The following is a 57,671-nucleotide window of genomic DNA, read 5'->3' as shown; positions in this document are numbered from 1 at the left end:
TAAATAGGCGATGTCGGCCCCGGTCCCGCAGCCGCAATCAACCGCAATACTAATATTCGAATCATTCAGCTTTACCGCGAATTCTGTTCTGGGATTGTGTTTTCGCGTCAGTGACTTTTCATAGTATTGACGCCAAATCTCCGCATGTTCAGACATATAAACCTTCTTTTTCTATGATTTCGATTGAGGGTATCCCTAAGTTCAGGCTCTAGTTAGGTCACTTATATCAATCAGGTCGACCTCTCGTCCCAGAACGCGCTTATATTCAATCAACGCGTTGGTTGGCATAGTTGGAAGTGTAAGGTTGGCGTATTGGCGATGCACTGAGCAACTATAATCAATACTTAACTCAACCCATTCCTCAGTCGCACTACTATAAATTTTACTGCCCGGGGATAGGCCAATCTCGATCTTTTGAGATTGATAGATGAGTTGGAAATACTCCAAATCCCAGCCCTCTTCCACATAGTGTTTCAAAGGCTTTGAGATAAAGCCGCTAACCTCGGACCAAATTTTGTTAACTTCCGTTTTGGGAATATAAAGGTCAATATCCGCGACTTCTCGGCTTCCACCGTGCATCCTCACAGCTAAACCACCCACGATTTGATAAGGGACTTGATGGGACTCCAGAATCTGTTGAATCCACTCTAAGGCTAGAAACACTTTATCGTTCTTTTGGCTACCCATCTTCAAATCTCCTTTCTAGGTTATGAAATTAAACAACTTCAACGCTGTCAGATAAAGTGCCATTAAAATCAATCAAATGCCACGAGTAAGTATTCATAATGATTGGATTGCGCATTTTCACTCACAACGCATGTTGAAAGGCGCGATAAAAAAGAGTTGGATAAATCCAACTCTTTCGTTCATCAGTCTACGGCTTTAACCAATAGCCATACCTTTCAAATTAAGGACGCAGCTTCAATACTTTATCAATGTCTTCAGCCGAATGACGCTCAGGAACTTGCTCCCATTCTTCACCCCAAGAACGGTTGACTACTCTGCCTCTCTGGACTGCCTCTCTTTGCGAAATATCTTCAGCCCAACGTTTAAGGTTCACATAACTATCGACATCTAAAAACTCAGCGGCGTTATAGACGGCACCAAGAACCAAATTGCCATACCATGGCCAAATGGCGATATCCGCAATGCTGTATTCATCGCCTGCAATAAATTTATTGTTAGCAAGTTGCTTATCTAACACATCGAGTTGGCGCTTTGCTTCCATAGTAAAGCGGTTAATTGGGTACTCGAATTTTTCTGGTGCATACGCGTAAAAATGGCCAAAACCTCCTCCTAAATATGGAGCCGAACCTTGTAACCAAAATAACCAGTTCATGACTTCTGTTTTAGCCTTTAAGTCTGTTGGCAAGAAGTGCCCAAATTTTTCTGCTAAGTACAGTAAAATGCCGCCCGACTCAAAAACGTTAATAGGCTCTTCCCCTGAACGGTCGACCAAAGCTGGGATTTTCGAGTTAGGGTTTACATCAACAAAGCCAGAAGAGAACTGATCGCCTTCACCTATGTTGATCAAGTACGCGTCGTATTCTGCCTCTTTAACGCCTAGAGCCAATAACTCTTCAAGCATGATCGTCACTTTTTGGCCATTCGGTGTTGCAAGCGAGTGTAACTGTAAAGGATGAGATCCAACCGGTAATTCTTTTTGATGCCTAGCTCCAGAATCCGGTCTATTGATACTCGCCCATTCTCCGCCATTTTCGTTATCCATGGTCCAAACTGCAGGTGGTGTGTATTCGTTTGCCATCTTGTTTCCTTATTTTTATGCGGTGGTTATCGGTTAGAAAATCGCTTTCCTTAATCGACTTACCTTATTGAATATCGGGGCATATCTGTCAGTTAAAACCCGAGTAACAAGCTTTCATTAGAACCTTTGGTTATGAACAACCGATAAGTCGATATAAGTGTATGCACGCACATTGACCTAAGTGTGTTCTAACCATAAGTTCTGACAGCGACTGTTTCTCATGCTTCCATGCACTGCGGTAGAATTTTATAAAACAAAAAGACTCCCCCTATACTCATAACCATAAGGGGCATAAAGGACTATTCAATGAAACCTGTTTATTCTCTTGCATTACTCACAAGTACGCTCATCAGCCCATCACTTTTCGCCAACCAAAGTGCGGATGTCATTTTCACTAATGCTTCTATTTATAATCACATCAACGCAGACACCATCGCCGTTAACGATGGAAAAATCATATTCATTGGTAGCTCAAGTAACGCAAAACCGTTTCAAGGTGCGTCAACTCAACTCGTAGATTTAGAATCTGCATTCCTACTTCCAGGGTTCATCGACAACCATAATCACGTATTCGAAGCCGCATCAGAAGTGGGTGGCAATTGCGAACTGAATTTGGGGGCGTCCCTTGATGATCAGATTCCATATTTAAAGGCATGCCGCCAAAGCGGAAGCAGCAACCAGTGGGTCATGGGATACGGTTTCACAATCGAAGCGCTACTTGATGAAAATAACCGCTCCACGCCACTAGAAGTGATAGACGCTGTTTTTCCAGAGCAACCCGTGATCATCATGGAGCAAACCTCTCATTCTATGTGGGTCAACTCTGTTGCTCTTGAGCAAGCGGGCATCACAAAGAACACACCAGAACCCCAAGGGGGAAGAATACTCAAAGACGCTGAGACCGGTGAACTTAACGGGATTTTGTTGGACAATGCCGGCGATCTATTAATGGAAATGGCATGGAATAGCACCAAAGATAAATTCAACGCCAGCTACGACGGATTAATGATCGGCCTTGAACAAGCGGCTAAACACGGCATCACTACGATTGGTGATGGCCGCCTATACTGGAAGCGCGGTTGGTACGAAGTGTGGCAAGAAGCTGAGAAGCTGGAAGAGTTAACCGCTCGAGTGTCGCTTCGCCCGTGGATATACCCTACCGACGCTATGGAACCACAACTTAGGTATTTAGAAAAAATTCATACTCGGGATAATTCCGAACTTCTTATTGTCGATCAAGTGAAAATGTATAGTGATGGCATCTTCGTGAACGGCACTGCGAAGACGCTCGCCCCTTACCTAACCACCTACATCCCCGATACCCCCTATGGCATCAACTACATCCCACCGGAACAAATGGAAAACTGGTTAACTGCACTGAATAAGCTTGGCTACAGCGCTCATATCCACGCCATTGGTGATGGCGCAGTACGCGAATCTCTTGATGCAATAGAGGGGCTAAGAAAAAACGGAGTTAAAAAACCGTACACATTAACGCACGTCGAGTTAGTCAGCCGAGCAGATATCAAACGTTTTGAGTCGCTTAATGTAACGGCTGACTTTCAAGTCGGTTCAGATTACGTTGCCTATCATGAACACCAATGGGCAGAAGCCTTTGTGGGAGCAAAGCGTGCAAAGGCTATGATGAATCTGAAAGTGATCTTTGATACCGAGGCGAATGTCACTCTGAGCAGCGACTGGAATGTTCACGACATTAATCCTCTCGTTGGTATCGCCAATAGCCTCATTATGGGAAAAACTGGCCTGCCCGACATCGAATCGTCTATCGATGCCTACACCATAAATGCAGCCTATAGCCTTGGCATCCAAAACATCACAGGTTCTATCGAAGTCGGAAAATCTGCAGACTTTGCGATATTGGATAAAGACATTACTCAGTTGCGAGTGGAAGATATTCCTCACGCGCAAACGATAATGACGGTGTTACAAGGTGATATCGTGTTCAACGCAACGAAATAGTACAGTAAGAGCGCAGGGTAACCCGCGCTCTTACTCGAAAGGCATAATGACTGAGAGACACCCAAGCGGTTGGCTTAATTTTCTGCGTAACTAGACCGCTAATGCTGACGGTATGTCTGTTGAATCAGAGCATTGCAATACTCGATCTTTCCCTTGCTCTTTCGCTTGATACATCAAAGTGTCGGCACGTTTTAGCACTTCATCTTCGGTCAAACCTAAGCGGTTCTTAACCAAACCACCGCTAAACGACAAATGCACTTTTTCACCGCCTGCATTTAGCGGGAACTGAGTTATCCGGCTGCGTAAGTCATTGGCTTTACCGAGCGCATCATCCATGTTTGATGCAGTCAACCACACGCAAAACTCTTCGCCACCGATCCTGAAAATTCTATGATTCGCCGCTTCATTTTTTAGCCGTTCACTGATCATCTTCAGTGCTTGGTCGCCCACATCATGACCATATTCGTCGTTTATTGATTTGAAGTTATCGATATCGATCATCAGCAAAAAATCATCACGATAGTCATTAAATGTCCGATTAAACGCCAATCGATTATTACAGCCGGTTAATGAGTCGGTGAGTGCCAATTTCGCCAATGACTCATGCCCTTGAGCTCGGCTAAGTTCGAAATAATGACTCACGCACCAGATACCGAGAAAGCAAGTCACCAGATTGACAAGTACAGGCTCTAGCGGCAAACCACCAGAGAACAAAACCTGATAACACGTTGCAGAAACTAATAATACAAAGACGATAAGGCTCATTTGAAACCCCAACCGCTTGCCTAGCAATAGATAGGTAATCGTAGGGTAAAACAGCCCCCACAAAAACAGAATATCGGTAATTGGCAATAACGCGGTTCCTAGCAAGATCAAAGAAGCGATACACAACAAATACCAATAAGCCACTCTCACCGAATAACGATTTCGGCGGCATTGAACAAATACATACAAAGAAAACAATGCAAACAGCATTTCAAGTGCAGCGAACAGATACTGCGAATGGTAAACCACGTTGAATATCGCCAACATTGATACGATAAACATAAAGAAAAAGCTCACGGCACTAAGAACCGTTGCTCTGATTCGATCCGTCGAATCTAAAATTTCACAACTCATCAACGCCTCTCCACAAGACCTAGTCGGTAGCTAAACGATAGATATCCCTACCAAATTTATAATCACTTTAGCAGCTTTCTCTTGCTTGAGAAATTTTACAGTGGTAATTATCAATTAATTGTTAAATATTTGTGAGACAAAAGGAATTTACATATCATGTGTACACGCATATTCAATAGCTTAAATATCAACACTCCCATGACAGGCCGTAATTTCGACTGGCATAACCCTCTGACCACTTATTTGTATCACCAACCCGCAAGCAAGGCGCTTCGCATAGGGTTCGACTTACCCTCTGATTCAAATGAGGAAGCGATCACCTGGAATGCAACTTACGCTAGCATCTGTACTTACCTAGTTGATGACGCTAAGACATCCCTGGCAACTACTAATGGTAATCAAAACTTTGCGACCATTGATGGCATCAATGAAAAAGGCTTAGTGGTAAACGGATTAGAAGATTTACTCGCGCATTTTGAAGATGCAAGTCGCCTGCTGACTGAAAGTGATTCTACGCCCAAAGACGTCATCGATATCATCAAAACCGACATGCAAGCTTTCAATGACACATTGAAAGCACCAGAAGGATCGTCGTTGCTCAGTTCTAATCGTTGGGTTCAATTTGTGCTCGACAAGTTTGATTCTGTAAGAAGTGCAGCCGACTATTTCCGTTCAAATCCAGACAATTTGTTCATCAAAAGCGGTGAAGTACCCGACGGAAAGAATGATGGACACAAAGTTAAACTCCACCTCACTTTGTCCGACTCTTCGGGAAACTCTGCCATCATTGAATTGAGGTGTGGTAAGTTCATCGTGAATGAAAGCCCAGATTATCATGTGGCCACGGTAACTCCTCGATTCGAGGTGCAGCAGTTGCTCTTACAGCCTTGGCTTAAAAAGTGGCAAGATCCTCAACACTTTGCCGGATTATCTGTTTACGATGTACCAGGAGGTACAGCAACCCATCAACGATTTGCTCGTGCTAACTACTTTTATTTATTTGCTAAACCCAAATCTGATACTGATGAAGTGTTAGCGCAGACTCGCTCATTGATGGCTAGCTGTGCAACTCCACTAGGTGTGCACCTTGAGCGACATCCCTCGGAAGACGCTATCCCGTCAGCAAATACCCTGTGGACGAGTGTGAATGACCACCGTAATCTTTGCTACCACTTCATTAACGCCAATACACTCGGTCACCAATGGCTAGAGTTTGACACGAACACATCAACAACTCAGCGCGTGAAACTGATTGATGCCAATTCGGATGACAGTTCTCAAACGACAACTCCTGTACCAAACTACGGAGAACTCAGCCAACACCTAGAACCCTGCTCGATGAATTTGTGGTCAAGTTAGCACTTAATTCGCCTCTATAATTTGATTTGTATATTGACGAATCACTTCCCATCAGAGCTGGCTTAGTCAGTTCTGCTTTTTGGCTAAAGGCTTCTCACCGCTAACCTAACCCTCTCTCGTAACCACTGGTGGCGGGCAGAATCACTGTCTGATTTATGCCACATCATATAAAAAGGCACATTATTCAGTTCAATTGGTGCCTCTATGATCTGCAGCCTTAAACTGTCTTTATAGAAGTTAGCTAGACGCCGAGTAGTATGGCAAAACAGTTGCGTACGACTTGCTATCAACATACTCGCTACTAGAGAACATGCTTGCTACATCCTCATTCCGCCATCAACTTCTAACACTCTTCCGGTGAAATAATCGTTCTCGAAGATGTATTTAGCCGCATGAGCGATTTCACTCGTTTCCCCAATTCGGCCTACTGGCACCATCTTATTTAATCTTTCAATGGCTTCCGGTTTTAGGCTTGCAGCCATAGCAGTTTGTACGATTCCAGGAGCAATCGCTGCCGCTCGAATCCCATAACGAGCCAATTCTTTCGCCCAGCATGTCGCCAACGATGCAACCGCGGCCTTTGATGCCGAATAATTCGATTGCCCCATATTGCCGGCTCTCGCGACACTTGAGATGTTAATGATGACCCCTTTGCGTTCTGTCTGGATCATTTTAGCGGCCGCTTCTCGTCCACACAAAAAAGTGCCCGTCAGGTTTACATCAATCACCGCATTGAATTGCTCGAGCGACATCTTGCTTATTTCACCATCTTTCGCTTTTACCAGTAATCCATCACGCAAGATTCCAGCGTTGTTAATCAATCCATCCAGTTGTCCAAAATCTTCTACTATGCCTGAGAATACTTGCTCGACTTCGGCCTCATTGGTTACATCCACTTTATAAATGAGCGCCTTAGTCCCTAACATATGACACTGAGCTTGAGTCTCACGTAGCGCTTCTTCATTCACATCCAACAGCGCTAATTCGGCTCCGGATTGCGCCAGTGTAATTGCCATCATTTGCCCTAAGCCCTGACCCGACCCTGTTATCGCAATCACGCTTTCTTTAAGGTTCATACCTCTATCTCCTGTATGGATTTGACACTTGCTATCAAGACGGTCTAACGAAAAGTCACGACTTTATTTGCCGCCGATAGAATTCAAATAAACTGGAGAAGTCTAGCTCTTCATTTCCGTTTGCATTGTGAAACGCGTATAAGTTTCGAGCTAATGTCCCCATTGGAATAGAAGACTGACTTTGGTTCGCCGCATCCATGCCTAAACCAAGATCTTTGAGCATTAATTTACTCAAAAACCCCGGTTGGTATTGATTGCTCGCAGGCGCATTTTCCATCACCCCAGGGCATGGGTTATACAGTTCTAAAGCCCAATTTCGCCCAGAGCTTTGCAGCATAATGTCAGAGAGAACTTTTGGATTAAGTCCATTGTCGATGCCCAAATTTAGCGCCTCACAAGTCCCAGACATTAATATCCCAAGCATCAAGTTATTACAGATTTTCGCCATTTGGCCATCACCCGCTTTCCCAGCATGAAACACATTTTTGCCTACGTGTTTTAGAACCGTTTGAGCCTTAGCGAAAGCTTCCGTCGTGCCACCGACAATAAACGTCAGCGTCGCAGCTTTGGCTCCTGCAACCCCGCCTGACACGGGTGCATCGACAAACAACAATCCTTTCTCATCGGCTTGTTTCGCGACCAACTTGGCGGTTTCGGGGTCAATCGTCGAAGAATCAATTAAGAAAGTATTGGGGTCAACGACGTCGAGTAAGCCCACGCCCCCACTTTGATTACCTAAGTACACTGACCGTACATGTGCCCCAGCAGGCAACATGGTTATCACTGTGGTTGCGCCTTTTACGACATCAATGACAGAGTCAGAAATAACAGCGCCTAGAGGTTCTAATTTTCTCGCTGCCAATTCATTTAAATCGAAAACTTGGACAGTAAAACCAGCTTTCAAAAGGTTCTCTGCCATAGGACTACCCATGTTACCCAGTCCAATGAATGCTATGGTACTCATGAAATGCCTCCCTCAATTGAGGTTCAGTAAATGTACAATCAAAGTGCTAATATTTTCCTAATTCAGCCAATGGATGTTTATCGGCTGGCCATAAAGGACTAAACAAAGTATCAATCACTTTGGAGTCCACATCGTATATGCTTTCAAATTTCCAATTCGGCTCTCCGCATTTATCAATCAACCGAGCACGCACCCCTTCTTGAAACTCTCCCAATAAGCCACTCCTTACCGCCAAACCGAGTTCTAACTTGAAGCAATCCGCTAGCGATAGGTCGTGATACTGCTTAATTTGGCGATAAACGATATGGGCGGTAATTGGGCTACCCGCGAGCATAGATTTCTGCGCATTTTCTAGCCACTTACCTTCGTTACTTAATGGATCGCTAGGCTGGATATCAAGAATACCTTGCCAAATATTGGCAAGGTCGGGACCCCGACACGCGAATTCGATTCTCGGAAGGTAAGTGAACATTTGGGCAGCCGGTTTATGAGGTTGCGCCTCTTGCGTTAACCCCTCAAGTAGCTCGTTAATGACCGAATAATGATCGTTTGCACTAAACCACTGGGTTGAACGAAGTAAAGTTAGGAGTATCTCTTGATGGTCTTCAAGTAATAGATAATCGGCTAAGTGAAGTTCTAACACGTCGTTGGCGTTAACCATGGTTCCGGTCAAACCAAGGAATAAGCCGACTCCCGACTCCAATCGATTAAGAAACCAGGTACCTCCGACATCAGGAAAAAGGCCGATGCTCACTTCCGGCATCGCTAGGCGAGACTTGGGTGTGACTACTTTATGGCTTGCTCCCATAAATAACCCCATGCCACCGCCCATGATAATGCCTTGTCCCCAAGCGATGACCGGTTTGGGATAAGTATGGATAAGGTAGTCGCACTGATATTCCAAGGTAAAGTAAGTCGTGCAGAAATCTTGTGCTTCTTTTTTTGATTTCTCACTCATCATCTGGTGCATAGTGCGAACATCACCACCGGCGCAAAATGCTTTCTCACTGTTGCCTTTTAGCATCACGCACACAATCTGATCGTTTTCTTGCCAATCAAGTAACTGTTGATTCAACTGAATCAACATTTCAAACGTCAGAGCATTCAATGAATCGGGGTTATCTAGAGTCGCAACACCAATTTGATGGTGTTCGTCATTGCAACTGAGCTGCTCAAATGTGACTTTCCCTGCCATATCTCCCCCACATGTTCCTTACATTAGTGATTCGTGTCGGTTAAAACAGTGCCAAGATTCGCCAGACTATTTCCCTAGCCTCACGACGGCATGCTTCCCCCACGTTCACTATTTATTCTTCCAATTTGGCGTGCGTTTTTGCAAAAATGCATTGACACCTTCTGTCTGGTCTTGAGTATCAAATAACTTTACAAACAGCTCTCGTTCTTTGATAAGCCCTTGGTTCAATGTTGAACTTCGTGTGTTCTGAATGAGTGATTTACACGCCGTCACTGAAGAGGGAGATTGGTTTCCAACCGAATCAGCTAAACGAATCGCCGTCGGTAATGCCTGCTCTTTGGGTACCACTTCTTCTATCAAACGTATCTGCAATCCCAGTTCTGGTTTCACTTGCTCACCACACAAAATTATTCGCTTCGCCCAACCTTCCCCGACCAGAGCGGTGAGATTTTGCGTGCCACCAGCACAAGGTAATAAACCGACTTTCGCTTCAGGCAAAGCCATGACCGCCTGCTCTTCCGCGATTCGAATATCACAGGCCAATGCGACCTCTAGCCCTCCGCCCATCGCGTAACCATTGATTGCTGCTATCGACACTCCACGAAATGATGACAATGTCTCAAACGCCTCAGAAAAAGCCCGCGCCATATCGAACGCCACCGTTTTATCGCCATCCGCAAATAGGTTTAGGTCAGCCCCCGCCGAGAAGAACTTTTCTCCCTGTCCAGTAATGACCAAAGCATAGACATTACGATTTTCATTTAAGGATAGAACCGTTTGTTTTAGTTCATTTAGGCTGCGCTCCGTCCACGTATTGGCGGGAGGGTTATTCATCATGACGATTGCAGTATGGCCTCGAATCTCTACCTGAATATTCGACTGTTCGTTGCTTTCTGTTTGTGCAGACATAAATCTTCACCTCAATTTCTCGCCAATGTTTGGTGGCGACAAGCTTTCCTAAACCCACTAATGATTAAATGCTCTTATCTACAATATAGATGCTCCATCCGCGAGTAAGCGCCTCGCAATAATTAAGCGCATAATTTCATTGGTTCCTTCCAAGATCTGATGCACCCGAACATCTCGAAAATAACGCTCCATTGGGTACTCTTTGATATAACCATAGCCCCCATAAAGCTGAAGAGCTTGGTCGCAGACGCGAAAGCCGACATCGGTAGCGAATCGTTTTGCCATCGCACAGTATGCCGTTGCTTCAGGATCATGATTATCCAATTTGCTTGCGGCATAGCGAACTAACTGCCTTGCCGCGACAAGCTCTGTTGCCATATCAGCAAGTTTGAATTGCAGCCCTTGAAACTGGTCGAGGCTTTTACCAAATTGCTTTCGCTCTTGCATGTACTGAGTTGCCTGATTCAAAGCTTGCTGAGCCGTGCCGATAGAGCAAGTCGCAATATTGATCCTTCCTCCATCTAACCCTTTCATCGCAAAAACAAACCCTTGCCCTTCGTTACCTAAAAGGTGATCGGCAGGTATGGAGACGTTTTCAAAGGTGATCGCCCTTGTTGGTTGACTATTCCACCCCATTTTGGGCTCTTTACGCCCATAGCTGATGCCTTCCGATTGAGCAGGCACCACGAAAGCAGAGATGCCTTTCGCCCCTTTTTCCTCCCCTGAGCGAGCCATGACTACGAGCACATCGGTCTCCCCAGCGCCAGAGATAAAAGTTTTTCCACCGTTAAGAATGTAATTGTCTCCACTTTTTGTTGCTGTAGTAGTCAGTGAAGCCGCATCGGACCCAGCATTCGGTTCAGTTAAGCAATAAGAGCCGAGCCATTCCCCTGAAATGAGTTTGTCGCAGTAAACCGCCTTAGCTTGCTCCGTGGCAAAACTTGCAATCATCCAACTCACCATATTATGAATCGTCATAAAAGCGGTGGTTGACGTACAGCCCATCGCAAGCCGTTCAAAAATAATCGAAGAGTCGAGCCTACTCAGTTCAAGCCCGCCTTGGTCTTCAGGGGTATAAAGGCTTAAAAAACCCAGTTCACCCGCTTCCTTTAGCACTTGCTTGGGAAAAATTTGCTTTTCATCCCATTCCGATGCCATGGGGCTGAGTTTATCTAAGGCAAACTGATAAGCCGTTTCAGCAAACGCCCGTTGTTCTTCATTCAATTCAAAGTCCATACATCGCTCCCGGCAATCACGCTACTTTAATTGGATTGTTAGGTTTGGCCCTGTCGGAATGTCATCATCAAACCAACGAGAGGTAACAGTTTTCGTCTCAGTATAAAAACGGACGGCCTGTTTACCGTAAGCATGCAAGTCACCATAAAAACTGCCCCGCCAACCCGTAAATGAAAAGAAAGGAAGAGGCACTGGAATGGGGACATTAATCCCCACTTGCCCCACTTGAATTTCATTTTGATACTTACGTGCCGCAGCGCCGTTAGCAGTAAATATGGAGGTACCATTACCATAAGGGTTGGCATTAATTAGGACTATCGCCTCATCAAGTGACTCGACTTCCATACAGACCAAAACCGGGCCAAAGATTTCCTGTTGATAGATAGACATGTCTGTTGTCACCCCACTAAACAGCGTAGGGCCGACCCAGTTACCATCCGGGAACCCTTCTACTGAACATTGGCTCCCGTCTAACTCACATACTGCGCCCTGTGCTTTACCTTCTTCGATGAGTTTCAGTACTCGCGTTTTAGCTTGTGCGCTGATGAGCGGGCCATAGCCTGCTTTTTCATCATCCCATGCCCCCGGGTGAACTTTGGCCATTTCCTCTTTTAACGCTGGAATCCATTGCTTAGTGCCTCCCACAAAAACAGCGACTGAAATGGCCATACAACGCTGGCCGGCAGCGCCAACAGATGCACCAACCAAGTTACTGACCACCTGATCTTTATTTGCATCAGGCATGATGACCATGTGATTTTTAGCGCCAGCAAATGCCTGAACGCGTTTAAAGTGTTGTGTCCCTTTTTGGTAAATGTATTGAGCAACCGGTACAGAGCCCACAAAAGAAATAGTTTGGATCTGCGGGTGTTCGAGTAAGAAGTCCACTTGCGGCTTACGACCATGCACAATTTGCAATACGCCTTTTGGCGCGCCAGCTTGCTCAAACAGTTCAGCCATTCGGATTGAGGTGAGCGGGACTTGCTCTGAAGGTTTTAGAACAAAAGTATTACCGCTTGCGATTGCGATAGGAAACATCCATAAGGGGATCATCGCGGGGAAATTGAAAGGAGTAATACCACAACAAACGCCTAGCGGTTGAACAATGGAATAGGTATCAATGTCACTGGCGACATTCTCAACCATTTCCCCCATCATGTTACTCGCAATATTTGCCGCTTGCTCCACCACTTCAATGCCTCGCCAAACATCTCCTTTGGCATCAGCCAATGTTTTGCCCGTTTCGTGAGACAATAACGCGGCTAAATCATCATGATGTTCTTTCAAAAGATATTGGTAACGCAACATGAGCCTTGCACGCTCTGGTACTGCGACCTTTTTCCAGGTATTGAACGTGTCTGCTGCACTCTGAATAGCTTCTTCCATTTCTTGAACCGTTGCGCAGGGTAAGCTTGCAATGACATCGTTAGTCGCGGGGTTAGTAACATCTACCCACTCTTGAGCCTTTGATTGACGAAACTCACCACCAATAAATAAGGGTACAGACTTCATCGTGTTTCTTCCTTATTGTTATTGCCCACCACTTATCACCGCACCGAATGGGCCAAGGGTTTAATTTCTACTATCGATTATCGTCCTACAAAGGGATCTCCACGCCAATCGCTGTGGCCTCTCCCCCACCGATACACAGCGATGCGACTCCACGCATCACCTTTTTATGTTGGTTATCGTTGGCACCTTGTAGCTGCTTTAAGCTATGAATTAACGTCACTAGGATCCTTGCGCCGCTTGCCCCAATCGGATGACCAAGTGCACAAGCGCCTCCTTTGATGTTCACTTTTTCTCGATCTAGCCCTAGCTGCTGAACTACTATTTGCGTAACAACGGCAAACGCTTCATTAATTTCCCACAGATCCACTTCATCCACCGACCAATCGAGCTTTGAAAGTAACTTCTCAATTGCAAATACGGGAGCAAGAGTAAATTCGGAAGGTTCTCGGGCATGTGTTGCGTGACCTTTAATCACAGCGAGTGGCGATAATCCTTGTTGCTTAGCGAGATCGCCATCCATAAGTACCAACGCTGCTGCGCCATCAGAAATGGAGCTAGAATTGGCAGCGGTTACACTTCCATCCTTAGAAAAAGCAGGACGAAGTTTAGGGATTTTTTCAAAATTAATTTCTTGCGGATGCTCATCAAAATCGAGCGTTTGATTGGACTTTGACTTACTTTCAATGGATACCATTTCATCAGCGAATAGATTTCGGCTCTGTGCTTCAAGTGCCCGCTGCGCCGACATACAAGCCCACTCATCCATACTGATACGAGTAAACTTCAACAGATCTGCCACACTCTGCGCATAGACCCCCATTAACTCGCCTTCATAGGCATCTTGTAAGCCATCTAAAAACATATGGTCATAAGTCGATTTATGACCTAAACGCATTCCCTTACGCGACTCTGTCAGCAGATAAGGGGCGTTAGTCATGCTTTCCATTCCCCCAGCAACCGCACACTGAATGGAGCCAGATAAAATAAGATCGTGCGCCAACATGACCGATTTCATCCCAGAGCCACATACTTTATTGATGGTTGTGCACATCACCGAATGCGGTAACTTCGCCCCCAATGCGGCTTGCCTTGCCGGTGCTTGACCACAGCCTGCCGTTAGCACACAGCCCATGAAGACTTCATCGATATGCTCAGGGTTCACTTTCGATTCCGACACTGCAGACTGAATCGCAATTTGTCCAAGTTCCGGCGCAGAGTAGTCCTTCAACATACCTTGAAAACTACCAAGCGGGGTTCGCTTTGCTGACACTATCCAAATGGTTGATCCCATTATCTTGCCCTCTCTCGCACCGTGTTACTTGCTGTTTGAACGTCACCTTTCGCAGTACTCCTAACATCAATACCTTACTTCACCACGATAAAAAGCTGTCTGTTTTTTGCTCTGCTGTTTCTTGACGTTTACGTAAGCATAGCACTAACATTTACGTAAACGTAAAGAAACAAAATCGCAACATGTCAAACTTAATGGACAGTTCTAACGCCCTTCATTAGGTCATCCGATTTTGTGTTTTCCTCCGCAACATGGCGTCAGAGGACATCATTGATGGATACGTTCAAAATCAGTGAACTTGCAAAAGAGTTCGACATTACCACTCGAAGCATTCGCTTTTACGAGGACATGGGGTTAATACACCCAGATCGCCAAGGGAATATTCGGGTTTATCAACGGCGCGACAAAATTCGCTTAAAGCTTATTTTAAGAGGAAAAAGACTGGGCTTTTCACTCGCCGAAATACGAGATTTATTTGAGCTTTACGACACGAACCAAAGCGATATTCAACTGCATAAAATGCTCAAAATTATCGATGAAAAGCAGCTTACCCTCCAAAGGCAGCTCGACGACATTAACGTTGTAATGCTTGAACTCAATACTGCCCGTGAACGTTGTAACCAGGCACTGAAACGTTCCCAAGCGGAATAACTCATGTTGAGTGAGAGTGATAAGGAGATAGCATGAAAAATGATTATATCCCGCTTAACTTTGGACATGATGAAACCATCACCATGCTTCGAGAGCAAGTCAACGCCTTTGCAAGCGAGCACATTGCACCTATCGCATCCGATATCGACCGAGATAACCAGTTTCCGAACCACTTGTGGCCGCTTTTGGGAGAAATGGGATTACTTGGCGTAACGGTTAGCGAAAAATACAGCGGCGCAAACATGGGCTACTTAGCCCACGTGATTGCGATGGAAGAAATCAGCCGAGCGTCAGCGTCTGTCGCACTCAGTTACGGCGCGCACTCCAACCTTTGCGTCAATCAAATATTTAGAAATGGTACGCCTGAACAAAGGGCTAAATACCTGCCGAAACTCATAGACGGTAGCCACATCGGTGCGCTTGCCATGAGCGAGCCGAATGCTGGTTCCGATGTCGTCAGCATGCAGCTAAAAGCTGAACTCAAAGGTGATCACTACCTACTTAATGGCACAAAAATGTGGATCACCAACGGCCCTGATGCCCATACCCTTGTGGTTTATGCGAAAACCTCCCCCAATGAAAAGTCCCATGGGATCAGCGCGTTTATCATTGAATCTGGCTTTGAAGGTTTTCAACATGCGCAAAAGCTCGACAAGTTGGGAATGCGAGGATCCAACACCTGCGAACTTGTCTTTGATAACTGCAAAGTCCCTGTCGAGAACGTGCTCGGTGAGATTAATCAAGGCGTGAAAGTGCTGATGAGTGGCCTAGATTACGAACGAGTCGTACTGGCCGCAGGCCCACTTGGCATCATGCAAGCCTGTTTAGACCTTGTGGTGCCTTATGTTCATGATCGTAAGCAATTCGGAAAATCCATCGGCGAATTCCAGCTCGTGCAAGCGAAAATCGCTGATATGTACACCAGAACCAATGCCGCACGTGCCTATGTTTATACGGTTGCCGCTGCCTGCGACCGTGGAGAGAGCACCCGTAAGGACGCGGCAGGTGTCATTTTGTATGCGGCTGAACTGGCAACTCAGCTAGCGCTAGACGCTATACAACTATTAGGTGGTAACGGATATATCAACGAGTTTCCCGCAGGTCGACTGCTTCGTGACGCCAAACTCTATGAAATTGGGGCTGGCACATCTGAAATACGTCGAATGCTAATTGGTCGAGAATTATTTGAAGAATCCCGTTAAGCATGAGCATGACGACTTTGAGTTCAATTATCTAGCTTTCCGACGGCCCCGAACTAGTAAGGATTTAACATGGCGATTATACAAACCAAAGCTAAGCCAAATGATCCACACTTTCTCACTAATCAACGGATTATGACTGAGCAGGTCAATAATTTGCGTTCAAATCTAGAAGTGATCAAGCAAAGTGGTGGCAGTAAAGCTTTGGAACGTCAGCGAGCAAAAGGGAAACTTCCTGTTAGAGAACGTATCTCCGAGCTTCTTGACGATGACTCCTACTTTTTAGAAATCGGGGCATTTGCGGCGTGGCGTGTATATGAAGACAACATCCCTTGCGCCGGAGTCGTCGCCGGCATTGGGCAAGTCGAAGGCGTGGAGTGCATGATCATAGCCAATGATCCGTCGGTTAAAGGAGGAACATACTTCCCGCTGACCGTCAAAAAGCACCTACGAGCTCAAGAGATCGCTGAACGCTGCCAGCTCCCTTGCATTTACTTGGTGGACTCCGGAGGAGCGAATCTACCGCACCAAGCGGAAGTCTTCCCCGACAAAGACCATTTCGGACGAATCTTCTTCAACCAAGCGAGAATGTCGGCCAAAGGGATCCCTCAGATTGCTGTGGTGTTGGGGTTATGCACTGCGGGAGGCGCGTACGTCCCAGCCATGGCAGATGTTTCGATCATCGTCAAACAACAAGGCACGATATTCTTAGCTGGCCCTCCGCTTGTGCAAGCCGCCACTGGGGAGGTTGTGACAGCTGAAGAATTGGGAGGCGCAGATGTTCACTGCAAGAAGTCCGGCGTGGCCGATTACTACGCGCAAAATGAACAACATGCTTTACAACTTGCGCGCCAATCGGTCGTCAGTACCAACCCTCCCCCGCATGTGATTGCACCTAATATCATCCACCCTCCTCGTTATTCAGCGGAAGAAATCTATGGCATCGTCAATGCTGACTTGCGCCATCTATTTGATGTACGAGAAGTCATTGCTCGTGTGGTTGATGATTCTGACTTCGACGAATTTAAAGCCGTTTATGGTCAAACCCTAGTTTGTGGTTTTGCCCACTTATTTGGCCACCCAATTGGAATCATTGGCAACAACGGCATTCTCTTTTCAGAATCCGCCCAGAAAGGAGCACATTTCATCGAACTCTGCGCTAAGCGCAAAATTCCGCTTTTGTTCTTACAAAATATCACTGGATTTATGGTCGGGGAAAAATACGAAGCTGAAGGCATTGCCAAACATGGAGCAAAACTTGTCATGGCGGTCGCGTGTGCGGATGTACCTAAGTTCACCGTGATTATTGGAGGCTCCTATGGCGCGGGGAACTACGGTATGTGCGGCCGAGCCTACGATCCAACCATGATGTGGATGTGGCCAAATGCCCGCATTTCAGTCATGGGGGGTGAACAAGCGGCAGGTGTTCTCGCGCAAGTGAAAAAAGACATTAAAACTCGTCAAGGGGAAGACTGGTCTCAACAAGACGAAGACCGTTTTAAGCAGCCAATTCTCGATATGTACGACACTCAAGGCCACCCTTTTTACGCCAGTGCTCGACTTTGGGACGACGGTATTATCGACCCCAAAGATACTCGAGAAGTCGTCGGACATGCATTGATTGCCGCTTTGCGCGCGCCCATTCAGGAAAGCCAGTTTGGTATTTTCCGAATGTAATGTTCACACCGCCAAAGTTAGCTGGAGAACTCCAACATGACATTGCCTGACTCAAATTCACTGCTGTGCGATGTTAATTCCCTCGGCGTTGCCACTCTGACACTGAATCGAACAGAAAAAAATAATGCGTTTGATGCTCAGATGATCAATGACTTGATCGAACAACTCTCGTTGTTGTCTGCCAACACAAATGTCCGGTGTTTAGTACTTCGAGCCAATGGAGAGCACTTTTCTGCAGGGGCTGATTTACAGTGGATGCAGTCTATGGCGGCTCAACCCCATTCAGCAAATATAAGGGATGCAGAACAACTTGCGAAGTTAATGTCTACCCTTGATAACTTTCCCCACCCTAGTATCGCTGTCGTTCAAGGGTGTGCTTTCGGCGGAGCTCTGGGCCTAATTTGCTGTTGTGATATCGCCATTGCAAACAACGATGCCCAGCTTTGTTTAAGTGAAGTAAAGTTAGGGCTGATACCTGCCACCATCGGGCCTTATGTATGCAGAGCCATTGGGGTAAGGCAAGCGAGGCGTTACATGCTCACGGCTGAACGCATCGACGCTCTTACTGCAAAACAGCTCGGGCTGCTTCATTTAGTTGTCGAACCCTCGGCGCTTGATCTGCAAACGCAGCTACTGGTCCAGTCTTTATTGGCAAATAGCCCAAAAGCCCAAACACTAGCCAAACAGCTTTGCAAACGTTGTGATGAAAGCAGTATCGACGCCGTTCTCATCCAATGCACCAGTGACTTAATCGCAGATATTCGAGTGTCACCACAAGGGCAAGAAGGTCTTGCTGCGTATTTTGAACGAAGAGCCCCGAACTGGGTTCAGCCTGTGGATGAAGTGACTGACGCAGCATCGAGCCAGAACAAATTAGATTCCGATAACGGTAAGGAATCAAAAGATGAGTAAGCCAAAGCTGCCAACTGCCATCACTATTGTAGAAATGGGCGCAAGAGACGGCCTCCAGAATGAACAAACCGTCTCCACTAACACCAAAATAGAATTAATTAATCGGTTGTCTAAAACCGGTCTCAACCACATTGAAGCTGGCGCTTTTGTCTCTGCGAAATGGGTGCCACAAATGGCTGATTCAGAGCAAGTTCTAAAAGGCATTACTCGACAATCTGGTTTGATTTATTCAGCCCTTACACCCAACTTACAGGGTTTTGAAAAAGCATTAGCATCCAACGTCAATCAAATCGCGATATTTACTTCCGCGTCCGAAAGCTTTTGTAAAAAAAACATCAATTGCTCCATTTCACAGAGCATTGAACGATTTGTTCCGGTTATCGAACAAGCACGTGAGCGCAACATTCCAGTTAGAGGATACCTATCTTGTATAGTGGACTGCCCGTATGAAGGCGAAACCTCCAATGCTCAAGTGGCTGCAGTGGCGAAAGAGCTTCTAGACCTTGGCTGCTATGAAATCTCACTTGGCGACACAATAGGAACAGGAACGCCATTACGGATTGCAAGAATGCTCGAACATGTCGAAAAGAAGATGGAATTCGATAAGGTTGCCGTACACTTCCACGATACATGGGGGCAAGCATTAGCCAATATCTATCAAGCAATAACCATGGGGATCAGTACCATAGACAGCAGTGTGGGTGGTTTAGGCGGTTGCCCATACGCGAAAGGAGCAAGCGGGAACGTTGCGACGGAAGATGTACTTTATCTTTGCCAAGGACTTGGCATCCATACCGGTATCGACCTAAAAGAAATTGTCAAAACAGCATGGTTTATTAACCAACAGCTCAATCGCCAACCAAGCTCTAAGGTTGCACTGGCAATGCGCCCTGATAAACTCTAAGCCCGCTGAAGATTAGTAGAATCGAATAGGTAAAAAGAAATCCAATTCAAACGCTTCCTCTTCATTTAAAAAATGGTTTTTGTGGTAATGGACATAGGCAGGCGTCGATCTTAATTTAAATCCAGACGCAGGTAGCCAGTGCTCTAACACTTGGCTAATTTGGGGCAACAATTCTCCGTAGACGCCATGAAGCCGAAACACCGCATGTAACCCACCAGGAATCACCATCTGATTAACCACTCCTCTGATATTTAAAGGCTTATCAATTTCGATACAGGCCACATAGCGACACTTATCTAAATCAACCCAAGCTGGGTTTGAATGATGTAAACCAAATTGCGTAGAGAACGCTCGCCCTTCTGCATTCGCCCACGCCTTTAGAATTAACCATGCATTCCGTATTGAGCGGTTATACCCTTCATGTCTCACATAAGCGGCAAGCTTTTCTGGCGTCTCGCTTATCTTTGGCTCAGACAATACTCTATCCGCCACTCGGCGGTAACCTGCGGCGACTTCTGGATCTTTTAGGTAAGGTTTATCCGACACTTGCAAATCATGCTTTCGCCACTCGCCTGGAGACATTTCAAAGGTGGTTTTGAACGCTCGACTAAAAGAAGAAAGTGAACTGAATCCGCAATTATTGGCAATATCTAACACAGTAGAACGGGTATCAAACATCAGTTGATTGGCGGCATATTCCATTCTTGTTCTACGAATGTATTGGTGAATTGACTCCCCCACGACTTGTTTGAATATCCGATGAAAATGCTGCTCAGAATACGCTGCAACCTCAGCTAAGTCTTTTGCAGCAAGTTCTTGGCTAATATCTTTATGGATATGAAAAAGAACATCATTGATTCGAGAAATATGTTGGCGATTCACAGTTGGAGCTCACAATGAAATAGCATAAATGGACATATTCATAAGCATAAATGGACAAACCAATTTCAGCAATGTTCTGTACTATAAAATTCATAATAATAGTCCGTTCAAAATACAGGTATACACATGGAAATCGCTCAATCGCTGCAACAGATTCAATCTTCTTATATTCGTGAAATTCTCGCAGCGGCCTCTGACAAGAACGTCATCTCTCTTGCTGGTGGGCTTCCTGATGAAAAGACTTTCCCAATTGACCTGATGAAACCTACGCTAGAAACACTTTCCGACATGCCAGAGGTTTTTCAATATGGTTCTACCGCAGGTTACGGCCCATTACTGGACCATTTAAATGAACGCTTTGCTTTGCCAGAAACCCACAGCGCGATGGTTTGTACTGGTTCTCAACAAGGCTTAGATTTGATCGCCCGTGCGTATATCGACCCTAATGATACGGTAGTGATGGAAGCACCCAGTTACCTAGGTGCAATGCAAGTATTCGGTTTAGTTCAAGCTAACATCACAACGGTTTCTCAAACCGAGTGTGGCCCTAACTTAGAAGAGTTAGAGCAGTGCTTTATTAAAGAGTCACCGAAAATGTTTTACGCCGTGCCAGATTTCCACAACCCGACAGGGGTATGTTGGGCATTGGAAACCCGTAAGAAAGTGGCTCAGCTTTGTATCCAATATAATGTTGCATTCATTGAAGATGCACCGTATCGAGAACTACGCTTTACCAACGACGCTTTACCTATGGTGTCAGATTTCTGCCCGCAGCACTCTATCGTACTGCGCTCATTCTCGAAGATCGCTTCTCCGGGCTTGCGTATTGGTGTGGTGACTGGCAAACAGTCGTACCTTGAACCTTTGATTAAAGTAAAACAAGGTGCGGATTTACACTCTAGTGTGCCAATGCAAGCGCTGCTATTAGGGCTACTAAAACACGACAACTTTGCCCAGCATATGGAGAAGATCCAAAGCTTGTACAAAGAACGCTACCAAGTTTTATTCAGCGAGCTTGAGAAACAGTTGCCGGAAAGCTGTGTCCTAAAACCGGTGGACGGTGGAATGTTCGTTTGGCTATCACTGCCAGACTGCGACACGTTCGAACTGGCAAAAACGTTACTGGCTAATGGTGTTGCTGTTGTCCCTAGCCCGGTGTTCTACCCAAATCCGGATAATACGCCTGCAGCTGTTCGCTTAAACTTTACTAACGCAAAACCGGATGAGTTAGTGGAAGCTGTGAGCCGCTTAGCGAAAGTACTAAAAGAAACCTTGGGCTAACCCAACGTTTCTATAGCGTTAAGACGAAAATAAAAACCCTAGTTCGAAAGACTAGGGTTTTTATTTGGTTTATTTCAAAGAGGCACCTTGAGTACGAATGACATCTTGATACCAATAGAAGCTTTTCTTCGGTTTACGTTCCAATGAGCCGCTTCCATTATCGTGGCGATCCACATAGATGTAGCCATAACGTTTGCTCATTTCTGCAGTAGAGTTTGCGACTAGATCTATCGGTCCCCAACTGGTAAACCCCATCAATTCCACTCCATCCAGAATTGCTTCTCGAGCTTGCACTAAATGATCACTTAAATAGGCGATTCGATAGTCATCAATGATTTCACCTTGCTCGTTGATTTCATCTCGAGCGCCGAGGCCATTCTCAACAATGAATAATGGTTTTTGATAACGATCGTAAAGCATATTAAGCAAAATTCGTAAGCCTTTAGGGTCGATCAGCCAACCCCATTGGCTCTTTTCTAGATAAGGGTTAGGAACGCTATCGACAATGTTGCCTACCTCTTTTTGCCTTGGGTCAGCACTCGCGCAGCCGCTCGCATAATAGCTAAATGAAATAAAATCGACAGTGGCCTGAGCAAGAGTCTCACGATCGCCTGGCGACATCTCAATTTCAATCCCCTGCTCACGAAAATAACGAAGCATATAGCTTGGATATTTGCCACGGGTTTGAACATCGCCAAAGAAAAGCCATTTGTTGTTCTCATGCATCGCAGCAAGTACATCGTCAGGATTACAAGTGAAGGGATAATTAATGGCACCGAGTAACATATTGCCAATCTGAGCATCAGGGATGATTTGATGACAAAGTGTTACTGCTTTCGCATTAGCGACTAGCTGATGGTGAATCGCCTGATAAATGGCTTGCTCATCGGCATCATCTTCTAATCCAACGCCAGTAAAAGGCGCATGCAGCGACATATTGATCTCATTAAATGTCAGCCAAAGCTTTACCTTATCTTGATAACGAGTAAAGACCGTTTCCGCATAACGCTCAAAAAAGTGAATTAGCTGACGGCTTCCCCAACCTCCGTAATTTTCCACCAGAGAATATGGCATTTCATAATGAGATAAAGTGACAAAGGGCTTGATATTGTACTTCGCGAATTCATCAAAGATTTTATCGTAATACGCTAACCCTTCTTCATTCGGCGTCAGTTCATCGCCATTAGGAAAAATTCGGCTCCATGCAATTGAAAGGCGTAAGCAGTTAAATCCCATTTCATTAAACAGACGAATGTCTTCTGGGTATCGATGGTAAAAGTCAATCGCTACATCTTTGATCCCCGGTGTACGCGCCTCACGTGTTTGATAAGGGCTCAGAATACCGTTAGGCAACATATCCGATGTTGAAAGCCCTTTGCCATCTTGATCGAATGAACCTTCAACTTGATTCGCAGCAATCGCGCCACCCCATAAAAAGCGGTCAGGAAAAGTCATCATAATGCGTTCTCTATTTATATTTCCATTGAGTGTAACCTACTAATAAGCGCTAAAAGCGGGCATATTCTTAAAGGCGATGTTCCTGTTTTCTTACCCCTAAAAAACCTACAATCTCTTCCTAAGTCACTCTGGAGTAGCATCAAAGAAGCCCGCCGTAAAAAGTGCGACACTACGAATTATCAAACGACACTTTTATTTAGTCCGGTTATCATTACCCCCAGCCGTTTCATTTATTATTTTAAGTACATTTCGATGACAACAATCAAATTCATTGCCTCAGATATGGATGGCACCCTACTTGACGAACAGGGCCGCTTAGACCCAGAGTTTTTCAACCTCTATTCTAAACTCACCCAGAAGAACATCATTTTTGCAGCTGCATCTGGCCGTCAATATTACAGTTTGGCAGATACCTTTGAGCCCCTTAAAGATGAAATGATGTTTATTGCCGAAAATGGCACGCTGGTAATGCATAAAGGCGAAGAGTTATACAGCTGCACGTTAGATCGTGATTCCATTCACAAGATCATCAAGCAAGCACGTTTAATTGAAGGCTCTCATATCGTGTTATGTGGAAAGAAATCCGCTTATATCGAAACACAAGATCCACAAGCTCTTAATGAAATCCTAAAATATTATCACCGCCGACAATCAGTTGCGGATTTATTGGAAGTCGAAGATGAGTTCATAAAAGTCGCTATCTGCCATTTTGATGGCTCTGCTGAACATGTGCACCCAAGTATTGACGCCGCGTTTGGAGAGAAGCACCAAGTCGTAATTAGCGCCAAGATTTGGTTAGACGTTATGAACGCAGAAGCTTCTAAAGGGGCAGCCTTAAAGCACTTACAAAAGACACTAGGCTTCACGTACGAAGAAACCATGAGTTTTGGGGATTACCTAAACGATGTCGAAATGCTAAAAGAAAGCTACCATTCTTATGCCATGGGAAATGCCCATGAAGGCGTCAAAGCAATCGCTCGATTTAGCGCACCAAGCAATCAAGAATCTGGCGTATTCAGTGTTATCAAGCGCCTGCTAGACTAAACGCTTACTGAAGGTCCATTAGTATCAGAGGAGCACTCTCGCTTAAGTGCCCCTCTCACTTCTTTCTCCTATCGCTTCCTTAACGCCGCTTCCAGAGATATCATTCCTCACACCGTTGGCTGTCATGACCATCGAATTATTAAACAGAGAATCAGGCGATTTATATGCTTATTACTTTCCATTGCAAAGCTCACGCTGATATCACGATGTTCGGAGATATCGCGCTCCATATCCTTAAGATCTTAGGGCATAGCGGTACAGTCCCTGGTGCCATTCCAGCTCAAGATTTACCACAAGCACTAAAATCACTGCAAACGGCTATCGATACTGAAAAAAATGCTCTCGCAGCCAAAGACAACGAAGCATTTGATGAAGACGAAGAAGAAAACGAAGAGATCGAAGAGATCGTGGTCGGGCTTGGAAACAGAGCATTCCCGTTAATCAGTTTGCTCAAAGCCGCGATAGAGGAAGAATGTGAAGTCATGTGGGATGACGGTACCAACAAGCGTCTTTAATTCGGACCGCATCCAATCAATACCCTACACTTTTCATTACCCGCTAAAACGAGAAAACCCTAGCATTTCTGCTAGGGTTTTGAATATGGCGGTGAGGGAGGGATTCGAACCCTCGATACGTTTCCGTATACACACTTTCCAGGCGTGCTCCTTCGGCCACTCGGACACCTCACCAAATTTTATGTTGAGCTTGCTGCTCAACGAGGCGCTAATTTAATGATATTCCCCTCGTAGGTCAAGGGGCTTCGCTAAAAAAAGCGGCCAATTTTGTTTGTTCGTCTATAAATTAGCTAATTAGATCAAAAACAAGCCAAATTCATAGTCTTATGTTCAAATTACGCTTGCTGATAGTAACCTGGAACTTTAAACCACTTACGGCACATATCTAAAAAATATCCGTAAAGAACGCCCATTCCACAAGAAATCACCGCATTACTTGTCACTGCTGTGATGATTTGATCAGACGAAGCGCCAACTGCCAATAAGATTCCGGCATATACAGGTGATTGGAATAGAACATAAGCAATGAGATCTGACACATTCTTCATGAACGATGTACCAGAGACTCTCGCACCTTGGCGAAGCATCCAGTCACGAAACACGCCATATGGCCATGCGATTGCAATGTTCACGGGAATAGATAAAGTTCTCGACGCCAGTGATTGTTCGAATGTCATACCGGAAATGAAAACTTCTACGATCATTCCTGAAATAAAACAAAATACTACCATAGCGAATGTATCCGCAGCTGCGTTTCGGATACAAAATGGCCCACGAGACTTCATTATCAACACCTAAAATATATCACTGCCAAATACAGCAATTAACAACATTAAAACAATGCACTTTAAAGTACACCCAGAGAATAACGCTATTAAATCACAACAATTGCAGTGTTACATTTCAAATATAAAGTCAAGGGGTAAATTTACAACTAAAAAGCAATAAAAAACCAGTGTCAAACACTGGTTTTTTCAAGATAGATTAAAAAACACACATATTGAAAATAAATTTCTGTAATTAAAGAACAAACCTACATATCGGAAAGCGTTACTGTAATTAAATTAACATCGTCTTGGCATGGCTTTTCACACTGCTCTAATGCTTTAAGCGATCTCGCTATTGCGTCAGTGAGTAAATCACTCGCATTAGGCTGAACAAGAACCAATAGTTTTTGAAGCACTTCATGCCCGGCGTCAAAATCAGAATCTTCTAAAGCAATATAAAAAGAGACTAAAGTGTCTTCTATATTGCCTGATGTCGATTCTTTTGGCTGCTGTTCGGGGTTGTATTGATACAGCTTCTTAGCGTAACGATACAAAGCATCATCTAGCTCACGTTCATCAATAGGTTTGGCTATGATGTAGTCAACACCGGCCCCCAGCATTCGCTCCCGCGTCTCTTTGAATACATCCGCTGTACACCCAAAGATGAGCACCCGATCCATATCCCCTCTTAGCCCACGGATAGCGGTTGTCGCTTCCACGCCATCCATCACTGGCATATGGTTATCCATTAGCACTAAGTCAAACCTTTGTGCCACTATTGCTTGTACAGCTTGCTCACCATTTTCAACACTATGGCACTCAAACCCTTTGCTCTTCATAAAGGTTTCAATGATGATGGTGTTGGTCCTATTATCTTCTACGATAAGAACTTTCAGGCCGGAATAATTCAGCTTCCGATGAGCGATGTTTTCAATCGATCCTGGCTTACATGGCTCCATCTCGACAAGTACGTCGAAACTAGTTCCAATTCCTTCTTCACTTGTGACCTCAATAGAGCCCCCCATTAGGTGGGTAATTTTCTTCACAATGGCTAAACCCAGTCCGGTTCCCCCAAAGCGTCTAGTGGTGGATGATTCAGCTTGTTCAAAAGGTTTAAATATCCGGCTTTGTGCTTCTTTTGAAATGCCGATCCCCGTATCTCTCACTCTGATAGAAAGGTACGCTTTATCATTTCTATACACTTCTTTTAAATACACTTCTACGAAGCCGCGGGCAGTAAATTTGACAGCATTATTCAGTAGGTTGAACAATACTTGGCGAAGCCTAGCCTTGTCGGAGTGATACCAACGCCCGGAAGGCACTTCTGAGTAGACTTTAAATTGCAGCCCTTTCTCCGAAGCTAGAGTGTGATAAACACTGTTGATGCTGCCGATAATCGAATCAAGTGGGAAACTCGTAAAATCTAAGTCTAAGTGCCCTTGCTCAATTTTTGAAAAGTCGAGGATCTCATTGAGTAAGGTCATCATATGATCACCAGAGTCATACAAACTTTTTAAATGTTTTTCTTGTTCGGGATCGAGATTCGTTTTGAGGAGAATTTGTGCCGTACCTAGCACTCCGTTCATGGGAGTTCTTATTTCATGCGACAACGTAGCAAGAAATGCAGTTTTGGCATTGGTCGACGCCTGCGCTTTTACTTTCTCAGCCTCTAGGTAAATGGTTTTTTCGTTGAATGCATGGATGAGATGCGCAATTTCATCATCACTGTTGTAAGTCATATCGATAATGCCACCGGCTTTCGAGTCGTCGACTTTCTTCGCGATAATGATAATTGGGGTGATAAGGTAACGATTTAGCAGGTAATAACCCGCCATTACACACAATAATAGGAAAGGCACAATGCCGCTTTCGATACTCATGACTTGAGCAAATACTTCATCGGCAACCAAACGCTTTGAATTAACGACTTCTACTTTCCAGTTAAACTCACCAAACTCGATATAGCTAATATAGATGCCTTCAACTAGCTTGAAATTGTGGGAAACTAACACATCCCCATGGGTGTCTCTGAGGGTGATCCCTAAATCATATTCTTCAGCATGTTCTTTAATAAACTCCAGTAGTTCGACTAACGACAAATCGACCGTTGTCACGCCAGCGAATTCGTTGTCTAAATAATATGGAGTTGAAACGGTGATCATCTGAACATGAGTAAACGGATCAATATAAACGTCTGACCAAGAAATCTCACCAATAGGCACGTTCACCACTGATGTATACCAGCTTTCTTCATGATAAGGCGAGGTCTGAGGATTATTATATGCATCGATTTGGTCGATTTTCCCGTCCGCTGCTTTATTAAAAAATAAACTACCGAGATCTTTATTAGGGTCTAATTTTTTAGGTTCAGGCCAAATGCCGCCACTCACCACGATGTCGCTACTAGTAGAAAATAGTGATTGAACCAATCTAGACAGTTTTTGTGAATCTCGCTCTGTATGAGCAAGACCGACGATACTATTAAGCAGCCCATGAGAACTGTTCAATGGCTCTTTGATTAAGGAAGAGAGAAGCTGAGTTCTTAAATCTAAGTTCTGTTGTAACTTGTCTCGCACGGGAGGTTCTACAACAAAGTAGGTAATGCTGCCGATAATGGCAATAAATATTGCTGAGTATAAACCGAGAGCGATCATGCTCTTTTTCTTCAACGAAGAACGTATATCCATAATTATTCGCAGTTTTTTTATTTAGTTTAATCTATCGGGAATAATCTGCTACATCAAACCTTTTTAGATGAGAACTAGATTGGTAAGATGTGCGCTAATTACATTCCTATAGATTTAATGGTATCCAACTTTGACCTTACACGACATTCTTGCGCTTCCAGAGCTGGAAGGGAAACTGCTTACTGAAAATCGTACACTCGGCTTTGTAACGGCCATGGCCGCTGCACCTAATGTGTTAACTCCGCATGAATGGCTTCCATTCCTATGGGGTGGTGATGAAGTTGCACCTTTCACCGACGGTGAGCAATTAGAGACGTACATCGAAGCGATTATTGCTCTATGGAATACAGCTCGCCCGGCTCTTATTGAAGGCACTTGGGTATGGCCTGAGTCTTGTACTCTTGATGATGAAGAAATTGTCAATGAAGCAGCTCGCGACTTCTGTGAAGGCTTGCTTCAAGGCTGGCAACTTGCGCGTGATGACTGGGAAACATTGATGCCAGAAGACAGTGAAGATAACGCACTGCTAGGCGGCGTGCTGCTTTCAATCAGCATGCTCTATGATCCAGAAACGTCAGTAGCCACGCTTGCTGAGCAAGGAATTGAAGGGTTAGAACAGTTCGAAGAAATCTTTAACGCTGTACCTGTAATGCTGTGTGGATTAACCCAACGTGGTATTGCCTTAGCGGAAGCTCAATAATCGCAAATCAAAATGACAAAAAAAGGCCTCTCGATGAGGCCTTTTTTATTAGCGGAAATCACTCCAATCAAAATTATCAATTCTTTCATCTGCAATATAAAACAGTTTTGTCGACGGAGGAATCTGCTCAGATAATTCAGGATTCAGCTCGATACCGTTCCCTACATCGATTGCAATCAAAGTGGCTTGGTATTTTTCTTTAAACATAGAGAAAATCGGCGCGACTGTTGAGGATGTTAAGTCAGATGGGAAGTATGCCGAGTACTGAGTCATGCCACGTGTTGAACTTAATAGCTCCTGATGTAATGCACTCGAACCAGGGTCGACAGCGGCTTTAGCAAGCATTTCAGCGCCTACAGCAGGAATACATTCAGAGTTAGGACAGTGCTTGTGTAACAAATCGCTTAACGCTTCGTCTTTAAAATAGACAAGCAAATGTGCATCAGGGTTACGATTAGCGCAGTAGAGTGCTGCAGAAAGAGTCACATCATCTTCTGGATTATCAATGAGAATACAACTTGCACTGTCGATCTCAGTCTTATCCATTTCTTTGCCGTCTGTGTAGCTATTAACGTGAACAAAACTGATTTCACCAGGCAAAGGATTCTCAATATCTGAACGGGTGCACAGAACGATTGGGCGCTTTCCCGTTTCTTCATGCTGAAGCATACGGATCAAATGAATGGTTCTTTGCTCATTCCATCCCAACATTAAAATATGATTTTGCACACGCACTCTCCTCTTTCCCAGTAACCCTGCACGCCAATAGTAAACACCTTCACTCGCAGCTTTACCTAACAACGCAGCGAACAAGCTTAAGCCACCAGGAATAACAAATAATATCACTATCCAACGCCCAAGCTCGGTAGTTGGCGACATATCGCCATACCCAACCGTCGACGCCGTCACGACCAAATAGTAAAAAAAGGCAGTGAATGAAGACGTTAGATCAGTTTCACCTGCGAAATTTAGTAATAGCCAGCATAGGACAACGTAAGCAACAAACGTTACCAACAAGTTTTTTCCGTTGAGCTCGAAGATGTTGGCTTGTACCCAGCGCTTTAACTGTAACCAAATCATCATAAGACGTTTCCTCTACCCTTTAGACCAGATCATCATGCGATATAAGTTCTACCAAATCAATAACTAACCAATATCAAATAGACTTTCAGACATAAAAAAACCAGCAAGAATGCTGGTTTTTTCTCATACTAAAATGGCTTAACCATTTAGCTGCTCTGCAAAATCGAGCATGCGATTCAAAGGAATCAAAGACTTCACTCGTAACTCTTCTGATACGAAAATCTCGTGCTCTTCACCGCCATTTTCTAACGCGTTTTCAATCGCTTGTAGGCCGTTCATAGCCATCCACGGACAGTGCGCGCAGCTTCGGCATGTCGCACCAGCACCAGCGGTCGGAGCTTCAATCAACTCTTTTTCAGGTACTAATTGCTGCATCTTAAAGAAGATACCTTTGTCAGTTGCAACGATCATTTGCTTATGTGACAGTTCTTTCGCTTTCTTAATCAACTGACTTGTTGAACCTACCGCATCAGCGAGCTCTACAACACTTGCTGGTGATTCAGGGTGAACCAAAATTGCAGCTTCAGGATAAACCGCTTTCATTTTCTTAAGCGCATCTGCCGAGAATTCGTCGTGTACGATACACTCGCCCTGCCATAACAACATGTCAGCGCCAGTTTGATTAGCAATATAAGAACCTAAATGGCGATCTGGTCCCCAAATAATTGGTTTACCATCTGCATCTAGGCTTTCTACGATTTCAAGAGCAATACTTGAAGTCACTACCCAGTCAGCACGTGCTTTTACAGCAGCAGACGTATTGGCATAAACCACTACAGTATGGTCAGGGTGTGCATCACAAAACTCAGTGAATTTATCTGCTGGACATCCAAGATCTAGAGAGCATTCCGCTTCAAGTGTTGGCATCAGTATGCGCTTCTGAGGAGTCAGTATTTTTGCAGACTCGCCCATAAAGCGAACACCTGCAATGATCAGCGTACTGGCATCGTGACGATTACCAAACTTAGCCATTTCTAATGAGTCGCCGACGAAGCCGCCAGTCTCTTCTGCTAATGCTTGGATTTCAGGATCTGTGTAATAGTGGGCGATCAAGACGGCATCTTTTTCTTTTAGTAGCGTCTTAATTTTTGCAACGTGTGCTGTTTTCTGATCTTGAGTCAGAGGCACAGGTTTTGGTGGAAAAGGGTATACAGTGTCGATCTTATCTAAAATGTGGCTCATTGCTCTTGCTCTACGCAACTTCCGGTAATCCGAGTATTCTACACCTGAACGGCTCCAAGGATCAAAAATATCGAGGCGAAAAAAAAGGCGCTCAAAGCGCCTTTTTTTAACCAAGCTTTATAAGCGGTCTTTTGCCACTTTAGCTGAAGCACTATTTGGGTGCTCAGCCACCACTTGTTGGTAATATTTCTTAGCTTGCTCCGCATTATTATTGCGAGCAGCAATATCACCAAGCTTCACTAACGCATCTGCACGTTTATTGGAATCTTTGTAGGCAACGACTGCAGCGAAACTTTTCACTGCTTCTTTATCCTGTTTCTTAGCAAAATAAAGCTGACCTAGCCAATAATGCGAGTTTGGCGTAAATGTCGATTCTGGGTAATCTTTCTGGAACTGCTGAAACGCAACGATAGCGCCTGTGTAGTCCCTTTGCTTTAAGATCATATCGACAGCATTTTGATATGCGGTTTGCTCATCAACATCAGAACTAAACGTTCCGGTTGGTTCACTGGTCGCACTGTCATCTTTTACTGGAACAGATGCTGCACTAGAATTCTTAACTTCGTTACGAACGCGATCAAGTTCGATAAATAACTCGCGCTGACGCTCTAGCATCTGCTGCATATCATAGCTATTTCGTTCTAACTGACCACGAAGTTCGCTAATTTCTAAAGCCATATCATCGATTTGAGTTTGCATTTGCAACTGCACACGATTTCGATTTTGAAGTAAGCGTTCTAAACGTTGAATATCAGTCTCATTAGAAACTGAGTTGGAAGTAGAAGACGAAGTAGGTGTCGCGGATGAGTTACTGATATCAGATACTGGAGCTGGTGTAGCGAACGCTAGGTTCGCTACACTTGCCAGTAACGTAAGCGTAACTACTCGCTTAGTGTTACTGAACATGAGGCAATTCCTCAATTAGATAGATTACTAAAATTAGTAAACTAGCACTGCACGACGGTTTTTAGCGTACACATCTTCAGATTGACCTAGAAGAAGTGGCTTCTCTTCACCGTAGCTTACGATAGAGATTTGGTCAGCTTGAACACCTAGAGCTTGTAGGTATTTAGCAACAGCTTGTGCACGACGCTCACCTAGTGCGATGTTGTACTCAGGAGTACCGCGCTCATCGGCGTGACCTTCGATAGTTACGCTCATGTCTACGTTCTTGCTTAGGTAAGCTGCGTGTGCAGAAAGCATAGCTTCGTAGTCGCCAGCGATAGTTGAGTTATCGAATGCGAAGTAAATGGTTTGAGTTTCGCGTAGTGCTTGCTCTTTAAGCTCTTGCTCAGAAAGTTGTGCGTTCGCATCGATTGGCGTTACTACTGTAGTATCTACAGAGCCTTCAGAACCAGAAGTAGACTGGTTAGTTTCAGTGCCAGCTGATGAAGTTGCGTCATCGCTTGAGCTACATGCAGTTACTGCCATTACTGGTAAAGCAATAAGCAGTCCTTTAAGAACTTTATTAAGTTGCATCTTATTTTTCCTTACGTTATCAAACTTAGTTGCTATAAAAACGGAGACCATGCAGGAGCTCTTACGCGCCCATTTGTTGCCGGTAATCTAGCCTTAAATCGACCATCAATGGAAACCATTGAAAGGACATTTGTCTTGTTATAAATGGAGCTATAAATAACCATACCACCATTCGGAGCAATACTTGGTGACTCATCCAAAAGTGTCTTTGTTAACACTTGAACGGCCCCTGTTTCCAAATCTTGTTTAGCCAGATTGAACCCTGAATTGCTACGATTCACCATAATAAGGAACCGACCATCAGGTGTAATTTGACCACCTAAGTTTTGGCTGCCTTGCCAAGTAAGACGAGTTGTCGAGTTGTCTGTCAAATTTACCCTATAAATCTGAGGTTTACCACCACGATCAGAAGTAAAAATGAGGGACTTGCCATCTGGGTGCCAGAATGGTTCGGTATTATTTGCGCGACCACGCGTTACTTGAGTCAGTTTGCGGCTCGCTAAATCAAGAGTATAAACTTGAAGGCTACCTGTTTTAGACAGAACCAAAGCGAGTTTCTTACCGTCTGGTGAGAATCTTGGCGCACCATTATGACGAGGGTATGACGTCAACTTCTCACGTTTACCACTGTAAATATTCATTAAGAATATTTCCGCTTGGCCGTTTTGGAAGCTAACGTAAGCTAATTGTTTACCATCTGGAGACCATGTTGGTGACATTAGCGGCTGTTTAGAGCGCAACACGAGTCGTTCATTGAATCCATCGTAGTCGGCAACTCGTAGTTGGTATGGGTACTTGTCCTTGTCACTTACTACAACATAAGCGATACGTGTCAGGAACGCACCTTTTTCGCCGGTCAGTTCTTCGTATACTAAATCAGAAATACGGTGCGCATATTCTCTCAAACGCGGACCTGGTACGGTTGCTCTTTTATTGAAAAGCACGTGATCTTTAGAGAGAACTAACTGCCCTTCATCGCTTAATGCTTTGCTCTGGCCTTTAGTTAGCTGCCCACGGACAACATCAATCAGTTGGTAATTGATAACATACTGGCCTTCAGCATTCTCACTGATCGTTCCCGTCAACAGCGAATCAACCCCTAAGGAAGTCCACGCATCGAAATTCACTTCTGCTTCGCTATAAGGCGTCTGAGGCATCTTATTCGTTGCAACAGGGCTAAACTTACCGCTACGCTGAAGGTCAGAAGCAATAACTGCAGATACATCGTGTGGTAATGCTTTATTGCCTTCCCATTTAAAAGGGACAATTGCGATTGGGCGAGCTGAGTTTATGCCATCTGTAATCACCAGCTCTAACGCGGCGTGAGCCATCTGGCTACTCATAGCTATTACACTAACAAAGGCTAGTAATAGTTTTTTAAACACTGGTTAATCCTTTTACTCTGGTAATACAGTCAGGTTGATATTTTTTAGCGAGTTGACCACATCTGGGTCTTTAGGCAATGGATAGGACTTTACTTGAGCTACCGCTCGCTTAGTCGCGGCGCAGAGTCGGCTATCCCCATCTAAAATACTTAAACTTCCTAATATAGCTGTTGAGCCTGTAGGAATAAGCTTTAGATTTACCTTACATGATTTGCCACGAAAGCTGTCTTCTAGTAAAAGATTTTGCTGAATAAGTTGCGTATAAATCGCTCCGTATCGAGACGCTTCTGAAGTAACAAATTGCTGCCTTGCCGATGTATTCTGAGACGCTTCAGTTTCCAAGCCCGCGAAGATATCGTTCAGTGCAGCTTCTTGCTCTTTTCTCTCTCGTTCAATACGCTCAAGTCGCTCTTTCTCTTTACGCGCCTTTTCTGCTGCTTCTTTTGCCGCTTTCTCTTTTGCAATTCGCTCTTTTTCAGCTCGCTCTGCGGCTTCTTTCTCTTTACGAGCTTTTTCTGCCGCAGCTTGTGCTGCTTTCTCTTTTTCAATTCGCTCTTTTTCGGCTTTCGCTATTGCGGCTTGTTTAGCCGCGCGCTCTTGTTCCGCTTTCTTTACCGCCGCTTCTTTCGCTTTTCTGTCAGCTTCCGCTTTTGCGGCACGCTCTTGTTCTTTCTTCACTCGAGCTTGTTCAGCTTTAAGCTCTTTTTGTTTCTCAACTCGGCGCTTTTCTGCTTCACGAGCTGCTTTAGCCTCTTTGGCTTGCTGCTCTTTTAGCTTGCGGATATTTTCTTCTTCCGCTTTACGATTTCGCTCTAAACGTTCACTTTCCTGACGAAGTTTGTCTAGTCGCTCTTGTTCTTTTTTACTAGCAGCTTCACGCTGCTTGCGGATTTGGTTGGCTTGATCGCGAACTAATTGCGGATCAATAACCACCGCTTGGACCATTTGCCCGCTAGGCTCTGGTTTAGACATAGTAAAGTCCGCGCCCCAAAGTAAGGCAACGGCTAAAATGGTATGAAGACCAACCGAGATGACGACAGGCTTACCATAGTTACTCTTTCTATTCTTCTTAGTATCTTTCATGAGTGCTACGGAGCTATTCCCTTATATCCGTTAATAAACCAACTTTAGGTACACCGGCACGGCTCAACTCATCGAGTAAAAGGACGACTTCAGCATAAGGAGTCGCTGCATCTCCCCCAACCGCAACTGGTGAGGTAGGATTAATCGATAACTCTGCTTTCACTCGTACGATGATATCTTCTAACGATAATCCACGTTGAACCTCATCGTTATTGACACTCAGTCCAAGTTCACCGTTTTTATCAACTTCAACAATAATAAAGCTAGAGTTGTCATCACCCATTAGCTCTTGCGCTGATTTTGCGGTCGATGCTTCAGGTAATTCAACATCCACCCCTTGAGTCACAAACGGGGACGTCACCATAAAGATGATCAGCAAAACCAACATAACGTCGATATAGGGTACAACGTTAATCTCTGCGGTCATTTTGCGCTTTTTAGGTTGGTATCCAGCCATTGATTAATCCCTGCCCGCCATCGCCTGACGGTGAAGGATGCTGTGAAACTCTTCAGAAAAAGTTGCGTAGTTGTGTTCAAGCTTACCAACACTGCTGCTAAATCGGTTATATGCCATTACTGCTGGAATCGCAGCAAATAGGCCCATTGCTGTTGCAATCAACGCTTCAGCAATACCTGGGGCGACCATAGCGAGTGTCGCTTGTTTCACCTGACCCAGTGCGATGAAAGAGTGCATGATCCCCCAAACTGTACCAAAAAGGCCAATGTATGGGCTGATCGAACCAACAGTCGCTAAAAATGGGAGGTTAGTTTCTAGCTCGTCAATTTCACGGGCAACAGACACTCGCATTGCTCGGCCTGTACCTTCCATGATGAAATCTGGCGACGTTGCATTAGATTTGCGCAAACGAGCAAACTCGGTAAAGCCTGCATAAAAAATTTCTTCTGTGCCTGATAAGTCATCTTTACGCTTGTTACTTTCTTGGTAAAGTTGCGCAAGATCGACACCCGACCAAAACTTGTCTTCGAATACTTCAGTATCTTTAGCTGCTTGTGAAAGCACCTTACTACGCTTAATTATCATTGCCCAAGAAGCCACGGACATACCTACTAGCGTCAGCATAACTAATTTAACAAGTAAACTAGCGTCGAGAATAAGGTCTAAAATTGAGATATCAGCTGTCACTGTCGATTAGCTCCGAAATAATGGATTGCGGCATAGCCTTAGGTTTCATTTTTTGGTTATCGATACATGCTACCTTAACCATTGCTTTACACAATGCTTTGTCATCAGGATTTACGATTTCCTGACAGAATGTAAGAGAAGCATGTTTGAGCTCTGAGATTGTGGTGACCACTTGAAGCTGATCGTCTAACCTCGCCCCTTGGATAAAATCGATATCCATGTGTCGGACAACAAACCCGATATTTTGTTCAAGAAGAATGTTCTGAGACACCCCAACAGAACGCAAAAGTTCAGTTCGAGCTCTTTCGAAAAACTTTAGATAGTTGGAATGATATACCACTCCTCCTGCATCAGTATCTTCGTAATAGACTGTCACAGGCCATTTGAAAGGTTCAGTTCGTCCCTGCAAATTCATACCACTAATATGAGATCAACAAAGGGTTCACTATAACTCAAGTCTTTGAGAATGGTACAAGAGGGCGATTAATTTTTTGATTTGAGTGGAGAAAAATGAGGCTATCTGGATAAGATAGCCTCAATTAGATTAGAAACCGAGCAATCGTTTACTTAGAAATAGTAAACCGCAGTTAGGTAAAACAAGATGCTTAATGAACAGTATGGGCTGAAAAGAATCTGCCAAAACCATGCTCTCGGCTTAAAGCCAATACCGTAAACCATGCTGGAGCAAACCGCCCATATTAGCAATGGAGCTATTACGGCATTAAAACCGCCGATACTAACTGAGTACGCTTCTGGATCCCACATCACTAACCCTACATGCATAAAGCCGAGGATAAGTGATAAAGCGCGAATCAGCGCTTTATCTAGTGGGCTATGAAGCTTACTTATTTGCTCAGCAAGACTACTCACTGTCTTTATCCATCATTTCTGAGTGCTCTAACCAAAGAGCGTTAATGATGCCGAATGCACATGCCAGAAGTACACCCAAAATCCATGCGAAATACCACATAAAATTTCTCCTAAGTTATATAACTTCTAGCTTAGTAAGCTGAAACGTCGTTATCTTCAATGTGTTTCTTGTCTAGACGACCAAACATTTTGTAGTAAGTCCAAGTCGTGTAAGCAAGAATCACAGGTACCATTACCGCAGCAACTGCTGTCATCAGGCCAAGTGTCAATTCACTTGCTGTTGAATCCCACATCGTTAGGCTGTGGTTCGGTACTAGGCTTGAAGGCATTACGAATGGGAACATTGCAAAACCCGCGGTCAAGATAACACCAGCGTTAGCAAGACTTGAGAATAAGAATGCAAAGCCACCACGCTCAATACGAGAAGCGATCGCTGCTAGAAGTGGCATTACCACACCTAGTGCAGGCGCTGCCCATAGCGCAGGGTAAGTTTCAAAGTTAGTCATCCAAGCGCCAGTTTCCAGAACCACTTCTTTGTTTAGTGGGTTAGAGTCAGCGAATGTATCAATTGTGCTAGTGATAACGTAACCATCAATTGACTGAACCCATAAACCACCAGCAATGAATAACGCGACTGCAATCAGACCCGTGATTTGTGCAACGCCACGAGCACGAACGTGCAACGCTTCTGTTGTTTTCATCTGTAGCCAAGTTGCGCCTTGAAGTACGAATAACATCAAGCTAAGTACGCCACACAACAGTGCAAATGGGTTAAGCAGAGCGAAGAAAGTACCTTTGTACTCTGACATCAACAGGTTGTTTAGCTCAAATGGTACACCTTGAAGTAGGTTGCCAAATGCAACACCGAAGATGACTGGTGGCACTGTGCCGCTAAAGCAAAGTGCGTAGTCCCAAGCTTTACGCCATTTCGGGTTTTCAATTTTTGAGCGGTAATCTAGAGCAAGCGGACGTAGCCAAAGCGCAGCTAGAGTTACGTACATTGCTAGGTAGAACCCTGAGAACGACGTTGCGTATACCAGTGGCCACGCCGCAAATAGCGCACCACCTGCGGTGATTAGCCAAACTTGGTTGCCGTCCCAGTGAGGGGCAATCGTGTTTAGCATGATACGACGCTCTGTATCAGTTTTGCCGATAACAGGTGAAAGCGACGCAACCCCCATATCAAAGCCATCAGTTACAGCGAACCCAACTAGCAAAACGCCAATCAGAACCCACCAAATAAGTCGTAAGATTTCGTAATCAAACATAATATTCCCTCACTTATACTTCGACTGAACGGCCGACTTTGTCTTCAACAGAGTTAGCTTCTTGTTCGAAGTGGTAGCGACCTGTTTTCAGGCTGCTAGGACCTTTACGTGCAAATTTCAGCATTAGGTAAACTTCTGCAATTAAGAACACTGTGTACAGTGCGATAATTGCGAATAATGACGTCCACAATTGCTCAATAGTCAGCGCAGAAGCTGCTACATGCGTTGGTAGAATTTCACCCACAGCCCACGGTTGACGACCAAACTCGGCTACGAACCAACCTGCTTCAATTGCAATCCATGGTAATGGAATAGCGAATAGTGCCGCTTTAAGAACCCACGGTTTCTGTTCGATCTTCTGACGACACGTTTGTACAAACGCAGCACCAAAGATGAATAGCATGATGAAGCCACACGCAACCATGATACGGAACGACCAGAACAGAGGCCAAACCGTCGGAATAGAATCGTCAGCAGCAGCTTGGATTTGCTCTTCTGTCGCATCTACCACGTTCTCAGTGTAACGCTTAAGAAGCAGGCCATAACCTAGATCGCCCTTCACTTCATCGAACGCTGCTTTGTTTTCTTCTGAACGGTCGCCAGCACGAAGTTTTTCCAGAAGCTCGTATGCGTACATACCAGTACGGATACGCTCTACGTGATCGTCACGTAGGTCACGTAGACCCGTTACTTCTTTATCAAGAGAACGCGTCGCAATAATACCCATTACGTAAGGGATCTTAATTGCGTAGTCGGTATCCATTGTTTCTTGGTTAGGAATACCAAAAACAGTAAATGCCGCTGGTGCTTCTTCTGTGTGCCACTCTGCTTCTACAGCCGCTAGTTTCACTTTCTGAACTTCACCTAGCTCATAACCAGACTCATCACCTAGTACGATTACAGAAAGGATTGCAGCCATACCAAAAGATGCTGCAATAGCAAATGAACGACGAGCAAATGCTAGGTCACGACCTTTCAGGATGTAGTAAGAACTGATACCAAGAACAAACATCGCACCCGTGGTATAACCAGACGCTACTGTGTGTACGAATTTAACTTGAGCTACAGGGTTAAGTACTACTTCTGCAAAGCTCACCATTTCCATACGCATGGTTTCAAAGTTGAATTCAGCACCCACTGGGTTTTGCATCCAGCCGTTCGCGACCAGAATCCAAAGCGCAGAAAAGTTAGAACCTAGAGCTACTAACCAAGTAACACATAAGTGCTGACGCTTAGATAATCTATCCCAGCCAAAGAAGAAAAGGCCTACAAAGGTGGATTCCAGGAAGAATGCTACAAGCGCTTCGATTGCTAAAGGAGCCCCGAATATATCGCCAACGTAGTGGGAGTAGTAGGACCAGTTAGTACCAAACTGGAATTCCATGGTAAGGCCGGTAGCCACACCAAGAGCGAAGTTAATACCAAAAAGCTTACCCCAGAACTTTGTCATGTCCTTGTAGATTTGCTTATCGGTCATTACATAAAGAGACTCCATAATGGCAAGAAGAAACGCCATACCTAAAGTCAATGGAACGAACAAGAAGTGATACATCGCAGTCAATGCAAATTGCAATCGCGACAGATCAACAACATCAATCATGGTAACTCCTTTGTGTCGGCTGAATGACACTTTTGTGTATTTTTGCCTTCAATATCGATTGTTACAACACAAGAAGAGTTGTTACCGCAATTCGAAATCTTGTAGCAAAAATGTACCGTTATAGTTAGATTATTGTTAAGCATCAGCTAATATAGCTGGAGCTAATATTACTTCTAAAATCAGTATGTTTCAAAAGATTTATAGGAAATTACTGCTTTGATTTGCATCAACTTAGCGATGGCTATTTAGAGTTATTTTTGAACAATTATGAGCAAAATCACCACCAATTTAACCTCAGTTATAACCAACGTTGATATAGGTGACAATTAATTGTCACACAGATAACAATCACACCACCCAAACCCACAAGTTCTTAACAAACTCTGTAGAACTTTGTTTCAATTTTTATGGCGCCAATTTTTCTTCAATCATAGTTTTCAAAAATGACAGTTGAAAATAATTCTCATTACCTCAACTTATTAGCTTAAAAAAAAGCCTAGTACAAATGACTAGGCTCTAAGTATTCTCTTTCGTTATCTGTGACAACACATCTATTTGTCGATTCCGAAGTGCAAATATGCTCGATCTGTTGCAATTCTACCTCGTGGGGTTCGCTGCAGGTATCCTTGTTGAATCAAGTACGGCTCTAACACGTCTTCAATGGTGTCTTTTTCTTCACCAATTGCAGCTGCCATATTATCCAATCCAACCGGCCCGCCCCCGAATTTCTCCATAATCGCTAGCAGCAGTTTCCTATCCATGTAATCAAAACCTTCGGCATCGACGTCAAGCATGTTCAAGGCTTTATCCGCTACATCCGCGCAAATATGTCCATTACCTTTTACTTCAGCAAAATCGCGAACACGCCTTAGCAAACGGTTTGCGATACGTGGTGTACCACGAGCACGCCTTGCCACTTCAAGCGCCCCTTCAGGCTCCATTGACAGGTTCAAGCAATCAGCACTGCGTTGAACAATGTGCTGAAGATCTGGAATTTTGTAATATTCCAAACGTTGAGTAATACCGAAACGATCACGTAAAGGAGAAGTCAACGAGCCCGCTCTTGTCGTTGCACCGATTAACGTGAAAGGAGGCAAATCGATTTTAATGGAACGCGCTGCAGGCCCTTCGCCAATCATAATATCGAGTTGGTAATCTTCCATTGCAGGGTAAAGCACCTCTTCGACCATTGGACTCAAACGGTGTATTTCATCAATGAAAAGCACATCGTTTTCTTCTAAGTTGGTCAGTAGTGCTGCTAGGTCGCCAGCTTTTTCAAGCACAGGTCCAGAGGTCGTCCGAATATTCACATCCATTTCATTGGCAACGATGTTAGCCAACGTCGTTTTACCTAAACCTGGAGGGCCAAATATTAATAGATGATCTAAAGCTTCATTTCTAAGCTGTGCTGCTTTAATGAAGATTTCCATCTGGTCACGAACGTGGTCTTGCCCGCGGTAATCTTCTAACTTTTTAGGACGAATGGCACGATCGATAACGTCTTCTTCTTTAAAGACTGGGTTATCCGGGGCTATCAGTCGATCAGCTTCAATCATATAACTTGTCGTTCCTAACCTTTACTTACGCAGTAAAGTAATAATTTTTAAATTCGTTTAGGGGTTAAGAGCTAAACCATAGATTTTAGTGCTTCACGAATGAGTTGTTCACTACTCATTCCTGCTTTCGCAACCTGTGACACAACTTTGGAGGCTTGAGTCGGTTTATAACCAAGTGCTAACAGCGCACTTACGGCTTCTTCTTCCGCGTTTTGCTCAGCAACTGGAGCGGAATCGATAGGCGCTGCATCCGTTGCCGGAGTGAATAGATCGCCAGCTCCCCACCCTTTCAATCGATCTTTCATTTCGACTACTAAGCGTTCAGCCGTTTTTTTGCCAACACCCGGAAGCTTCACGAGTGTCGAAACATCTTCACGTTCTACACTTGTGACAAATTGGCTTGCGGTCATACCCGATAGAATCCCTAACCCTAGCTTAGGTCCAACTCCATTGGCTTTAATGACTTCTCTAAATAGCGCTCGCTCTTTTACAGTATTAAAACCATAAAGAAGTTGTGCGTCTTCTCTTACCACAAAATGAGTATAGATAATGGCTTCTTCACCAACGTTCGGCAGTTCGTAAAAGCAACTCATTGGCATTTGTACTTCGTAGCCGACGCCACTCACTTCTATCAGTAATTCTGGGGGCTGCTTTTCAATTAATATGCCGCGAAGACGTCCAATCACAATTCACTCTCTTGGTGGAATAATATTTGGGACACAGAATATAAAAGAACTGGATGCTTATCCAGTCCTTTATGGTTTAAGGTAGGAATTATTTAGGTAAGTTTTGCTTGAGATACAACGCTGTTTAAACTCTCAACTAGCTCTTTTACCGACTCAACTTGACCACTTAATTCTGAGCCATAATTGGCAACTAAGCCTGAAACGGTTTTAGTTTCTACCACGCTTTTTGCAACATCGCTGCTCGCGAGATCTAGTTCTTTCAGGGAATCCATTTGCAGAGCCATGATGTCGGTTAATTGATTCACATCTGAAGAAATGGTTTGGACCTCTAAGATGATGCCATTCATTTCTTTTCCACTTGCTTCTATGATTTGACGCCCTTGCTCTACTTCATGAGCACTTCTATCAAGTAAACTGCGAATTTCAATTGCAGAGTGGCTACTTTTCGCAGAAAGCTCCCGTACTTGATCCGCCACGACTGCGAACCCCCTACCTTGCTCTCCTGCGCGAGCCGCTTCAATAGCAGCATTAAGCGCTAGCAAATTGGTTTGTTCAGCCACTGAAGTGATGAGATCGGCGACTTTGACTATCTCTTGATTACTTTCAATGATTTGGCTAATGGCTTGCGTTGAAGCGACCAAAGATTCAGAGCTCTTCTGAGCTTTATCACCAACCGCTTCGCTCCTTGCTTTCAACTCCGCAACGAATGCATTTGACTCTTCGACCCCTTCAGTCATCTGATGTAACTGTTGGCTCATCTGTTCTGCCGCGCTTGCTTGTGACTCACAGTTTAGATTGAGTGCCTCGACTTGAGAGTGAAGATCCGTCGACTGCTGATCCAAATGCACCGATACACCCTGTAAGTTTTGTGAGTTGGAATTAGCTTGTTCGAGTACTACAGATAACTGCTGTTCACCCTTCATCGCCTTATTTGCCACTCGTTGACTTTCAGATGTCGCCTTTTCAGCTAAATCAATCGCCACTTCTTTTTGTTTCGCAGTAAAAGCTTGCGCGATACAGATCACCACTAACGGCATGATCACTCCAGACCAGGTTTCTACTTTCACCGCAGAAGCACTTAAAGCTAATTCAGGAAAATGAAAGCCTTCTAAGTGAGCATATGTCATCACTAAGGCCACACTTATCACTATGCCACTCCACGCTAAAGCAACTATACGCGTGCCTGATAAGAAAAAAGCGACGACCAAAAGTGGCACCCAATAGGCTTGAGTGGATTCGACCACACCACCGCTTTGATAAATGATATTTAATGCGTGAACCGACATACCTACAAAACCAAAATTTAAAGCAAGTACAGGTCGTTTAGTGATTTTGAGCACGATTGCAGATATCAGCTCTAGGACAATTAAAAATATTGATGTGAAGACGAGTGTTTCCTCTCCATTTTTTGTCCACTTTATGAGGCTATAAGCACCTACCAAAAAAGCAATAAATGTAAAAAGTAAAAGTATATCGGCTTGCCTAGATTCATTGCTTCCCCATTGGTGCGTTTTGGGTATAAACAATGAACGCCACAGCTTTATTGGGTTCATCAGCGATCATCCTTGATTAACTTGTAAGACCTCCGACCAATGTTATTTAAATGTTAAATTCCTGACAATATACTTATTGAAATAGTGCTTATAGGATCTCATTTCATTTATTGAAACAATCTCTTCATCACACTAACGGTATCGCCCTTTCTTCGCCCCGGTAGCTTTACCCGCTAACGCGACCAACGTTTTATTGGTGTTCGCATGACAAATCGCAACCCCTAGTGCATCCGCCGCATCGGCCTGAGGTTTTGCAGGCAACTTCAGCATGGTCATCACCATATGTTGCACTTGCGATTTATCCGCGCCACCACTTCCTGTCACCGCTTGCTTGATCAGTCTCGCTGCATATTCATAAACTGGTAGGTCCGCGTTTACCGCCGCAACAATCGCGCTGCCACGCGCCTGACCCAGCTTCAGTGCTGAATCTGCGTTTTTCGACATAAACACTTGTTCAATGGCAAACACATCCGGCTGAAACTGAGTGATGATTTCGCTGACACCTGCGTAGATCTGCTTTAATCGCCCAGGGAGTTCTTTTTCGGATGTACGAATACAGCCGCTTCCTAAATACTGCAAGTGACGACCATTTTGACGAATGACTCCGTAGCCGGTAATGCGTGACCCCGGATCAATCCCTAAGATAATAGACATAACTTAAATTACTGTTTATTTACACATGCTTTTATTGATTGGCAGAGTATATCTGACGATAAAAAAAATGCCCGTTAAATAACGGGCATTTTCAAATTTACTTACTGAGTTAGAAGTGAAATTACGCTTCTTCTTTCTTCTCAGCAGCTTTAACCGCAATAGCTAGCTCTTCCAGTGATGCTGGGTTCGCTAGGCTTGGCGCGTCTGTTAGTAGACATGCTGCAGCTGTTGTTTTCGGGAATGCGATAACGTCACGGATGTTCTCAGTACCACAAAGTAGCATTGCTAGACGGTCAAGACCGAATGCTAGACCAGCGTGTGGTGGAGTACCGTATTGAAGAGCATCTAGTAAGAAGCCGAACTTCTCTTGTTGCTCTTTCTCTTCGATACCTAAGATACCGAATACAGCCGTTTGCATCTCTGCGTTGTGAATACGTACAGAACCGCCACCAACTTCGTAGCCGTTGATTACCATATCGTATGCATCAGAGTTTGCCGCTGCTGGATTCGCTTTTAGCTCTTCCGCGTTCACACCTAGTGGCGATGTGAATGGGTGGTGCATTGCGTGTAGGTTACCTTCGCCGTCTTCTTCGAACATTGGGAAGTCAACAACCCACAGTGGAGCCCATGCAGATGTATCTGTTAGCTCTAGATCAGTACCTAGTTTAAGACGAAGTGCGCCCATCGCTTCAGCAACGATGCCCGCTTTGTCTGCGCCAAACAGAATGATATCGCCAGATTCAGCTTGAGTGCGATCTAGAATACCGTTGATTACGTCTTCGCTTAGGAATTTAGCAACTGGAGATTGAATACCTTCCATGCCTGCAGCACGGTCGTTAACCTTCATCCATGCTAGACCTTTCGCGCCGTAGATATTTACATGTTCTGCGTAACCGTCGATTTGCTTACGAGTTAGCTTAGCACCGCCTGGTACACGGATAACCGCTACGCGACCTTTTTCGTCGTTAGCAGGGCCAGAGAATACTTTGAACTCAACGTCTTTAACTAAGTCAGCCACGTCAACTAGCTCTAGCGGGTTACGTAGATCTGGCTTATCAGAACCGAAACGACGAATCGCTTCAGAGAAAGGCATTACTGGGAATTGACCTAGTTCAACATCTAGAAGCTCTTTCCACATATCGTGAACTAGCTTTTCAGTGATGTTACGTACTTCTTGAGAAGACATGAACGATGTTTCGATATCGATCTGAGTAAATTCAGGCTGACGGTCAGCACGTAAATCTTCATCACGGAAACATTTAACGATTTGGTAGTAACGGTCAAAACCAGACATCATCAGCAGTTGCTTGAACAGCTGAGGAGATTGAGGAAGTGCGTAGAAGCTGCCTTTGTGAACACGGCTTGGTACTAGGTAGTCACGAGCACCTTCTGGTGTCGCTTTAGTCAGTACTGGTGTTTCGATGTCTAGGAATAGGTTCTCGTCTAGGAAACGACGAACGAAGCTAGAAGCACGTGCACGAAGCTTGATACGATCGCTCATTTCAGGGCGACGAAGATCGATGTAACGGTACTTAAGACGCTGTTCTTCAGAGTTCGTTTGGTTGAAGTCTAGTGGAAGCGCTTCTGAACGGTTGATGATCTCTAGACCAGTCGCGTACAGCTCTACTTCACCAGTAGCCATGTCTTTATTTACTTGGCTGTCAGGACGAACACGAACCTCACCAGTAAACTTGATACAGAATTCATTACGCAGTTGGTTAGCGATCGGGAAGATATCTTTCATATCTGGATCAACAACAACCTGAACGATGCCTTCACGATCACGCATATCAATAAAGATAAGACCGCCTAAATCACGGCGACGGTTTACCCAGCCGCACAATTCTACAGTTTGTCCCGCCAGGGACTTGTTCAGGTTACCACAGTAATGGGTACGCATAATGAATTTCCCAATCTCTTAATAATTTACTAATTTCCAAGCTGTCGATGGTCATATCCATACAACAGAGCAAAGAATCATTTATACGCGGAAACTCGCTTAAAATCGACCTTCCGCATTCGAATTTATTGTGTTTTATCTGGCTTTGCTGCTTTTTAACGCATCAAGCGTGCAAATATTCACCAAAACCAAAAAAATTGCGATAATTATATCTTGAAAGTACCCTAATCAGCAAAAGTCTATTATCGTAAATTATTCGGTTATTTTTCATCGCAACTGGAGCATCATGCAAGCATTACCATTACAGCTAGGACTCACCATGTGGTCCCATTCTGATTGGCAATCAAGCTTTTATGGAAAAGGCACTAAGCCTGCAGAAAGGCTCGAAAAATACGCCTCTGTTTTCCACTGCGTAGAAGGCAATACTACGTTTTATGCTACGCCGTCGGCTTCTACAGTAAACAATTGGCACTCAGCAACCCACGACGCTTTTGATTTCACTTTCAAACTGCCTAAATTTATCACCCACCAGCAACAGCTTCGTCACTGCCGAGCAGAACTCTTAGAATTTCTTAACGTCATGGCACCATTACACTCTCGAATTGGTCAATGGACCATTCAGTTACCGCATCAGTTTGAACCCGACTCATTAGAAGCATTGCAGAAATTCTGTCAATGGTTCCCGGAGGATATGAAGCTTGGCGTTGAAGTCAGAAATATGGGGTTCTTCAATAAAGGTGATAAAGAGAAGCGATTTAACCACTGGCTGGTAGAAGCTGGAATTAATCGAATTATCATGGACAGCCGCCCAGTTTTCGCCGCTCCACCGACAACGGAGGCTGTGATTGATGCTCATCAAAAAAAGCCTCGAGTCCCCGTTCATGCAATCGCCACCGCCGAACAACCGATGATCCGGTTCATTGGGCACCCGGAGCGTGACGCCAACTTAGAGTTTTTTAAGCCGTGGTTAGCAAAACTTCCAGAGTGGATCGAACAAGGAAAACAGCCATACGTGATGATCCACACACCAGACAACGTTGAAGCACCCGAGTTAGCTGCTGAACTCTATCAGCAATTATCAGCGATCGTATCACTCCCCAAGCTCGCTGAGTTTCCTGCACTAAAAGGGAATAATCAGATCTCCATGTTTTAGGGCGCTATTGTCTACGTTTTCATAACCTTATTAATCCGCTCAGACCGCATTAACTGTTTTCGTGACATAACTCCGTTTATTACGTAAAATACGTCCCCTTTTCTTAGGCAGCCTAAATGGTTGCCTAATTTGCTTACAGCCATGAGAGAACATTATGGGCAACAAAGACACTATCTTTTCCGCTCCTATTGATAAGATCGGTGATTTCACCTTTGATGAACGCGTAGCGGAAGTTTTTCCTGACATGATTCAGCGCTCAGTTCCCGGTTATAGCAACATTATTTCAGCCATTGGCATGTTGGCCGAAAGATTCGTAAAGCCTCATTCAAACATCTATGATTTAGGCTGCTCTTTGGGGGCGGCTACGCTTTCAATGCGACGCCACATTCAGCAAGAAGGATGTACTATTTTTGCCGTTGATAATTCTGCGGCGATGGTCGAACGTTGTAAGTTACACGTAAACGCTTATCGCAGTGATACGCCTGTTGATGTGATCGAAGCAGACATCCGTGAGATTGAAATCAAAGACGCCTCTGTCGTCGTCCTTAACTTCACTTTACAGTTTCTTTCCCCTGACGACCGATACGCGCTTTTAGAAAAAATCCATGCAGGATTACGACCTGGTGGCATTTTAATTCTTTCAGAGAAGTACGTTTTTGACGATGAGAACTCGAACGAACTGTTGATCGATTTGCATCACGATTTTAAGCGCGCCAATGGCTATAGCGAGTTAGAAGTGAGCCAGAAGCGAAGTGCAATCGAAAATGTAATGCGTCCAGACTCAATTCAAACTCATAAAGAACGATTTACTAAAATCGGTTTTTCTAGCAGCGAAGTGTGGTTCCAATGTTTTAACTTTGGTTCAATGTTCGCGATAAAATAGGTTCTAGGTTCTAGGTTCTAGGTTCTAGGTTCTAGGTTCTAAATAATTTTTCACATAACAGTTAAGAAATCCCATGTTTAACTTTGCTAATTTCTACCAATTGATTGCCCAAGACACACGCTTACAGCCTTGGCTAAATGTATTACCGCAGCAACTGACCGACTGGCAGAACGCAGAGCATGGGGATTTTGACCGTTGGTTGCGTGCACTAAATAAAATCCCGCAAGGTTCACCTGATCAAGTCGAATTGAAAAGCTCAGTGACATTAACAAATGACACCCCTTTTCATTCAGGCGAACTTAAAAAGTTAGAAAGCTTACTGAAAACTTTCCACCCTTGGAGAAAAGGGCCATATACCGTCCACGGCATTCACATCGATACAGAGTGGCGTAGTGACTGGAAATGGGATCGCGTTCTTCCGCATATCTCTCCGCTAAAAGATCGTTCTGTTTTGGATGTCGGTTGCGGCAACGGCTACCACATGTGGCGTATGTTAGGCGAAGGCGCTCGCTTATGTGTTGGCATCGACCCTTCACATTTGTTCCTGATTCAATTTGAAGCGATCCGTAAATTGATGGGTGGCGATCAACGTGCGCACTTATTGCCATTAGGTATTGAACAACTACCAAAACTAGAAGCATATGACACGGTATTTAGCATGGGCGTGCTATACCATCGTCGTTCGCCTCTCGATCACTTAATCCAATTAAAAGATCAATTGGTTTCAGGTGGTGAATTGGTACTTGAAACACTGGTTATCGAAGGCGATGAAAATGCAGTGCTAGTACCCGTCGATCGTTACGCTCAAATGCGTAATGTGTACTTTTTCCCTTCAGCTCGAGCACTTAAGCGCTGGCTAGAACAAGTAGGGTTTACCAATGTGCGTATCGTTGATGAGAATGTAACGACCGTGGGCGAACAGCGCACGACAGACTGGATGACGCACAATTCATTACCAGACTATTTAGACCCGAGTGATCCAACGAAAACAGTGGAAGGTCACCCTGCTCCACGACGCGCTGTTTTGGTTGCAAATAAGCCGTAATTGACGCGAATTTAACGATCATATTTGAGTATGACGTGACGTTTACACAAGGATGCTTCACGCATCCTTTTTTGTAGGCTAAACTCTCGGATAGTCTGTAGTTATCCATCAAATAAAAGGTTTTTTATGTACAAACGCTTTGCTCCAATAGTCGCTATTGGTCTACTTTCCGGGTGTACTCTTAATAACGGTGCTGAATATCATCAGCAAACTCTCCAAGCCATTCAGGAATCAGAAACTAACGTAGCAAACAAGGTAACAAACCTTGAGTTACAGCTCAGTAATCAAAGTGATTATATCGAAAGTTTAGAAACTGAAATCCTGGCACTTTCAGAACAAATGGATGTTCATTTAAGCCAGATGGAAAAAGACGAAGTTAAAAAAGAAAAGCAAAAAACAGTCAGCACTAAACCTACCCCTGTTTCAAGCCCTCAGGAACACATCACGATTCTAGGTGCTGTCGAAAGAGTCACTCTAGATTCTATTGGGCAAGACTTTGATGCTCGTGTCGATACCGGGGCGACAACGTCTTCGCTTAATGCCGTTGATATCGAAGAATTTGAAAGAAACGGAAAGAACTGGGTGAAATTTCATTTAGCAGATTCATCTCAAGATATTTCTGAGCAAAAATGGATTCAGGCACCAGTGGTTCGCTACGTAAAAATACGTCAGTCGACAAATGATGAGACCGAAAGACGCGCAGTGATAGAATTGTGGGTTAAAGTCGGAAAAATCCATGAAAAAGCGCAATTTACGTTGGCAGATCGCTCTCAAATGAGTCACCCTGTATTACTAGGGCGCGAATTCATCAAAGACATCGCACTAGTGGACGTTAGTAAGAAATACGTTCAAACGGAAGATAAATAAAATAGTAGGGTAAGCTATGACGTCACGAGTTCCTTTTTACATTTCTATTGCGCTACTCATTGTAGCGGGTATCACTCTTAGTATATTTCGGCATACCACATATGGCGTGCCATGGACGCCAGGAGAAACTCGCCAAGTTTGGGATATTGAAGCTCGCGTAGAGTTCAATGCTACCGGCAAAGAAGCGAAAGTTTCCTTAGCTGCGCCTCACACTCAATCGAACTACACTTTAATCGGTGAGTCAGCCTCTTCACCTGGTTACGGTATTTCTTATGTAAACTCAGACGCAGGCCGCCGCGCCGAATGGTCTATCCGATACGCTGATGGCCCTCAAACGATTTACTACAAAACTCAATTCCTTGTTGATGACCAAGCTAAAGTCGAAGCCATTCCTCCAAAGGGCGAAGTTGAAAAGCCAACATTCAACGGCCCAGAAGAAGCGGCAGCTGTCGCGCTTATCGACCGCGCTACCAAACGTTCAGCGGACAACCTAACCTTCACCCGTGAGCTCATCAAAATTCTTAACGATCCAGATAGCCAGAATTCAGCCCTTTTACTCAATAACATGAGTAAAGTGAATGCTGCGCACAAGCTTTTGTCTTATGCAGGTATCCAGAACAAACTGGTCGGCGTTATTGAATTAGAAGACGGCCGTCGTCGCCAAAGTATCCAAAACATGATTCATGTGTGGGATAAAGAAGAGTGGGTTCTTTTCTCTCCTGAATCTAGCCAACAGCAAACTCAAACGAACCTTCTTATATGGGATGAATCGAACGTATCTTTGCTAGATGTCGTAGGTGGACAAAATAGTAAAGTTCACTTCTCAATGATCGCTCAAGAAGTATCTCCAACTGAAGCGACCAACAGCAAAGTATCTGCTGACCAGCTGCTTAACCTGTCAATTCACAGTCTGCCACTTGAAGAGCAAGCGATGTTTAAGACCATCATGCTTATTCCTATCGGTGCGCTAATTGTTGTATTCCTACGTGTTCTTATCGGCCTTAAGACTTCTGGTACTTTCATGCCTGTTCTTATTGCCGTAGCGTTTGTTCAAACTCAACTTGTCACAGGTATTGTCGGCTTTTTGCTTATTGTCGGCACCGGCTTAATCATTCGTAGCTATCTTTCTAAACTCAACCTCTTATTGGTTGCGAGGATATCCGCCGTGATTATCACGGTAATCATGATTATCTCTGTATTTACGGTAGTAGCATTTAAGATTGGTCTCACCGAAGGTCTATCGATCACGTTCTTCCCAATGATCATCCTCTCTTGGACTATCGAACGTATGTCTATCCTATGGGAAGAAGAAGGTGCGAAAGAAGTAATGCTGCAAGGTGGTGGTTCACTATTCACTGCGATTCTTGTCTACCTAGGTATGACTAACCCATTCATCCAGCACTTAACGTTCAACTTCATCGGCTTGCAATTAGTGATTCTGGCAACCATTTTACTACTAGGTAATTACACTGGTTACCGTTTAACTGAACTTCGTCGCTTTAAGCCATTAGCGGAGGACTAGGTTATGTTTGATAAACTAACTTCGCCATTCAAACTTCGTGATAAAGGCATCATGGGAATGAATAAGCGTAATAGCAGCTACATTGGCCGTTACAATGATCGGTCAAAGTACCCGTTAGTCGATGATAAGCTGAAAACCAAGATCATCGCAGAGCAAGCTGGTGCAACTGTACCTAAGCTGATCGGGGTGATAGGCCATCAAGCGGAAGTTAAGTCGATTCACAAGATGGTTAAGAACTGGCCAGGCTTCGTAATTAAGCCAGCGCAAGGCAGTGGTGGTAAAGGCATCCTTGTGGTGGTTTCGCACAAAGATGGCGTATACACCAAGCCATCTGGTGCAACTATCAACGAAGAAGATGTTGAAAGACATATCAGTAACGCGTTAGCGGGCCTGTTTTCACTCGGTGGTAAAAACGACGTCGCTGTTGTCGAGAACCTCATTAAGTTTGATAGCTGTTTTGACGGTTTCAGTTACGAAGGCGTGCCTGATGTACGTATCATCGTATTCAAGGGCTACCCGGTAATGGCGATGATGCGTCTATCGACCTCAGCGTCAGATGGTAAAGCGAACTTGCACCAAGGTGCGGTTGGTGTAGGCATTGATATCGCTACCGGTAAAGCTGTTCGAGCAGTACAGTTTGACCAACCCATTACTCACCACCCAGATACCGATAAGGAGCTTGCACTCCTGCAAGTTCCACATTGGGAAAAACTGTTAACCCTTGCATCTAGCGCATGGGAAATGACAGGCTTGGGGTACATGGGGACAGACATGGTCCTAGACCAAGAAGAAGGACCAATGGTACTGGAGCTTAATGCCCGCCCAGGTCTAGCAATTCAAATTGCTAACGGTTGTGGCCTGTTACCGAGACTGCATCATATTGAAAGTTTAGGTATGCCAGCAGAATATCCAAAACCTGCAGAGCGTGTCGCTTACGCTGCAAAGCAATTTGGTGTTGATACCTAGCTTAACTGACTAACGAAAAAGCCCTGTTTATACAGGGCTTTTTTATTCTCTATCGATACTCTTTTATAACTTAAGTAGTACTTTTACACTTCCGTCTATCATACTTTCATCGACATATCCTATGACATTCGATCCATAAGCAACTTGGGCTTTTACATCACTTTGGCTCGCTTCAGGTGGCGGTGTTCCCTTCCCTGTGAACCGTTTCTTCGACCAAAATGCCTCTAATTGAGAAAGCGATCTTTTAGTCGCGGCATTATGAAAATCAGCTTTAAGCGGATCGCAAGCCGGAAGTTCTAACAAAGAAAAGTCCCCACCGTTGAACTTACTTTTCTTGCCTAGGTAAATTTTCTTCACGTCCGATGCAGATAACCCATCAGGCAACGAAAGTGAACCAATAACTACGGGCGCAGCGACTGCATTTAGTGATAACAACATTCCGAATGCAGCAGTAACGAATCTTTTCATAATTCTCTCCTTAGAATGTCGCGTCGACTTTGATGGTGTAAACAAAGGTATCTTCTTCACCGTTAAGCTCTAGTGAAGTGGCTGCACGATCAGTGTCAGACAAGTTATTCTCTGCATAAGTTACGTCGCCTTTCAGCGCTAGACCCGGTTGAATGTCCCAGAGTACGCCAACGCTGTACGTATCCCTATCCATTGGTGCTGAAGCTTGGCTGTATGACCCACCTTGAGGAGAGTGTTCATCATTATCTGTCGTTTCAGCTTTGGCATACATCACGTAAGGCGTGACATCACCAAACTGGTAACCAAAGCTCACGTAACCCGCCATATTGTCAGAAAATACACCTTCAATATCGGTTTTTGTCACTTCAGTTAAAAGCTGATAATTATGGTTTTCATAGCGTAGCCCTAAACTTCCATAGCTCGCTTTATCACTCGATTGGTCAATATTAATTAAGCCAAATTGAGGATGGTTGTAAGAATACGCTGGTGTCTCAATTGAACCTTGTGTATCCAGCTCTTAAAGTAAGAATATCGTCTGTCCATGAGATTGCGCCGCCAAGTAGCTTATCAACGTCTGTACCATTCGTAACAATGTCTTTCTTGTTACCATAGAAACCTTGCAGGGTGATGTTCGACTCATCGAGCTCAATATCGTAAGACGCATCTGCACCTGTAAATGAGTTGATGATAACCTTGCCGTAGACTTCTTCAGGCCCTCGAACCCAAGGCATTGAGTAGGTAACATCTAGGTAATCTGAAAGTATAAACAGAGGAAGACGAAGCTTACCACCTCTAACTTTCGCACCATTGTCAAATTCATAGCCAAGGTATGCCCAAGTCACTTCAGGCTCCCAGTCTTCGCGATTCATATCGCCATCGGTATCTTGTGCACTGGCAACAAGTTGAACCATAGATCAATATTGTCGTTTGGACGAAACGAGCCTTGAATGCCTAGCTTAGACTCCGATTCAAATTCTGAAATGTCCGTTTCCCCCGCATAACCGGATTCATTATTTGCTTGGCTTAGCCCTACACTGGCAAAACCGTTTACTGTCACTTCTTGAGCCACCACAGCGTTAACCGCCAGTGATGCCAATACCCCTATAGCAAGTTTTGAATAATTCATATCAAATCCATTTTTATGTTTGTTGTTAATCAACGTTAAATTGGCGAGTTAAACCATGTAGTTCACTGGTTACACGCTCTATTTCTTCAGAAAGTTGAACAAGGTTTTGTACACTTTCTGTTGCTTGCGTCGCCGTCTGCTCAATGAGCATCAGGTTTCCGTCAACACTTTTCGAACTGGTGTGCTGTTGCTCTGCAGCAGTAGCGATCTGGCTGTTTAAATCTGTCATCACTTCAACTTTGGAAGTAATAGATTCCAAAACACTAACCACCAAAGTCGATTCACTTACGCCAACGTGCGCCTTTTCAACACCCGCGTTCATCGCTTTAGAAGCACTTTCAGAAATCTTGTTAAGTTCACCTAGCATGCTGCGAATATCCGAAGTCGATTCTTGAGTTCTAGACGCTATCTGACGGACTTCGTCAGCAACGACAGCAAACCCTCGACCTTGTTCACCCGCTCTTGCGGCTTCAATTGCTGCGTTCAATGCGAGTAAGTTAGTTTGTTCGGCGATTTCACCTATGGTGTTCACTGCTCCGCCAGCCTTGGTTGAGAACGACACCAACTCTTCAACCACCAGCGCAGAGTGTTCAACCTCATTGGCTAACGCTGTAATTGACGCGATGGTATTCTCGATATTTTCTTGACTTGAAGTGGCACTTTGGTTCGCCAGCGACGCCTCTTTTGATGCATCATTTGCGCTAGTGGAAATGGTATTCACGCCCATAATTAATTCAGAGATGTCACCTGTTGTGTCCGACAATATTTGCTGCTGACTCATGATCACTTGTCGGTTTTCGTCGCTGAATGAAGTAAGCCTTTCCGCAATTCCAACCAGGTTTGAAACGTTCTTAGAAGTCGAAATCATGGTATTTTCAAGGCGCGCTACAAACATATTGAATTGCTCAACTAAGCTCGCTAAATCGCCTTTACCATCAAATTCAATACGGGTTGAAAGGTCGCCTTCTCCAGACGCGAAACTGCGTAAAGACTCCGTCACTGCAACGATATTTTTTGTCATCCGCGAAGCGTTAATTAATGCGTACACCGCGCATAACATCAGCACCGATAGCCCAATAATGTTGAACCAAACAAATCTGAAATACTGTCTATCGGCGAACTGCTCTGATTGCGCGATAAGTTGACGTAAATTATCGGCTTGGGTGATCTTCAGCTGTTCAGCGTTTTTAGATAGCAGCTCGAACGTCTTTGCGTTATTTGATGCGCGGCTGCAAAGGACATGCATATCAACTTCACCTTCAATAAAGTCGTATACGATGGCTTGAGTGGTTTGATTGTAGGTGTTTAACGCTTTGGTCAACTCAGTTACAAAGCTCAGCTGTTCATCGCTAACTTTCGTTTCAAGTTCAGCGAGTGCCGCTTGAATTTCATGGAATAGATCTGAAGCGATTTCTACGTTTTCCTCTTCAGATAACATCACAGCGTTATTCATCTGCCGATCATACTGGGAGAAAAGCCCGTTCACTTTTACCGCTAATTCCGACGCTGGGAACAAGTTAACTTGTACTTGATGAAAATCTTCCTTAGCACGTTGTTCCAATTTTCCATAAAGCATGAATGTGCCAGCAAATAGGCCGAACACCAACACACTAAATATTGCCAATCGAGTTCTCATTATAAAAACACCATTCTGTTAATCTCTTTTTAACATACCCCCTCGGAAAATGAATGTAATACCGATAAATAAATGGACGATTAATTTGTGCGGTGGCACAAAAAACAAAGAGCCCCTGATAAACAGGGGCTCTTTTTCTAACACGATGAATGTAGAGAACTGACTAAACTTCTTCTGCTAACTCTTCAATAAGAGGCTTAGGCTTGTCTGGTTGAGCAAATCCACGTAGGCCAACAACATGTACGTGTTCATGATCTTTGAAGACCTTACGAACCAGTTTGTAAGTCGTGCCCTTTTCTGGACTGATGTTCTCCGGCGCTGCAATTAGAAGCTGCATTCCTAAACGGTCACACAACTCAAACAACGTTGAGATAGATTTCGCATCCAGACGCGCTGCTTCATCAAGGAATAGAAGACGACATGGAACGATGTCTTTACTACGAAGTCGACGAGACTCCTCTTCCCAACTTTGAATAACCATCAGTAGAATAGATTGACCCGTACCAATCGCCTCACCCGTCGATAACGCTCCAGATTCAGCCTGTAGCCAGCCATCTGAACCACGGTTAACTTCAACGCTTAACTCTAAGTAGTTACGGTAATCTAATAGCTCTTCACCAAGTACTTGAGGAGAGCGTTGACCCATATCGATATGAGGGTTTACGCGCTGGAACAATTTCGCCATTGCTTCAGAAAACGTAAATCGCGTGGTTTCGAATAAGTCTTTATGCTGCTCTTGCTGCGTTGCAAGGCCGGAAAGCAGTATTTCATGGCTTTCACGGATCTTAACGTTAAGGCGAACTCCCTTCACTTGACCAAAGTAAATATTCGATAGACCTTGGTTCAGCATACGAATTCGGTTTTGCTCTCGCTGGATGGTTTTCTTGATGATACTCGCCACTGACTCAGAGCTAATAGCTAAACGATTTTCACGCTGTGTGAGCTCTTCTGTTAGACGGGCAAGCTCAACTTCCATTTCCTCGATAGCTTCAACAGGATCATCAGTATGAATTATATCCTGACGAATACGCTCACGTAGGTGTTGGTAAACCGCAATATAGAACAGTACTTTACGCTCTGGATGAGCGTTGTCTTCAGACAATCGCAACGCATCGCGTAAATCTTCGTTGTCTGCGACAGCAAGACGAAGCGCACCTAATGACTTATCTGACATAGAACGCAGTTCACCTGCCGACAAGTACGCTAACTCACGCTTATGCAAACGACGCTCAACATCATTCTCACGCGCTAAACGAAGGACTGAACACCAACCTGCTTTAGCGGCGACAACAAACGTACGAAGTTCAACATATTCTTTCTGAACTTTTTTAAGGCGCTTAGCCAAGCCCTTCATTTCAAGTTCTGTTGAAGTGATCGTGCGTTCGTATTCACTCTTACGGTTACGTGAACTATGTAAACGCTCTTGAAGCTCATCACGACGACGCATAGCGCGCTCTTCTGAACCTTCGTCAGCATTCA

56 protein-coding genes and 1 tRNA gene (2 of these 57 only partly in view) are annotated in these 57,671 nt (G+C 44.4%); 17 read left to right on the top strand and 40 right to left on the bottom strand.

The window, feature by feature from the left end:
• The 3 genes from ACHUFI_RS09460 to yghU form a co-directional block, all read right to left on the bottom strand.
• Positions 1-156, bottom strand: partial view of a class I SAM-dependent methyltransferase gene (locus ACHUFI_RS09460; protein WP_394248479.1) — the 5' end (the start) only. Its footprint begins 459 nt before the window's first position; only the first 156 of its 615 coding nucleotides appear in the window; it begins with the start codon at positions 154-156; the stop codon falls past the left edge of the window.
• A 45-nt stretch (positions 157-201) separates the two neighbouring features.
• Positions 202-687, bottom strand: a complete 486-nt coding sequence (locus ACHUFI_RS09455) for a MazG-related protein (protein WP_394248477.1) — start codon at positions 685-687, stop codon at positions 202-204.
• Positions 688-907: 220 nt separating this feature from the next.
• A complete protein-coding gene (gene yghU, locus ACHUFI_RS09450; protein ID WP_394248475.1) occupies positions 908-1,765 on the bottom strand; it encodes a glutathione-dependent disulfide-bond oxidoreductase in 858 nt (285 codons plus the stop codon).
• A gap of 306 nt (positions 1,766-2,071) precedes the next feature.
• Here yghU and ACHUFI_RS09445 point away from each other — a divergent pair, with 306 nt between their 5' ends.
• Positions 2,072-3,745, top strand: a complete 1,674-nt coding sequence (locus tag ACHUFI_RS09445) for an amidohydrolase (RefSeq protein WP_394248473.1) — start codon at positions 2,072-2,074, stop codon at positions 3,743-3,745.
• Positions 3,746-3,835: 90 nt separating this feature from the next.
• Here the strand turns inward: ACHUFI_RS09445 and ACHUFI_RS09440 are convergent, their stop codons facing one another.
• Entirely contained in the window at positions 3,836-4,864 is a 1,029-nt protein-coding gene (locus ACHUFI_RS09440) for a GGDEF domain-containing protein (protein ID WP_394248471.1), read from the bottom strand.
• A 156-nt stretch (positions 4,865-5,020) separates the two neighbouring features.
• Between ACHUFI_RS09440 and ACHUFI_RS09435 the strand changes: the two genes are divergently transcribed.
• Complete coding sequence (locus ACHUFI_RS09435) at positions 5,021-6,223, top strand: linear amide C-N hydrolase (RefSeq protein WP_394248469.1); 1,203 nt, start codon at positions 5,021-5,023, stop codon at positions 6,221-6,223.
• 317 nt (positions 6,224-6,540) lie between these two features.
• On the opposite strand, the gene ACHUFI_RS09430 is transcribed toward ACHUFI_RS09435, so the two are convergent.
• The 7 genes from ACHUFI_RS09430 to ACHUFI_RS09400 form a co-directional block, all read right to left on the bottom strand.
• The gene (locus ACHUFI_RS09430; RefSeq protein WP_394248467.1) at positions 6,541-7,299 is read right to left on the bottom strand and encodes an SDR family oxidoreductase; all 759 of its coding nucleotides are present in this window, start codon (positions 7,297-7,299) and stop codon (positions 6,541-6,543) included.
• 55 nt (positions 7,300-7,354) lie between these two features.
• Complete coding sequence (mmsB, locus tag ACHUFI_RS09425) at positions 7,355-8,263, bottom strand: 3-hydroxyisobutyrate dehydrogenase (RefSeq protein ID WP_394248465.1); 909 nt, start codon at positions 8,261-8,263, stop codon at positions 7,355-7,357.
• 46 nt (positions 8,264-8,309) lie between these two features.
• Entirely contained in the window at positions 8,310-9,458 is a 1,149-nt protein-coding gene (locus ACHUFI_RS09420) for an enoyl-CoA hydratase/isomerase family protein (RefSeq protein WP_394248463.1), read from the bottom strand.
• A gap of 108 nt (positions 9,459-9,566) precedes the next feature.
• Entirely contained in the window at positions 9,567-10,367 is an 801-nt protein-coding gene (locus ACHUFI_RS09415) for an enoyl-CoA hydratase (protein WP_394248461.1), read from the bottom strand.
• Positions 10,368-10,445: 78 nt separating this feature from the next.
• Entirely contained in the window at positions 10,446-11,603 is a 1,158-nt protein-coding gene (locus ACHUFI_RS09410; protein WP_394248459.1) for an acyl-CoA dehydrogenase family protein, read from the bottom strand.
• Between the two features lie 21 nt (positions 11,604-11,624).
• Positions 11,625-13,115, bottom strand: coding sequence for a CoA-acylating methylmalonate-semialdehyde dehydrogenase (locus tag ACHUFI_RS09405; protein WP_394248458.1), 1,491 nt, complete (start codon positions 13,113-13,115; stop codon positions 11,625-11,627).
• Positions 13,116-13,200: 85 nt separating this feature from the next.
• Positions 13,201-14,406, bottom strand: coding sequence for a thiolase family protein (locus ACHUFI_RS09400; protein WP_394248456.1), 1,206 nt, complete (start codon positions 14,404-14,406; stop codon positions 13,201-13,203).
• Between the two features lie 273 nt (positions 14,407-14,679).
• Between ACHUFI_RS09400 and ACHUFI_RS09395 the strand changes: the two genes are divergently transcribed.
• The 5 genes from ACHUFI_RS09395 (at position 14,680) to ACHUFI_RS09375 (ending at position 19,749) form a co-directional block, all read left to right on the top strand.
• Positions 14,680-15,057: a MerR family transcriptional regulator gene (locus ACHUFI_RS09395; protein ID WP_394248454.1), complete on the top strand. Its 378-nt coding sequence runs from the start codon at positions 14,680-14,682 to the stop codon at positions 15,055-15,057.
• A 32-nt stretch (positions 15,058-15,089) separates the two neighbouring features.
• Positions 15,090-16,259, top strand: a complete 1,170-nt coding sequence (locus ACHUFI_RS09390; RefSeq protein ID WP_394248452.1) for an isovaleryl-CoA dehydrogenase — start codon at positions 15,090-15,092, stop codon at positions 16,257-16,259.
• A 69-nt stretch (positions 16,260-16,328) separates the two neighbouring features.
• Positions 16,329-17,933: a carboxyl transferase domain-containing protein gene (locus ACHUFI_RS09385; protein ID WP_394248450.1), complete on the top strand. Its 1,605-nt coding sequence runs from the start codon at positions 16,329-16,331 to the stop codon at positions 17,931-17,933.
• Between the two features lie 36 nt (positions 17,934-17,969).
• On the top strand, positions 17,970-18,845 hold the full coding sequence (locus ACHUFI_RS09380; RefSeq protein ID WP_394248448.1) for an enoyl-CoA hydratase-related protein: 876 nt from the start codon (positions 17,970-17,972) through the stop codon (positions 18,843-18,845).
• The gene (locus ACHUFI_RS09375) at positions 18,838-19,749 is read left to right on the top strand and encodes a hydroxymethylglutaryl-CoA lyase (protein ID WP_394248446.1); all 912 of its coding nucleotides are present in this window, start codon (positions 18,838-18,840) and stop codon (positions 19,747-19,749) included. The genes ACHUFI_RS09380 and ACHUFI_RS09375 overlap by 8 nt, the downstream gene beginning before the upstream one ends.
• A gap of 12 nt (positions 19,750-19,761) precedes the next feature.
• Here ACHUFI_RS09375 and ACHUFI_RS09370 read toward each other — a convergent pair whose 3' ends face one another.
• Positions 19,762-20,631 carry an AraC family transcriptional regulator gene (locus tag ACHUFI_RS09370; protein ID WP_394248444.1) on the bottom strand — a complete coding sequence of 290 codons (870 nt, stop codon included), beginning with the start codon at positions 20,629-20,631 and terminating at the stop codon, positions 19,762-19,764.
• 126 nt (positions 20,632-20,757) lie between these two features.
• Between ACHUFI_RS09370 and ACHUFI_RS09365 the strand changes: the two genes are divergently transcribed.
• Positions 20,758-21,912 carry an aminotransferase-like domain-containing protein gene (locus ACHUFI_RS09365; RefSeq protein WP_394248442.1) on the top strand — a complete coding sequence of 385 codons (1,155 nt, stop codon included), beginning with the start codon at positions 20,758-20,760 and terminating at the stop codon, positions 21,910-21,912.
• A 69-nt stretch (positions 21,913-21,981) separates the two neighbouring features.
• Here the strand turns inward: ACHUFI_RS09365 and ascB are convergent, their stop codons facing one another.
• Positions 21,982-23,370 carry a 6-phospho-beta-glucosidase gene (gene ascB / locus ACHUFI_RS09360; RefSeq protein ID WP_394248440.1) on the bottom strand — a complete coding sequence of 463 codons (1,389 nt, stop codon included), beginning with the start codon at positions 23,368-23,370 and terminating at the stop codon, positions 21,982-21,984.
• Between the two features lie 252 nt (positions 23,371-23,622).
• On the opposite strand from ascB, the gene ACHUFI_RS09355 reads away from it, so the two are divergent.
• Together ACHUFI_RS09355 and ACHUFI_RS09350 are read left to right on the top strand one after the other, a co-directional pair.
• Positions 23,623-24,414 carry a Cof-type HAD-IIB family hydrolase gene (locus ACHUFI_RS09355; protein ID WP_394248438.1) on the top strand — a complete coding sequence of 264 codons (792 nt, stop codon included), beginning with the start codon at positions 23,623-23,625 and terminating at the stop codon, positions 24,412-24,414.
• A gap of 164 nt (positions 24,415-24,578) precedes the next feature.
• Positions 24,579-24,929 carry a DUF1840 domain-containing protein gene (locus ACHUFI_RS09350; RefSeq protein ID WP_394248436.1) on the top strand — a complete coding sequence of 117 codons (351 nt, stop codon included), beginning with the start codon at positions 24,579-24,581 and terminating at the stop codon, positions 24,927-24,929.
• Positions 24,930-25,015: 86 nt separating this feature from the next.
• Here the strand turns inward: ACHUFI_RS09350 and ACHUFI_RS09345 are convergent.
• The 3 genes from ACHUFI_RS09345 to ACHUFI_RS09335 all read right to left on the bottom strand — a co-directional run bounded on the left by ACHUFI_RS09345 (position 25,016) and on the right by ACHUFI_RS09335 (position 28,383).
• Positions 25,016-25,103, bottom strand: a tRNA-Ser gene (locus tag ACHUFI_RS09345).
• A 161-nt stretch (positions 25,104-25,264) separates the two neighbouring features.
• Positions 25,265-25,714: an L-alanine exporter AlaE gene (locus ACHUFI_RS09340; RefSeq protein ID WP_394248434.1), complete on the bottom strand. Its 450-nt coding sequence runs from the start codon at positions 25,712-25,714 to the stop codon at positions 25,265-25,267.
• Positions 25,715-25,962: 248 nt separating this feature from the next.
• Positions 25,963-28,383, bottom strand: a complete 2,421-nt coding sequence (locus ACHUFI_RS09335) for a hybrid sensor histidine kinase/response regulator (RefSeq protein ID WP_463596585.1) — start codon at positions 28,381-28,383, stop codon at positions 25,963-25,965.
• Between the two features lie 130 nt (positions 28,384-28,513).
• Here ACHUFI_RS09335 and ACHUFI_RS09330 point away from each other — a divergent pair, with 130 nt between their 5' ends.
• Positions 28,514-29,083, top strand: coding sequence for a UPF0149 family protein (locus ACHUFI_RS09330; protein ID WP_394248432.1), 570 nt, complete (start codon positions 28,514-28,516; stop codon positions 29,081-29,083).
• Between the two features lie 48 nt (positions 29,084-29,131).
• Here ACHUFI_RS09330 and ACHUFI_RS09325 read toward each other — a convergent pair whose 3' ends face one another.
• The 18 genes from ACHUFI_RS09325 to aspS all read right to left on the bottom strand — a co-directional run bounded on the left by ACHUFI_RS09325 (position 29,132) and on the right by aspS (position 46,526).
• A complete protein-coding gene (locus ACHUFI_RS09325) occupies positions 29,132-30,166 on the bottom strand; it encodes a potassium channel family protein (RefSeq protein WP_394248430.1) in 1,035 nt (344 codons plus the stop codon).
• 138 nt (positions 30,167-30,304) lie between these two features.
• Positions 30,305-31,348, bottom strand: coding sequence for a quinolinate synthase NadA (gene nadA, locus ACHUFI_RS09320; protein ID WP_394248428.1), 1,044 nt, complete (start codon positions 31,346-31,348; stop codon positions 30,305-30,307).
• A 117-nt stretch (positions 31,349-31,465) separates the two neighbouring features.
• Entirely contained in the window at positions 31,466-32,254 is a 789-nt protein-coding gene (gene ybgF, locus ACHUFI_RS09315) for a tol-pal system protein YbgF (RefSeq protein ID WP_394248426.1), read from the bottom strand.
• 33 nt (positions 32,255-32,287) lie between these two features.
• Positions 32,288-32,827 carry a peptidoglycan-associated lipoprotein Pal gene (gene pal, locus ACHUFI_RS09310; protein ID WP_394248424.1) on the bottom strand — a complete coding sequence of 180 codons (540 nt, stop codon included), beginning with the start codon at positions 32,825-32,827 and terminating at the stop codon, positions 32,288-32,290.
• Positions 32,828-32,859: 32 nt separating this feature from the next.
• The gene (gene tolB / locus ACHUFI_RS09305) at positions 32,860-34,212 is read right to left on the bottom strand and encodes a Tol-Pal system beta propeller repeat protein TolB (RefSeq protein WP_394248422.1); all 1,353 of its coding nucleotides are present in this window, start codon (positions 34,210-34,212) and stop codon (positions 32,860-32,862) included.
• 12 nt (positions 34,213-34,224) lie between these two features.
• Positions 34,225-35,295, bottom strand: coding sequence for a cell envelope integrity protein TolA (tolA, locus tag ACHUFI_RS09300; protein WP_394248420.1), 1,071 nt, complete (start codon positions 35,293-35,295; stop codon positions 34,225-34,227).
• A gap of 13 nt (positions 35,296-35,308) precedes the next feature.
• On the bottom strand, positions 35,309-35,752 hold the full coding sequence (locus ACHUFI_RS09295) for an ExbD/TolR family protein (protein WP_394248418.1): 444 nt from the start codon (positions 35,750-35,752) through the stop codon (positions 35,309-35,311).
• Positions 35,753-35,755: 3 nt separating this feature from the next.
• Positions 35,756-36,439, bottom strand: a complete 684-nt coding sequence (gene tolQ, locus ACHUFI_RS09290) for a protein TolQ (protein WP_394248416.1) — start codon at positions 36,437-36,439, stop codon at positions 35,756-35,758.
• Entirely contained in the window at positions 36,429-36,854 is a 426-nt protein-coding gene (gene ybgC / locus ACHUFI_RS09285; protein WP_394248414.1) for a tol-pal system-associated acyl-CoA thioesterase, read from the bottom strand. The genes tolQ and ybgC overlap by 11 nt, the downstream gene beginning before the upstream one ends.
• 152 nt (positions 36,855-37,006) lie before the next feature.
• Positions 37,007-37,309 carry a cyd operon protein YbgE gene (gene ybgE, locus ACHUFI_RS09280; RefSeq protein WP_394248412.1) on the bottom strand — a complete coding sequence of 101 codons (303 nt, stop codon included), beginning with the start codon at positions 37,307-37,309 and terminating at the stop codon, positions 37,007-37,009.
• Positions 37,302-37,409 (bottom strand): cytochrome bd-I oxidase subunit CydX, encoded by a 108-nt coding sequence (cydX, locus tag ACHUFI_RS09275; RefSeq protein ID WP_000270284.1) that lies wholly within the window; start codon positions 37,407-37,409, stop codon positions 37,302-37,304. The genes ybgE and cydX overlap by 8 nt, the downstream gene beginning before the upstream one ends.
• Before the next feature lie 31 nt (positions 37,410-37,440).
• Positions 37,441-38,577, bottom strand: a complete 1,137-nt coding sequence (gene cydB / locus ACHUFI_RS09270; RefSeq protein ID WP_394248410.1) for a cytochrome d ubiquinol oxidase subunit II — start codon at positions 38,575-38,577, stop codon at positions 37,441-37,443.
• 13 nt (positions 38,578-38,590) lie between these two features.
• Positions 38,591-40,177, bottom strand: coding sequence for a cytochrome ubiquinol oxidase subunit I (gene cydA / locus ACHUFI_RS09265; protein ID WP_394248408.1), 1,587 nt, complete (start codon positions 40,175-40,177; stop codon positions 38,591-38,593).
• Between the two features lie 551 nt (positions 40,178-40,728).
• The gene (gene ruvB, locus ACHUFI_RS09260) at positions 40,729-41,733 is read right to left on the bottom strand and encodes a Holliday junction branch migration DNA helicase RuvB (protein ID WP_394248406.1); all 1,005 of its coding nucleotides are present in this window, start codon (positions 41,731-41,733) and stop codon (positions 40,729-40,731) included.
• A gap of 71 nt (positions 41,734-41,804) precedes the next feature.
• Positions 41,805-42,419, bottom strand: a complete 615-nt coding sequence (gene ruvA / locus ACHUFI_RS09255) for a Holliday junction branch migration protein RuvA (protein ID WP_394248404.1) — start codon at positions 42,417-42,419, stop codon at positions 41,805-41,807.
• 92 nt (positions 42,420-42,511) lie between these two features.
• Complete coding sequence (locus tag ACHUFI_RS09250) at positions 42,512-43,972, bottom strand: methyl-accepting chemotaxis protein (protein ID WP_394248402.1); 1,461 nt, start codon at positions 43,970-43,972, stop codon at positions 42,512-42,514.
• 132 nt (positions 43,973-44,104) lie between these two features.
• Positions 44,105-44,626, bottom strand: coding sequence for a crossover junction endodeoxyribonuclease RuvC (gene ruvC / locus ACHUFI_RS09245; RefSeq protein WP_394248400.1), 522 nt, complete (start codon positions 44,624-44,626; stop codon positions 44,105-44,107).
• Between the two features lie 121 nt (positions 44,627-44,747).
• Positions 44,748-46,526, bottom strand: a complete 1,779-nt coding sequence (gene aspS / locus ACHUFI_RS09240) for an aspartate--tRNA ligase (RefSeq protein ID WP_394248398.1) — start codon at positions 46,524-46,526, stop codon at positions 44,748-44,750.
• A gap of 286 nt (positions 46,527-46,812) precedes the next feature.
• On the opposite strand from aspS, the gene ACHUFI_RS09235 reads away from it, so the two are divergent.
• From ACHUFI_RS09235 to ACHUFI_RS09210, 6 genes are all read left to right on the top strand, one after another.
• Complete coding sequence (locus tag ACHUFI_RS09235) at positions 46,813-47,679, top strand: DUF72 domain-containing protein (protein ID WP_394248396.1); 867 nt, start codon at positions 46,813-46,815, stop codon at positions 47,677-47,679.
• A 154-nt stretch (positions 47,680-47,833) separates the two neighbouring features.
• The gene (gene cmoA, locus ACHUFI_RS09230) at positions 47,834-48,562 is read left to right on the top strand and encodes a carboxy-S-adenosyl-L-methionine synthase CmoA (RefSeq protein WP_394248394.1); all 729 of its coding nucleotides are present in this window, start codon (positions 47,834-47,836) and stop codon (positions 48,560-48,562) included.
• A gap of 73 nt (positions 48,563-48,635) precedes the next feature.
• Positions 48,636-49,607, top strand: a complete 972-nt coding sequence (gene cmoB, locus ACHUFI_RS09225; protein WP_394248392.1) for a tRNA 5-methoxyuridine(34)/uridine 5-oxyacetic acid(34) synthase CmoB — start codon at positions 48,636-48,638, stop codon at positions 49,605-49,607.
• A 126-nt stretch (positions 49,608-49,733) separates the two neighbouring features.
• Positions 49,734-50,474, top strand: a complete 741-nt coding sequence (locus ACHUFI_RS09220; protein WP_394248390.1) for an ATP-dependent zinc protease family protein — start codon at positions 49,734-49,736, stop codon at positions 50,472-50,474.
• 16 nt (positions 50,475-50,490) lie between these two features.
• Positions 50,491-51,996, top strand: a complete 1,506-nt coding sequence (locus tag ACHUFI_RS09215) for an inactive transglutaminase family protein (RefSeq protein WP_394248388.1) — start codon at positions 50,491-50,493, stop codon at positions 51,994-51,996.
• Between the two features lie 3 nt (positions 51,997-51,999).
• Positions 52,000-52,962, top strand: coding sequence for an alpha-L-glutamate ligase-like protein (locus ACHUFI_RS09210; protein ID WP_394248386.1), 963 nt, complete (start codon positions 52,000-52,002; stop codon positions 52,960-52,962).
• A 63-nt stretch (positions 52,963-53,025) separates the two neighbouring features.
• Here ACHUFI_RS09210 and ACHUFI_RS09205 read toward each other — a convergent pair whose 3' ends face one another.
• The 6 genes from ACHUFI_RS09205 to mukB form a co-directional block, all read right to left on the bottom strand.
• Positions 53,026-53,430 carry a phosphate ABC transporter substrate-binding protein gene (locus ACHUFI_RS09205; protein ID WP_394248384.1) on the bottom strand — a complete coding sequence of 135 codons (405 nt, stop codon included), beginning with the start codon at positions 53,428-53,430 and terminating at the stop codon, positions 53,026-53,028.
• Positions 53,431-53,440: 10 nt separating this feature from the next.
• On the bottom strand, positions 53,441-53,794 hold the full coding sequence (locus ACHUFI_RS09200) for a hypothetical protein (RefSeq protein WP_394248382.1): 354 nt from the start codon (positions 53,792-53,794) through the stop codon (positions 53,441-53,443).
• A gap of 127 nt (positions 53,795-53,921) precedes the next feature.
• Entirely contained in the window at positions 53,922-54,341 is a 420-nt protein-coding gene (locus tag ACHUFI_RS09195) for a hypothetical protein (protein ID WP_394248380.1), read from the bottom strand.
• Positions 54,296-54,556 (bottom strand): hypothetical protein, encoded by a 261-nt coding sequence (locus ACHUFI_RS09190; RefSeq protein ID WP_394248378.1) that lies wholly within the window; start codon positions 54,554-54,556, stop codon positions 54,296-54,298. Before ACHUFI_RS09190 ends, ACHUFI_RS09195 begins: the two co-directional genes overlap by 46 nt.
• A 25-nt stretch (positions 54,557-54,581) precedes the next feature.
• Positions 54,582-56,192, bottom strand: a complete 1,611-nt coding sequence (locus ACHUFI_RS09185) for a methyl-accepting chemotaxis protein (RefSeq protein ID WP_394248376.1) — start codon at positions 56,190-56,192, stop codon at positions 54,582-54,584.
• Between the two features lie 163 nt (positions 56,193-56,355).
• Positions 56,356-57,671 carry the end of a chromosome partition protein MukB gene (mukB, locus tag ACHUFI_RS09180; protein ID WP_394248374.1) on the bottom strand. It continues 3,142 nt past the right edge of the window, so 1,316 of the gene's 4,458 nt are visible here — the last part of the coding sequence; its start codon lies beyond the right edge, outside the window; its stop codon occupies positions 56,356-56,358.

Source organism: Vibrio profundi, assembly GCF_043642225.1.
Classification (GTDB): Bacteria; Pseudomonadota; Gammaproteobacteria; order Enterobacterales; family Vibrionaceae; genus Vibrio; species Vibrio profundi_A.
The sequence above is the reverse complement of the archived record's forward strand: the minus strand, read 5'-3'. Positions and strand labels throughout refer to the sequence as shown.

Coding starts and splice junctions, on each gene's coding strand:
- pal (WP_394248424.1), bottom strand. CDS start 32,827: ATGCAACTTAATAAAGTTCTTAAAGGACTGCTTATTGCTTTACCAGTA.
- ACHUFI_RS09410 (WP_394248459.1), bottom strand. CDS start 11,603: ATGGACTTTGAATTGAATGAAGAACAACGGGCGTTTGCTGAAACGGCT.
- yghU (WP_394248475.1), bottom strand. CDS start 1,765: ATGGCAAACGAATACACACCACCTGCAGTTTGGACCATGGATAACGAA.
- ACHUFI_RS09405 (WP_394248458.1), bottom strand. CDS start 13,115: ATGAAGTCTGTACCCTTATTTATTGGTGGTGAGTTTCGTCAATCAAAG.
- ACHUFI_RS09430 (WP_394248467.1), bottom strand. CDS start 7,299: ATGAACCTTAAAGAAAGCGTGATTGCGATAACAGGGTCGGGTCAGGGC.
- ACHUFI_RS09380 (WP_394248448.1), top strand. CDS start 17,970: ATGACATTGCCTGACTCAAATTCACTGCTGTGCGATGTTAATTCCCTC.
- ACHUFI_RS09215 (WP_394248388.1), top strand. CDS start 50,491: ATGACGTCACGAGTTCCTTTTTACATTTCTATTGCGCTACTCATTGTA.
- ACHUFI_RS09185 (WP_394248376.1), bottom strand. CDS start 56,192: ATGAGAACTCGATTGGCAATATTTAGTGTGTTGGTGTTCGGCCTATTT.
- ACHUFI_RS09375 (WP_394248446.1), top strand. CDS start 18,838: ATGAGTAAGCCAAAGCTGCCAACTGCCATCACTATTGTAGAAATGGGC.
- ACHUFI_RS09400 (WP_394248456.1), bottom strand. CDS start 14,406: ATGGGATCAACCATTTGGATAGTGTCAGCAAAGCGAACCCCGCTTGGT.
- ACHUFI_RS09440 (WP_394248471.1), bottom strand. CDS start 4,864: ATGAGTTGTGAAATTTTAGATTCGACGGATCGAATCAGAGCAACGGTT.
- ACHUFI_RS09435 (WP_394248469.1), top strand. CDS start 5,021: ATGTGTACACGCATATTCAATAGCTTAAATATCAACACTCCCATGACA.
- ACHUFI_RS09325 (WP_394248430.1), bottom strand. CDS start 30,166: ATGATGATTTGGTTACAGTTAAAGCGCTGGGTACAAGCCAACATCTTC.
- ascB (WP_394248440.1), bottom strand. CDS start 23,370: ATGATGACTTTTCCTGACCGCTTTTTATGGGGTGGCGCGATTGCTGCG.
- ybgC (WP_394248414.1), bottom strand. CDS start 36,854: ATGAATTTGCAGGGACGAACTGAACCTTTCAAATGGCCTGTGACAGTC.
- ACHUFI_RS09195 (WP_394248380.1), bottom strand. CDS start 54,341: ATGGTTCAACTTGTTGCCAGTGCACAAGATACCGATGGCGATATGAAT.
- ACHUFI_RS09190 (WP_394248378.1), bottom strand. CDS start 54,556: ATGAATTATTCAAAACTTGCTATAGGGGTATTGGCATCACTGGCGGTT.
- ruvC (WP_394248400.1), bottom strand. CDS start 44,626: ATGTCTATTATCTTAGGGATTGATCCGGGGTCACGCATTACCGGCTAC.
- ACHUFI_RS09415 (WP_394248461.1), bottom strand. CDS start 10,367: ATGTCTGCACAAACAGAAAGCAACGAACAGTCGAATATTCAGGTAGAG.
- ACHUFI_RS09350 (WP_394248436.1), top strand. CDS start 24,579: ATGCTTATTACTTTCCATTGCAAAGCTCACGCTGATATCACGATGTTC.
- ACHUFI_RS09210 (WP_394248386.1), top strand. CDS start 52,000: ATGTTTGATAAACTAACTTCGCCATTCAAACTTCGTGATAAAGGCATC.
- ACHUFI_RS09335 (WP_463596585.1), bottom strand. CDS start 28,383: ATGGATATACGTTCTTCGTTGAAGAAAAAGAGCATGATCGCTCTCGGT.
- ACHUFI_RS09385 (WP_394248450.1), top strand. CDS start 16,329: ATGGCGATTATACAAACCAAAGCTAAGCCAAATGATCCACACTTTCTC.
- ACHUFI_RS09355 (WP_394248438.1), top strand. CDS start 23,623: ATGACAACAATCAAATTCATTGCCTCAGATATGGATGGCACCCTACTT.
- ACHUFI_RS09235 (WP_394248396.1), top strand. CDS start 46,813: ATGCAAGCATTACCATTACAGCTAGGACTCACCATGTGGTCCCATTCT.
- ACHUFI_RS09250 (WP_394248402.1), bottom strand. CDS start 43,972: ATGAACCCAATAAAGCTGTGGCGTTCATTGTTTATACCCAAAACGCAC.
- ACHUFI_RS09455 (WP_394248477.1), bottom strand. CDS start 687: ATGGGTAGCCAAAAGAACGATAAAGTGTTTCTAGCCTTAGAGTGGATT.
- cydX (WP_000270284.1), bottom strand. CDS start 37,409: ATGTGGTATTTCGCATGGATTTTGGGTGTACTTCTGGCATGTGCATTC.
- ACHUFI_RS09420 (WP_394248463.1), bottom strand. CDS start 9,458: ATGGCAGGGAAAGTCACATTTGAGCAGCTCAGTTGCAATGACGAACAC.
- cydB (WP_394248410.1), bottom strand. CDS start 38,577: ATGTTTGATTACGAAATCTTACGACTTATTTGGTGGGTTCTGATTGGC.
- cmoB (WP_394248392.1), top strand. CDS start 48,636: ATGTTTAACTTTGCTAATTTCTACCAATTGATTGCCCAAGACACACGC.
- tolA (WP_394248420.1), bottom strand. CDS start 35,295: ATGAAAGATACTAAGAAGAATAGAAAGAGTAACTATGGTAAGCCTGTC.
- ACHUFI_RS09295 (WP_394248418.1), bottom strand. CDS start 35,752: ATGGCTGGATACCAACCTAAAAAGCGCAAAATGACCGCAGAGATTAAC.
- cydA (WP_394248408.1), bottom strand. CDS start 40,177: ATGATTGATGTTGTTGATCTGTCGCGATTGCAATTTGCATTGACTGCG.
- mmsB (WP_394248465.1), bottom strand. CDS start 8,263: ATGAGTACCATAGCATTCATTGGACTGGGTAACATGGGTAGTCCTATG.
- nadA (WP_394248428.1), bottom strand. CDS start 31,348: ATGAGCCACATTTTAGATAAGATCGACACTGTATACCCTTTTCCACCA.
- ruvB (WP_394248406.1), bottom strand. CDS start 41,733: ATGATTGAAGCTGATCGACTGATAGCCCCGGATAACCCAGTCTTTAAA.
- ACHUFI_RS09205 (WP_394248384.1), bottom strand. CDS start 53,430: ATGAAAAGATTCGTTACTGCTGCATTCGGAATGTTGTTATCACTAAAT.
- ACHUFI_RS09365 (WP_394248442.1), top strand. CDS start 20,758: ATGGAAATCGCTCAATCGCTGCAACAGATTCAATCTTCTTATATTCGT.
- ACHUFI_RS09395 (WP_394248454.1), top strand. CDS start 14,680: ATGGATACGTTCAAAATCAGTGAACTTGCAAAAGAGTTCGACATTACC.
- ybgF (WP_394248426.1), bottom strand. CDS start 32,254: ATGTTCAGTAACACTAAGCGAGTAGTTACGCTTACGTTACTGGCAAGT.
- ACHUFI_RS09390 (WP_394248452.1), top strand. CDS start 15,090: ATGAAAAATGATTATATCCCGCTTAACTTTGGACATGATGAAACCATC.
- aspS (WP_394248398.1), bottom strand. CDS start 46,526: ATGCGTACCCATTACTGTGGTAACCTGAACAAGTCCCTGGCGGGACAA.
- cmoA (WP_394248394.1), top strand. CDS start 47,834: ATGGGCAACAAAGACACTATCTTTTCCGCTCCTATTGATAAGATCGGT.
- ACHUFI_RS09445 (WP_394248473.1), top strand. CDS start 2,072: ATGAAACCTGTTTATTCTCTTGCATTACTCACAAGTACGCTCATCAGC.
- ACHUFI_RS09340 (WP_394248434.1), bottom strand. CDS start 25,714: ATGAAGTCTCGTGGGCCATTTTGTATCCGAAACGCAGCTGCGGATACA.
- ACHUFI_RS09220 (WP_394248390.1), top strand. CDS start 49,734: ATGTACAAACGCTTTGCTCCAATAGTCGCTATTGGTCTACTTTCCGGG.